This window comes from Allopontixanthobacter sp., from assembly GCF_034376665.1.
Taxonomy (GTDB): domain Bacteria; phylum Pseudomonadota; class Alphaproteobacteria; order Sphingomonadales; family Sphingomonadaceae; genus Allopontixanthobacter.
Map to the genome: position 1 here is coordinate 1 of NZ_JAXMJI010000117.1, position 56,664 is coordinate 56,664.

Below are 56,664 nucleotides of genomic sequence, written 5' to 3' on the forward strand. Positions count from 1 at the left end.
GCACCGTCGCCAGCGTTGACGAATTCATCACGAAGCTGGCACCCTGTCGGTGGCCCGATTTCATCGTATGCACCAGATCGATCAGCCGCGCTTCGGGGGTCGTCCCGAAACCGAAGGCATCGCCCGAACCGATATATTGCAGCGAGCCGAACGCACGGACCCCGTCTTCGGCGGTCGAGACCGGCGCGGTCAGGAACCCTTCAGGCTGGTCGAAACCGGAGCCGTTGACGAAAGCGGCACCTTCGGCGCGGGCAAACTCCATCGCGATCTCGCTGGCGAGCCAGCTTTCCAGATCGAAGCCGGCATCATCCAGCATCGCCTGGCTGGCCGCCGGATTGGCATAAAGCTCGCCCGTCGGGGGGGAGATTTCGGCGAATTGCGGCGCGTCGGTTTCCGGCCGCGCGGCCGTTTCGCTGACCCAACCCGAGGCCGTGCCGCCGGTGGACACCAGCTTGCGGTAGCCCGCGCTGCCCGTCTGGACCACCTGGGCGAGGCTGCGAATCGGGCTGATTTCGATCAATTCCCGGGCGATCATTGCATCGATCGACTGCGGCACGGCATAGCCGCCATCGGAGGGCACCTGGCCGTTGATCGACTTGATTTCCGACACCCGCCCGCGGCGCAGGTAGCCGTCGATGAAGCCTTTCACTTCGGCGGTGTCGGAAGCGCCCGAAATCGCTGGACGGGCAGCGGCGCGGCCGACCTTGTCGAGCCGGGCTTTCACTTCGTCAACGTCGGAGCGCAGCGCGGTGACATCGGCTTCGGTCTTGTCCTGACGGGCGACGATGTCGAAGCTGGCATCGAGCTGGTCAGGGGCGGCAGAGGTATGATTATCCATCGGGCATTCACCTTTTTCGGGTTGGGGAGGTAGTCGGCAGGCACAAAAAAACCGCCTTGGGGGCGGCCGGTTGGAGGGGCGGGATTGGAGGGTATCAGCTGATCAGATGGACCCGCGCACCATGCTGGAGCGGATGGGTAACCAGGCTGACTTCGAACAATTCGACATCGTGCAGATGCCGCCCGGCACCCTCCCGGCGGTAGCTGCGGGCGCGGTAGCCAAAGCTGAGCCCGTCCACGCTGCGCGCCTTCAGCTCGGTTGCGGCGCGGCCATGCGGATTGTCGATCCGCGCCACGATCCGGAGGCCGCGCCGGTCCTCGGCGATGCTATCGACCCATCCGATCCGCTGCTCGGCGCTGTGCTGCCAGTACAGCGGCAACGGGTTCTGCAGTTGGGCCAGACTACGCTTGAAAGCGCCGGGCCAGATCGTGTCGCCTGCGCCGTCCGGTGTTCCGAACAAGGCCGCATAGCCTGCGAAACGTAACGCTTCGGGTGCGGGGGGCAGCGCCGCGTTCATTTCAGCAGCCCGGGTGCGCCGATCCGCACCGCGATGCCGATCAGCAGCAGCGCGAGCACACCGCGCACCACCCATTCGACCGCCGCCTTCCAGGCGCTCGCCTTGGCATCGCGCCAGGCGCGCAGCAATTCGCGCAATTCGTCGATATCGTTCTGCGCGTTCGCATCGCCGAGACCGAGCCGCGCGATCACCCGGCTGGCCCCTAGCTCGGACGATTCCTCGACGATGGCGCGCAGCGTAACCATTTCGGTGCCGTCGCTGCTCGCCTGCGCGATCAGCCGCGCCAGCATGTCTTCGCGGATCATTTCGGGTCTCCTTCTGGTTTCAGCCCGAGCAGGCTGCGTTTTTCCGAATCGCTCAGGAATGTGGCCCCGGAAACCTGCGACCACAGCCGCTCGCGGTCTTCCGACAGGGCGGAAATCTGGTCGAGATCGACCGACAGCGGCGCGCCGCCGAACCATGGGCCGAGACCCTGGCTGATGCCGGACAGGATCTTGCCCGCCAGCGGCAGCAACGTCAGCCGCCACAATGCGCGATTTGCCTCGCGGTAATTGGCATAGGTGTTGTCGCCCGGCAGGCCGAGCAGCATGGGCGGCACCCCGAACGCCAGCGCAATATCGCGCGCCGCAGCCGCCTTGAGATTGGCGAAATCCATGTCCGCCGGGCTCATCGACAGGCTCTGCCAGGTGAGGCCGCCTTCCAGCAGCATCGGCCGCCCGGCGTTGATCTGCCCGCAATAGGCCGCGGACAATTCCGCCTTCAGCCGGTCGAACTGGTCAGTCGTCAGCCCGCCGCCGTCTCCGCCATCATAGACCAGCGCGCCCGATGGCCGCGCGGCATTTTCCAGCAAGGCGCGGTTCCACTGGCTGGCGGCGTTATGGATCGCCACCGCCTGTTCGGCAGCAGCCAGGCATCCGGCCCCGTAATGGTCATCGCCCGGATGAAAGGCCTTCAGATGAACGATGTTGGGCCAGCCGCTGTCATCCTCCAGCGGAATGGTCAGCGTCCGGTTCGCCAGGCGGTAGGCATAGGCCGTCGGCCAGCCATCCTCCCCGGCGATCACTGATATGCGTTCCGGCCGCAGGGCAAACAATTCGGCCGGCTGGCCAGCGCCATCCTTCATGACCTGGACATAGGCGTTGCCATGCAGCAGCAGATGCGCAGCCAGCGTTTCTATCAGCGATTGCCCTGCCGAACACGCGCCGATCAAGCCCGCGAGACGTGTGTCTGCGGAATTGAGCGGTGCGCTGCCGACCCCCTCCGCGACAATCCGCACCGCCCGCTGCGCCACTGGATTTTCGACAAAGGCACGCCGAACCGCAGTGGTATATTCGAACGGCGGCTTGCCCCCGCCGTCGAACGCCGCCGCCCAGGGCGAAGTAAACCCGCGCGCAATCGGCACACGTGTCTGATCCCCGCCCTTGAAGGCGGAGGCGATTGTGTTGAGGAAGGACATGGAATTTCCTTAAATTGCTAGACTTGCAAGACCCGCGGCACGCTTTGCCGGCCGAGCATCAATTCATGGGCTGCCCATACAAGGGCATCGGCGCGGTCGGGGCTTCTACCTGGGCCTTCGTAACTGCCGCCCGCCATCAGCCCGCATAGCTGGTCCTCCAACCGGGCAAACATCCCCGCGTGGCGCATTCGGCCCGCTTCGTAGAGCGCAGCGACCGGTTCTGCGCGGGCGATCTTGCCGCGGCTGGCGTGGACCAGTTTCAGGGGCAGCGCGATATCCGCAGCGCGCAGCACGCTCGCCACCATGTCGCCGCCCTGGTTGGCCTCGGCAATTACCCGGTCGGCATCCCAGGCTCTGGCCGCCTCCGCCACGGCGCGGGCCCAGCGTTCGGGCGTTGGCCGCGCAACCGAGCAATCGGCGAGGACCACTCCGGTGCCATTGGCCGTCAACCCCGCAACGATTATGCCGCATTCATCGCCCCGCGCCGTTGCGGGCGGATCGACCCCGACCACTACGCGGGTCAGCGGATGGGTTTGTGCCGCCACCCGGCAATTTTCGATCATGGCGCGGCTCCATAGCGCGCCCTCGACCTCCGCCAGCAGCACGCCGTCGAGTTCCTGTCGGCCCAGTGCGGTGCTCCCGTAGGTGCGGCGGATGTCGCGAATGAACCGCACCGGCAAATTGGCCGCGTTGTCGTAGGTCGAACCGCGGGTAATCCGGACGCTGCCCGAGGAGACTTCATCCATCAACCGGCGCATCAGCGGGACCGCGCGGGGAGTCGTGGTGGCCAGGCTTCGCGGATAATCCCCCAGCCGCAGACCCATTATCAGATTGTCCCAACTCGCCACCCCGCGTCCGCCCGTTACGTCCCACTTGGCAATTTCGTCACACCAGGCATGGCTGTGCTGAGGGCCGCGCAAACTGTCCGGTTCGCCCGCCGAATATAACATTGCCTGCGCGCCATTGGGCCAGGTCAGACGTTTAAGTGACGGTTCGAAATGGGGCATGCGCTTCGGCGGAGACGTGGCCAGAATGCCGCTTTCTCCCTCCACCATGATTGCCCTCACTTCCGAAATGGAAGCCCCGACCAGTGCAATCCGGGCATCTTTGTTGCGTTTCGCGATATGCCGGACCCATTCGGCCCCGGCGCGTGTCTTGCCAAAACCGCGCCCGGCGCAGATCAGCCAGACCTGCCAGTCGCCCGGTGGGGGAAGCTGTTCGAACCGTGCCCAGACTCTCCAGTGGAACCGCAATTCGTCTTTCTCGCTTTGGGACAAGGCCCCGAGGAAAATGTGTCGTTCTTCGTCTTCCAGCGAGAGGAGCAGGCGGAGACGATCAATCTGCGTCATCGGCACCGCTTTCGATTGTCGAAACCGGGCACTTTACGGTCGAACCAGGGCTGTCCTGCGCGATCAGGACCTGAACGGCCTTCTCTCGTGCCCGCATCGCATCCAGCTTTGTGTTGATCGATGCGAGGATTGCATCCTCGTCTTCATCATCGCGGATTGCCTTGCGCTGGCTAACTGCTTCGCGGTGGGCGGCCAGCAGACGGAAGGCGGTAGCGTTGTCGAATTTGCGGCGCGCTTTGGTCTTGGTTCCTTCGAGCTCACCGATCCGCAGCCGGTAAAGCAGTGACATTTCCAGGTTGTCGTATCCTTCGCACAAGGCATCGAACCATGCGCTGCGAAACTCCGCGTCTTCGCGCCGGAGCTTGTAGATTGTGCTTTTGGTCACTTTGGCCGCGCGGGCGGACCCGGCGATGTTCGAGCTTTCCGCCAGCGCTGCGAGAAATGTCTCCCGCCATGCAGGAGTGTTCCGGCCGCGCAGTGGGTGGCCGGGCGAGGATGTCGCCATAGGAGTTATCCGTGCTGAAAATGAAGGACCGTCCCGGACCGGCTCCTGCGAATCGGTCTATTGCGATGTTCCAAATAACTAACCAATGAGCGTGACAATGTCAACGAAAAAGTGCCAAATAGGTTAAATACACGGTACGCGCGGCGCATTTCGTGCGGATAGGCGCTTGCAGCGCAGGGGACCCCGCACTAATCGCAGCGTCAGTGGCCCGCCTTGTCAGGGGCGTTCAAATCGGGAGGCGGCCCTTGCTGCGCGGATTGTACAATTGGACGATGGAAAAGGCCGCGCACCGCCACGCCGTGGGGTGGCTTGCCTTCTTCAGTTTCGTTGAATCGAGCTTCTTTCCGATTCCGCCGCATCCCCTGCTCGGGCTGATGTGCCTGGCCGAGCCGAAAAAAGCGGTCCGCTACGCCGCGGTCGCCACCGCTGCCTCAGTCGCCGGGGCGCTACTGGGCTATGCGATCGGATATTTCCTTTATGACGCTGTCGGCGCGCAGCTGATCGCCGCGCTCGGGTTGACGGAAAGCTTCCCCACCGCGCGCTGCACCCTCAACGAATACGGGGCGCAAGCGGTCATTCTAGCCGCCGCGACGCCGGTACCGTTCAAGCTGCTGACCATAACCGCCGGCTTTACCGCCATGCCGCTGGCAACCTTCCTGATTGCCAGCATCGTGGGCCGCGCAATGATCTTCATGACGGTGGGCATACTGTTCCGGGTATTCGGGGCGCCGATCAAACTGTTCATCGACAAATATCTAATTTCGGTGACAACCGCCTTTGTCGTGCTGGTAATCGGCGGCTTTATAGCGCTTTCGTCGCTCGCCGGGGAAAGCGACGAGCCATCGGATGATCCCTGTGTCACTGCTGCGCGGGCCGGATCGAGCTAACCTTCGCTGACGAAGCCCTTTCGGTTAAGGACCTCAAATAATCCCGACGGATTTCCCGGCGCGTTCGAACATTCCGAGAATCGTCTGCACTTCCGCTTCGCTGTGTTCGGCGCATAGCGAGCACCGCAGCAGGGTCATGTTGGCGGGTGTCGCAGGGGGGCGTGCCAGATTGACATAGAGCCCTTCACTCAGCAGCGCTTCCCACATCATCGCGCCGCGTTCCAGATCGGGCATGATCACCGCGATGATGGCGCTTTCGGCTTGCTTGGTCCCAAGTTCGAAACCGAGATCGCGCAGGCCCTGGTGCAGTGTGCGGGAATTTTCCCACAAATGCGCCCGCTTGTTCGAACCGTGCATCAGCTTGCGGATCGACGTCGCGGTGCTGGCGACCACGGCGGGGGGCAGGCTGGCGGTGAAGACATAGGGACGGCAGACCAGCCGCATGATCTCGAATTTCGGGTGATTGGAAACGCAGAAGCCGCCGACCGTCCCGACGCTCTTGGAAAATGTTCCGATGATGAAATCGACATCATCGATCACCCCGACTTCTTCGGCAACGCCGCGGCCATGCTGTCCGATGAAGCCCATCGAATGCGCTTCGTCGACCAGTACCATCGCGCCGTTTTCCTTGGCGATCCGGACCATCTCCTTCAGCGGTGCGACATCGCCCAGCATCGAATAGACGCCCTCCAGCACGACCAGCTTGCCCGCGCCCTCCGGCACCCGCTTCAGCCGCTTTTCCATCGCCTCGATGTCGTTGTGCTTGAACGGCACGACTTCGGCATTGCCCATCGCGCAGCCATCCCAGATGCTCGCGTGGCTGTCGATGTCGAGGATGATGTAATCGCCCTTGCCGGCGATCGTGCTGATGATCCCCAGATTGGCCTGATAGCCAGTCGAGAAGACCATCGCGTGGTCCATGCCGTAGAATTCGCGGAGCGCATCCTCGCATTCGCGGTGGCCCTGGAAGGTGCCGTTCAGAACCCGGCTGCCGGTTGTTCCGGCACCGAAGTCTGACATTGCCTGCTTGCCCGCTTCGATCACATCGGGATCGAAGGTCATGCCCATGTAATTGTAAGTGCCGAGCAGGATCGTATCGCGCCCGTTACAGATCGCACGGGTCGGCGACAGCACCTTTTCCATCACCAGGCTGAAGGGATCCTGCATCCCGGCGGCGAGCAATTGCTCGCGCTGCTGGATCAGCGGATCGAATTTGCTGAACAGGTCGGTTGCGATTGCAGGCGTATCGGTGCCCTCGGAGCGGGGCGGGGCGGAATGGTCGTTCATGGTCAATTCTGCAATGTGTTCACGGCATCGACGAGCTGGCCGTAGTTCTCGATGTCCGCCTGCTGGTTCATGGTGATGATGATGTCGAATTCGTCCTCGATCGCAGCGACGAAATCCATCACCGTGAGGCTGTCGAATTCAAGATCGCCGGCAAAGGTCGTACTTTCCTCGATCGGGACATCTTTCTTGTTGAACGGCTCGATCAGCGAGCGGATGGAACTGTCGACGGCAGCACGGTCCATTGCGGGTAATTCCAATCTATCAAGTTTCGCGAACGCGATTTCGCGGCCGATTGCCACGCAATTGCGGCGGAAAAGCGGTTTCGATCCCTGCTTGTCAAGGCCGAGCCGTGCTGGCAAGCCCCCGATGTCCGATCAGGGCAGCTCAGCGAGGGCGGCAGCGATGGAATCCGAACTTGTAAATGGCGATCGTCCCCCTGCAGCTATGAGCGCAGAGAAGCCGGAACGGGTGTTTTCCGAAAACGCCATCCACATGATCCGCACGGCGCAGATCAACACGCTGACCCTGTCGCAGATGGCCGACCAGAAGGCTTCGATCCTGATGGGGGCGACTTTTCTCGTCTTTTCCCTCTCGATCAGCCGGTCGCTGACCGGTGACATGCCCGCTTCGCTGGTGCTGCTGGCACTGTTTTCGTTCCTGAGCTCGGTGTGCGCGGTCATTGCGGTAGTGCCGTCCATTGGAAAAGCGGGTGCGGATCCGCGCTCCAAACCGAATCGGCTGTTCTTCGGCCACTTCACCGCCATCGAGGAACCCGAGTGGGCGGAAAGCCTGCTGGAAGACATGACCCGCGACGAAACGGTGCTGCGGACGATGATGCATGATCTTTACCAGAATGGCTGTGTGTTGCAGCGCCGGAAGTACCGCTATCTGGCGCTGGCTTACCGGATTTTCATCGCGGGCCTGGTCGTCACGCTGCTGGTCTTCGGGATTGAAACTATCCGGTAACGACCAATTGCGCCGGGTTGGAATCGAGCAAACCCTTAACCACCCGCATGAAAGGGCCGATGGACACCGGCTTTGAAAGATATCCTTCGGCACCGACATCGCGGATCCGGTCCTCGTCGCCCTTGCCGGCATAGGCGGTGACGGCGAGCACGGGAATGCGGGCGAGCGTCACATCGCGCTTCAGTTGTCCGATCAGCTCCATTCCGGAAATGTTCGGCAATTGGATATCCATGATAACCAGATCGGGGTCGAATGCGCGGGCTGCCTTGAGGGCCAATTCGCCGTCCGCGCAGGGTTCAACGGCGAATCCGGATGCCGTGAGAACATCGCAGAACAATTTGCGGTTTAGATCGTTATCCTCGACAACCAGAACTCTCTTTGCCACTGACTGCCTTGTTGCTCCGATTGCTTTTGCTTCGTTAACCAGAAGCCGCCCCCTATGTTCTGCTTGCGTCCTCAGTAATCTTTCCACAGGATATTGACAATCACAGATAGTCATGAATCGTTAAAGCGTTCCTCCGCTGAGCCTGAATCGCTGGCTTTGTCCGCGCTGGCATGGGTATTGAGCGAGCCGTCGCGTGCGGAACGGTTGCTGTCGCTGACCGGGCTGACGCCGGAAGTGTTGCGCAATAACCTCACCGATCGGCCAATTCTGGCAGCGGTTCTGGAATTCCTCGCGAATCACGAACCCGACCTGCTGCTGGCGGCCGATGCCCTGAATGTTACCCCCGCGGCGTTGATCGCGGCCCACGAAGATCTATCCCGATGAAAAGCCGGTCCAGATGAGAACTCCACGATGACCCGACCGTTGATAATTTCCGATTGCGACGAAGTCCTGCTGCATATGGTGGCCCATTTCCGCGATTGGCTGGGGGAGAGTCAGGGCGTTACCTTCCGCATGGAGGGCAACGACTTCGCCGCCGCTATGCGCTGGAGTTCGACCGGGGAACCGGTAGGGGAACGGGACATCTGGCGCCTGCTGGGCGGGTTTTTCGATACCGAGATGGACCGGCAACTGCCGATCGAAGGCGCGGTTGCCGGGATCAACGCGGTTGCCGAACACGCCGATGTAGTGATCCTGACCAACCTGACGGACGAGCGGCAGGAACGCCGCACCCGGCAATTGGCCGATCACGGCATCCATGCGCGGGTGTTCACCAACCAGGGTCCCAAGGGGCCTGCGCTGGCGGCGATTCTCGAGGAATACCGGCCAAGCCGCGCGATCTTCATTGACGATCTGCCGCAGCATCATAAATCCGCCGCCGATACCGTGCCCGACATACTGCGGCTGCATCTGTGCGGGGAGCCTATGCTGTCCCCCCATATCGTCTGCGCGCACCAGGCCGGTAACGCCCATGCCCGGATAGACACTTGGGCCGAGGCCACCCCGTGGCTGCTCGACCGTTTGCAGCAGGAGAATGCATTGTGAGTGCTGAAGAAAGACTGGCGGAGCTGGGAATCGTCCTGCCCGCCGCCGCCGCACCGGTGGCCAGCTATGTCCCGGTCGTGGTGCATGGGGGCATCGCCTATGTTTCCGGGCAGCTTCCGTTCGTAGACGGCAAACTGGTCACCGGCCGGCTGGGCGAGGACGTGTCGCTTGAAGATGGAATCACAGCGGCGCGGGCGTGCGCCCTGATGATTCTGGCGCAATTGCGGGCGACGGATATTTCGCTCGACCGGGTGGCGCGCATCGTCAAGCTGGGGGCGTTCGTCAATTCCGCGGCGGACTTCACCGATCAACCCAAAGTCGCCAACGGCGCGTCGGACCTGATGGCCGAAGTTTTCGGGACGAGCGGCCGCCATTCCCGTGCGGCTGTCGGGGTGCCGGTTCTGCCATTGGGCGCCGCTGTGGAAGTGGATGCGATCATTGCTCTTAACGCCCATTGACCGCTGGCTTGCCCCGGCACCGCTGCCAAAGCGGGTCGGGTGGCTGGGGCAATGGACCTACGCGCATCGGGGCCTGCATGGCGACAGTGTACCCGAAAACAGCCCGGCTGCTTTCGATGCGGCTATTGCGGCGGGATACGGGATCGAATGCGATGTGCAGCGCAGCGGCGATGGCCGCGCGGTCGTGTTCCACGATTGGGAGCTTGACCGCCTGACCGGGGAAACCGGGCCGCTCTCCGCCCGCACTGCGCACGAACTGGCAAAGATCGCGCTGTCCGGAAATGGCGAGAGAATCCGGTCTCTCGAACAGGCGCTCGAGCAGATTGGCGGGAAAGTCCCGGTTCTGATTGAAATCAAGAGCCGCAATGACCGCCGCGTCCGGCCTTTATGCCTCGCAGTCCACCGCGCGCTGGAAGGCTATCAGGGTCACCATGCCGTGATGAGCTTCGATCCGCGAGTCTCGCGCTGGTTTGCCCGGCATTCGCTCCACACGGTACGCGGTCTGGTGGTGACCGAAGAAAACGCCAGGACCCTTGTTGGCCGGTGGCGGCGGCACAGCGCCCTGTGGATCGCGAAACCCGATTTCCTCGCCTACGATATACGTGACCTGCCCAGCGCTTTTGCTTCGGCCCAGCGCCGCCGCGGCCTGCCGGTGCTGAGCTGGACCATCCGTTCCGCGGTGCACCGTGATCTCGTGTCTCTCCACGCCGATGCCGCCATTGCCGAAGGCGAAGGTCTTGCGGGCCCGAAGCCGGAAAGAGAGCGGCCGACGTGAAGGACAACTCCCTGACGGCGCGCGTGGTGGGCCGCGTCGGGGCGATCGAACGCAATCTTTGGGACCGGCTGGCAGGGAGCGACAATCCCTTCGTCAGCCATGATTTCCTGACCTCGCTGGAAGATTCCAGCAGCGTCGGTCCCGGTACGGGCTGGGACCCTGCGCCGGTAATCCTGCAGGATTCTGCGGGCGTTATCGTTGGCGCGCTGCCGGCTTACGCGAAGGGTCACAGCCAGGGCGAATATGTGTTCGACCATGCCTGGGCCGATGCCTGGCACCGGGCCGGTGGCCGGTACTATCCGAAGCTGCAGATCGCGGCACCATTCACCCCGGCGACCGGCCCCCGCCTATTGACCCGCGACGCAGCTTACGGCGTCCCCCTGCTGCGCGCCGCCGAACAGCTTTGTACCGGCAACAATCTTTCCTCCGCCCATGCGACCTTCATCGAATCCGATCAGCTGGCAATCTTCGAGGAGGCGGGCTGGCTGCTGCGCAACGACATCCAGTTCCACTGGGCCAATCGCGGTTACGCCACCTTCGATGAATTCCTGGCCGCGCTGGCGTCGCGCAAGCGCAAGGCAATCCGCAAGGAACGCGCCGCGGCGGCTGAGGGAGTGACGTTCCGCCACCTCGTGGGCAGCGACATCACTGAGGCGCATTGGGATGAATTCTGGGTGTTTTATCAGGACACTGGATCGCGGAAATGGGGAACGCCCTATCTGACGCGGGAGGCGTTCAGCCTTTTCGGCGAGAGAATGGGCGACCGGGTGCTATTGATGCTGGCCTACGACGGGGACCGACCGATTGCCGGCGCGCTCAATTTTATCGGCGGCAGCGCGCTGTATGGCCGTTACTGGGGATGCACCGAGGAACGACCGTTCCTGCATTTCGAACTGTGCTATTATCAGGCGATCGATGCGGCGATTGCGCGCGGACTTTCGCGGGTTGAGGCCGGGGCGCAGGGCCCGCACAAGCTGGCCCGCGGCTATGAACCCGTCAAGATCTGGTCGGCCCACTGGATTGCCGACCCCGGCTTTCGCAGCGCAGTGGCGGATTTCCTTGAACGCGAACGGCACGGTGTCGCATCGGACCAGATGTATTTGGGTGAGCGGACGCCCTTCAAGAAGTCGTAGGTTTCCCGATTGGACGGGGGCAATGCCATCATGCAGCCTTGCGAATTCCCTCGCTCAGCCACTGGCGTGCGCGGCGCTGTGCCTCGGCGATTTCACTCGCGGTCATTTCGTCGGACACATCCGCGCGGCACCACGAAGCTTCTTCATGGCCCTTTACGGCGGCGAGGTTGAACCATTTATGCGCTTCGATCAGATCGCAGTTCACGCCGTGGCTTCCGGTCGAGTACGCGACCCCGAGATTGTAATAGGCCGATATGTCGCCGTCGGCGGCAGCCGCCAGGCAATTTGCGACCAGCAAATCAGCGGAGCCGCTGTCGGCCGGTTCGGCATGTGACGTGTCGATGATGGACAGTGTCATGAGTATTCCCCCCGTATTTGGCGACCTTCTTGCCGCCGGTGCCCGATTTCTCGGCCCTTCATGGTCAACAAACAGTTAACGGCGCTGGATAAATTCTCGGGACTGGCCGCGCCTCGGTTTCGGACGGGATTGATTTTCGTTCCATTAAGGGTTGGCGTCGCATTGCGGCTTGTATGCGTAAACGCCGCCGCCTATAGGCCCGCCAAACAGATGAGTTCCTGCCGTGAAAATTAAGCGGCGGTAAGCTCACAAGGGCGCAAGCCGACGATTTTTTTGAGGTTTGAGAGGACCAGATGGCCACTTTTGCAACCGGCGAATTGGAAATTTTCGAAAAAGCGAAGAAGTCGATCGCGCATGATTACATGCCTGGCGATGACGAGCCCTATATGGGCGAGGCGCAGCAGAATTATTTTCGAATGCTGCTGCTCGAATGGAAGCGTTCGATCCACACCGCCTCCAGTGTCACCCTGCAATCCTTGCAGGACGGGCCGATGCGCGAAGCCGACATGAACGACCGCGCGTCCAGCGAGACCGACTGGAGCATCGAATTGCGCACCAGGGACCGGCAGCGCAAACTCATTGCCAAGATCGATGCCGCGCTGCGCCGGCTGGATGAGGGCGAATACGGCTATTGCGAAGTGACCGGCGATCCGATCGGATTGCGCAGACTCATCGCCCGCCCGGTGGCCACCATGACGGTGGAAGCGCAGGAAGCGCATGAGCGCCGCGAGAAAATTTCACGCGACGATTGAGCGCCGGTGTGGCCGGTCGGCACCATCCGGTTTGCGGATATTTTCGCGTTTTGCGGGTACTGCATTTAAGGCTTCTTTAGCCATTCGCTGCTAGTCCCGTCACTGCGCGTTTCCGGCGGAAGCTCCGGGATTACGAAACCAAACCAGGCGAAAGGTATTGTCGCGAAGATGTCCTCTGTCGACACCCGCAATATAGCCCGGGATAGCCTGTTTCTGCTTGCCGAAATTCAGCTGGCCGGGGTTGCCTCGGAATTCCGGGTGAAGGTGCGCAATCTTTCCCCGGGCGGCATGATGGCGGAAGGAAACGTTCCGGTTGTTCCGGGCAGCAGGCTCAAGATTCACCTTCGGAACGTCGGCTTGATCGATGGGGGTGTCGCCTGGGTACAGGATAACCGCTTCGGCATCGCGTTCGACAACGAAATCAATCCGAAGGTGGTCCGTGCGTCGGTGGATAGCAATCAGGCCGAAAACGACACGCACCGCCAACACCTGCGGCCCCGGACTGGCAAAAGAAGCGGGAGCGGCGGCAAGCCGACCGCATTGCGCATCCTTTGACAAACGGGCGCTTCCTGCAAGATCGTGAATTCTTCAACAAGGCATCATAATCGGTCCTGACCGAGCGGCGACAAGCTGCTACGCTCGTGGTGAATGAGCCGTTTCCTCCATCTCGCCTTGTGTATGGCTGCCGCCTTGGCACTGGCATCCTGTGGGTCGGGCAAGGCTGACGATGAAGTCGATGTCGCCTTCATCGGCAGCAGCACGGAGTTGTTCGAACCGGGTTTGCGGCTGGCTCCTGCAGGACAGCATATCCGGTCCGCCACGGCCGAAGGGCTGGTTTCGCTCAATCAATCGGGCGAAGTCGTGCCCGCTCTGGCCGAACGGTGGATCGTAACCGAAGACGGCCTGAGTTATATCTTCCGCCTGCGCAACACGGATTGGGCGGACGGGATCCCGCTGACCAGCAACAGCGTCCGCGATGCGCTGCGCAGAAACATTCAGGAGCTGCGCGGAACATCGCTGGGGCTCGACCTTGCCAAGGTCGAGGAAATCCGGGCCATGACCGGGCGCGTGGTGGAAATTCGCCTCGACGGACCGATGCCGGAATTCCTGCAATTGCTGGCCCAGCCCGAACTCGGTTTGCGTCGAAATCGTCAGGGCACGGGACCGATGACCCTCTCCCGCGAGCGGGATACGGCGTTGCTGGCGCCCTTGCCCCCGGAGACGCGGGGTCTGCCTGTGGATGAAGATTGGGAATCGCGGGTGCGCACGGTGCGGGTACAGGCGCTGCCGGCCGAGCAAGCCGTTGCCGCGTTCGACAACCGGGCGGTCGACGCGGTGTTCGGCGGCACTCTGACCAGCCTGCCGCTGGCGGATACCGGCGCCTTGTCGCGCGGCACCGTCCGGCTCGATGCGGCTCTCGGCCTGCTCGGCCTGCAGGTGGTCGGCGAGCGGGGGCTGCTGGCAACAGAGTCGGGGCGGGAGGCCCTTGCCATGGCGATTGACCGGCAAAGCCTGCTGCAGCCCTTCAACATCGGCGGCTGGATACCGACTACCCGCGTTGTTGCTCCGGACCTGCCGGGTGATCCGAAGATTATCGGTGAACGCTGGAACGGGCTTTCGCTCGAACTGCGCCAAGCCGAGGCTGCGCGGCGCGTCGCGGCGGTCGCAGGGACCGACCGGGCCGCCCGTACCCTGAGCATTGCGATGCCGCCTGGACCGGGTTCCGATCTGCTGTTCCGCGAACTGTCGGAAGATCTGGCGGCGGTCGGCGTGGTACTCGAACGCGCTTCGGAATCCGCCCCGGCTGACCTGGTGCTGGTCGACCGGCTGGCGCGGTATGCCGATGCGCGGTGGTTCCTCAACCAGTTCCATTGTTCGCTGAAACGCGGCCTGTGCTCTCCCGAAGCAGACGAGGCGGTGCGGCGGGCAATGCAGGCGTCCGATCCAGCCGCAACCGCAGCGATGTTGGCTGAGGCGGAGGCGCGGCTGACAGCCGCCAATGTTTACATCCCCATCGGCGCGCCAATCCGCTGGTCGCTGGTGCGCGGCGGCGTGGACGGTTTTTCCGAGAACAATTGGGGGCTGCATCCCTTGTTCCCCTTGGCACTTCGCCCCATTTAGGGCGGAAGGAGATCAGCATGGCCGATCCGATTCGACCGCCGAAGATGGTACCGCCCTACGAAGGGAACCCGCCGGGCGGAACCCGGAAGATGGCGTTCGAGATGCCTATCGGCAATGATCCGGCATCGGTGCGCAAGCGGATCGAGGCGATGGAGCAATTGCTCGAGCGCAGCTTTACCATTCCCGGCGTGAATTATCCCGTTGGCCTCGATTCAATCGTCGGACTGGTGCCGGTGGTCGGCGATTTGGTGACCGCCGCGATGGGCGCCTATTTGGTGTGGGAGGCGCGAAACATCGGCCTGCCGAAATGGAAGCTGTGGCGGATGGCCGGCAATGTCGCGTTCGACACCGCTATCGGCGCAATTCCGGTCGCGGGCGACGCGTTCGACCTCCTGTTCCGGTCGAACACCCGCAACCTCCGGATCGTGAAGCGCCATCTGGACAAGCATCATCCTTCAAGCCGGGTAATCGACAGCTAGAATTGGTCCGGTTATCGTGCGTTTGCATTGGCCGGTTCCAATCGCCGGGGCTTTGGGCCTATAGGCGGAAACCATGGCGCGCGATGTAACCTACACCTCCTATCTCGACCTTGCCCGGATCCTGTCGGCGCAGCACCCCGCCTCCGCCGCGCATGATGAAATGCTGTTCATCATCGTCCATCAGGCGAGCGAATTATGGTTGAAGCTGTGCCTGCACGAGCTGCAGGCGGCCCGCGATCATATCGCGGGTGACGATCTGCGGCCGGCCTTCAAGATGCTGTCCCGCGTGGCCCGCGCGCAGAACCAGCTGATCAGCAGCTGGGATGTGCTCAGCACCATGACCCCGCATGATTATTCGCTGCTGCGCCCGCATCTGGGCACATCGTCCGGCTTCCAGTCGGCGCAGTACCGATTGATGGAATTCCTGCTCGGCGGGCGTAATCCCGACATGGTGACGATGCACGAGGCAACGCCCGAAGTGGCCGCCATGCTGCACGCGGAGATGGACCGGCCGAGCGTCTATGACGAAGCCGTCCGCCTGCTGGCGCGGCGCGGCTTTGCCATCCCCGAGCCGGTATTGCAGCGCGATGTGTCCGGGCGGTGGAGCGCCTCCGCCGAAGTCGAGGCTGCATGGGCGGAGGTTTATCGCCATCCGAACAAATATTGGGATCTTTACGAACTCGCGGAAAAGCTGGTCGATCTGGAATATCATTTCCAGCGCTGGCGGTTCGGCCATTTGAAAACCGTGGAGCGGATCATCGGGTTCAAGCGCGGCACCGGCGGCACAGCGGGTGTGGCCTATCTGGAAGGCGTGCTGAAGCAGGTGTTCTTTCCCGAACTCCTGTCGGTCAGGACGGCGATATGAGCAGCTGGAAATCCGCTCGCAGGATCTGGGATATCTCCCAGACCTTGCGCCCCGGCCTGCCGGTCTGGCCGGGCGATACCGAATTCGGGTTCGAGCGCACCTGGGACATGGCAGCGGGATCGTCGGTGAATGTCGCGCGGATGGTCATGAGCACGCATTCGGGCACCCACGGCGACGCACCGCTGCATTACGGGAACGATGCCGCGGATATCGCGTTGGTGGAACTGGACCCCTATATCGGCGAATGCCTGGTGGTCGATGCGCGCAGTGTTTCGGGCATGATCGGCGTCGGCGATTTGCCGAAGATCGAAAGCGCTGACCGTGTGCTGTTTCGTACTTACGAGACTTTTCCGCATGACGTCTGGCGCGAAGATTTTACCGCCATTTCCGCCGAGGCGATCCGCTGGCTGGCGGCGCAAGGGGTGAAGCTGATCGGCACCGACGCGCCCTCGGTCGATCCGCAGAATTCCAAATCGATCGAGGCGCACAAGGCGGTGCTGGAAGCCGACATGCGGATATTGGAAGGGCTGGTGCTGGATGGGGTAGAGGCGGGCCGGTATGAGCTGATTGCCCTTCCGCTGAAGATCGCGGGCGGCGATGCGGGGCTCACTCGCGCGATCCTGCGGGAACTGGCGGAATGACGCTGGAGGAAGCGCGCCGGCTGGATGCCGCCGATCCCTTACGCGAATATCGCGAACGCTTCTACCTGCCGGACGGGGTCATCTATCTCGACGGCAATTCGCTCGGCGCGCTGCCGAAGGATACGCCCGCGCGGCTGGAACGCGTGGTGCGCGGCGAATGGGGGGAAGGGCTGATCCGCAGCTGGAATGATGCAGACTGGATTACCCTGCCGCAGCGCGTCGGGGCGAAGATTGCTCCGCTGATCGGGGCCGGGGCGGACGAAGTGATCGTTTGTGACAGCGTATCGGTCAATCTGTTCAAACTGATCGGTGCGGCGCTGGCGATGCGTCCGGACCGCAAGGTGATCCTGTCCGAACCGGGCAATTTTCCGACCGATTTGTACATGATTGCGGGGCTGGAGGCGCAGGGTCTGGCGGAGCGGCGACTGGCCGCGCCGGATGATCTCGAGGCCGCGCTGGACGGCGATGTAGCGCTGCTGATGCTGACCCATGTCCATTACAAGACCGGCCGCACGCACGACATGGTCCGGCTGACGCGGGCCGCACAGGCTGCGGGCGCGCTGGTGCTGTGGGATTTGTCGCATAGCGGCGGCGCGGTGCCGGTCGACCTGACCGGCTGCAATGCGGATTTCGCGGTCGGCTGTGGGTATAAATATCTCAATGGCGGGCCGGGCGCGCCCGCCTATGCCTATGTGGCCCGGCGGCACCATGAGGCGTTGTCGCAGCCCCTGACCGGCTGGATGGGCCATGCCGCGCCCTTCGCCTTTACCGATGATTACGCCCCCGCGCCGGGCGTCACCCGCTTGCTGGCGGGCACTCCGGGAATTCTCGGGATTGCCGCGCTGGAGGTCGGAGTCGATCTGATCGCCGAGATCGGGATCGACCGGCTCGCGGCGAAATCGCGCAAGCTGAGCGAATTTTTCCGTAAGTGCGTGGCCGAGCAGGTGCCCGACCTCGAACTCGTCAGCCCGGCGGAACCGCTGGCGCGCGGCAGCCAATTGTCCTTCCGGCACGCGCAAGCCTACGCGATCTGCCAGGCACTGATCGCCCGCGGCATCATCGGCGACTTCCGCGATCCCGATATCCTGAGGTTTGGATTCGCTCCCGCCTATGTGTCGTTCGAGGATGTGTTCTTGGCGGCGGAAGGTCTGGCTGACATCATCGCCACCCGCGCATGGAACAGGCCGGAGTTTCAGCAGCGCGCGGCGGTGACGTGAAGGAAGCGGGACGCACGCCTGCTATGTTGTGGAAAGAAGACGCTCGCGGCGCATTTACTCTCATAAAAGCTTGCGATACGCCCACCGCATGGAAGACGAGAAAGAAGTCTGGGCACCTCCCCGATGGAGGGTGCAACTCGCCTTTGCGACCGTGCCGGGCATCGCCGCAATAGCATTGGCCGCGGCTCAACCCTTATACTCTGGCTTAGACGATTATTTCGAACGGGTTTGGCGAACTGCGTTAGTCCTTGCGATTTTCGCGTATCCGCTAGGCCTAATCTTTGGACTGCCGACCTATCTAGTTCTGCGCGACAAGGTCAAGCCTACGTCACTAAACTGCACGCTTGCAGGCGCACTTGTTGCGGCAGCGCCTTGGATGATCTTTGCATTCCTACCCCCTTCTGCTGATCAGGCAAGCATAGGCGGAAGGGCGACCGTAGTGAATGGAACTACAACAGCATACGGCCATCTGGTCGCATTGCAGTTTGTCGGCATTATCGCACTTTGCGGTGCCGTTGCGGGATTTCTGTTCTGGCTTATTGCAGCCGCACGGCGGAAGGTCCGCTAATGGGTCGTTACCCGATCTAACCCCTCAAGCCTCCAGCTCGATGTCCCAATAGAGCCAGTCGCGCCAGGTCTCGTGCAGGAAGTTGGGCGGGAAGGCTTTGCCGCGTTGTTGCAATTGCCAGTTGGTCGGGCGGATCGGGGTGACATGCGGCATATGCGCCTGTTTGGGCGTGCGCCCGCCTTTCTTCATGTTGCACGGAGCGCAGGCGGCGACGATGTTTTCCCAGCTGGTCCGGCCGCCGAGACGGCGCGGGATCACGTGGTCGAAGGTCAGATGGTGGTTGTCGCCGCAATATTGGCAAGTGAACCGGTCGCGCAGGAACACGTTGAACCGGGTGAAGGCGGGAAACTCGCTCGGTCTGACATATTGCTTGAGCGCAATGACCGAGGGGATCTTCATGTCAAGCGAGGGGGAGTGGACTTCCCGGTCATAGCTGGCGACCACGTCCACACGGTCGAGGAATATCGCCTTGATCGCGGTTTGCCACGGCCACAGGCTCAGCGGGTAATAGGACAGCGGCGTGTAATCGGCATTGAGCACGAGCGCCGGACAGCCCGCGACATTCCGTGTCGGATCTTCTGCGGCACTGCGAAAACGGGCCGCCCGTTCCATCAATTCGGCTTTGAACACGGCTGGTTCTTCTCCCGATTTGTTGCATGGGAGCATTTGCGGCAAAAAGCGTCAACCCTGTGACAGCGGCTGAATCCCCAGAACTTTATACCTCAATAGTGTTTTGCCGGTCCCGGAGCATTCGCCTAGAGCGGGGCATTCGCCATGGTAACCACCCGTTTCGCCCCCAGCCCCAATGGCCCGCTCCACCTTGGCCACGCCTATTCGGCGATTGTTGCGCATGATCTGGCGCGCGCGGCTGGCGGGCGGTTCCTGCTGCGGGTGGAGGATATCGACGGTATCCGCAGCAAGCCGGAGCTGGCGGCAGAATTCCGCGCCGACCTGGCGTGGCTGGGTCTGGAATGGACCGAGGTGCCCGCACAATCCTCCCGCCTCGCCAGCTATGACGACGCTGCGCAGCGGCTCAAGGACATGGGGTTGCTGTATCCGTGCATTTGTACCCGTGCCGAAATCGCCGCTGCCGCAAGCGAGATCGGGCCGGAGGGGCCGGTCTATCCGGGCACCTGCCGCGGGAAAAACATTCCCGGCGAGGGTGCTGCGTGGCGGCTGGATGTCGCACAGGCGCAGGCGCGAACCGGCCCGCTTTACTGGACGGCTAATCTGGCAGGCGAGCAGCGCGCCGTTCCCGAACAGACCGGCGATGTCGTGCTGCTGCGCAAGGATGCACCCGCCAGCTACCACCTTGCCGCCACGCTCGACGATGCACGCGACGGGGTCACGCTGGTGACCCGCGGGCGCGACCTGTTCGGCGCGACGCATATCCACCGGCTGCTGCAGGAATTGCTCGGCCTGCCTGTGCCCCGTTGGCATCACCACCCGCTGTTGGTGGACGGTAGCGGCACCAAGTTGGCAAAGCGGCGCGGATCGCCTTCGCTGGCGGACCGCAGGCTGGCGGGGGATGACGGCGAGAAACTTGCGCGCGATCTTCGGCGGAACCGCTTTCCTGCTGGTATTTCGCTTGGCCGAGCCTAAGTAGGCTGTATGCAAACATTCCTCATCATCGCGCTCGTGATCCTGTGCATTCTGGTCGTGGTTTCGCTGGTTCGCGGGATCGTCGCCTTTCTCAGGACGACCAAGATCGATATCGAGAACGGAACGTCGGACAATCTGATCGAAATGCAGACCATGCAGAACAGGATGATGTTCAACCGGATAAAGTATCAGGGCCTGGCGGTGCTGGTCGTCGCGATCATCCTCGCTTTCGCCCGCTGAGGCGTTAACCGCCCGGTGGTCAAACTCAACAAGATCTACACCCGCACCGGCGATGATGGATCGACCGGCCTGGTCGACGGTTCGCGGCAGGCCAAACACGCCGCGCGGATCGAGGCGATCGGCGCGGTCGACGAAGCCAACAGCGCGATCGGGCTCGCAGCCATTGCGCTCGCGAACACCGATCACGCCCAGTCGCTGTTTCGCATCCAGAACGACATGTTCGATCTGGGGGCCGATCTGGCGACTCCGCTGGGCGAAGTTGGCGGGAAGGATTTCGAGCCGTCGCCAATGGTTCTTAGGGTCGTTCCGGCGCAGGCGGAGTGGATCGAACAGGCCATCGACAGCCTGAACGAGCGGCTTGAACCCCTCACCAGCTTTGTTCTTCCCGGCGGATCGGAAGCCGCCGCCCTGGTCCATGTGGCGCGCGCTTCGGTGCGGTCTGCCGAGCGCCGGGTCACTGCGCTGGCTGCCGCGGAACCGGTCAATCCGGCGGCGCTCGCCTATGTCAACCGCCTGTCCGATTATCTGTTCGTGCTGGCGCGGATCGCCAATGATGATGGCGCGGCGGATGTGAAATGGGTTCCCGGCGCCAATCGCTGAGGTGAACGGAAGCGCTGATGGTGGACTAGGCAGACCTCCCTCCACCCGCTAACAGGCGTTTTTGCTGCAGTTGCGAAGGACGGATGGGATGCAAAGAATTGCTGTTATTGGCGCGGGCCAGATGGGTTCCGGCATCGCCCAGACGATTGCCCAGCACGGCATGGATGTGCTGCTGTCCGACCGGGACATTTCCATCTCCGAAAAGGCCAAGACTGGTATCGAGCAGGCGCTGGGCCGCCTGGTCGGGAAGGGCAAGATCGAAATTGCCGATGCGGAGGCCGCACTCGCGAGAATTACGCCGATCGCCGACTATGCGCCAATGGCCGACGCCCACCTGATTATCGAAGCGGCGACTGAGAACGAGGCAATCAAGCAGGCGATTTTCGGCGAAGCGGGCAAGGTGCTGGCGGGCGACGCAATCATGGCCAGCAACACCAGTTCGATCCCGATTACGCGGATGGCCAATTTCACGCCCGATCCGGCGCGCTTCATCGGGCTGCATTTCTTCAACCCCGTTCCGGTGATGGGCCTGATCGAGATTATCCCCGGCCTTGCCACCAGCGCCGACACCACCGCCCGCACCCGCAGCTTTGCCGAAAGCCTGGGCAAACAAGTGGTGGAAGTGCAGGACGAGCCGGGTTTCGTGGTCAACCGCATCCTGATCCCGATGCTCAACGAAGCGGCCTTTGTGCTGGGGCAGGGAACCGCCAGCATCGAGGATATCGACAAGGGCTGCCGGATCGGCCTGAACCATCCGATGGGGCCGCTGGCGCTGGCGGATTTCGTCGGCCTCGACACCGTGCTCGATATCGTCCGAATTTTGCAGGCGACCACCGGCGATGCGAAATACCGGCCCGCACCGTTACTGGTCAAATATGTCGAGGCGGGCTGGCTGGGCCGCAAGACCGGCCGCGGGTTCTATGACTACACCGGCGAGGAGCCGGTTCCGACCCGCTGACGGTGAGGCAGCAGCAGGTTTCGTGGAACAGGCAGCCTTCGCCGGTGGTTGACCGGGTGAAGGAGACTCTCACCATGCCCCATCACGATCAGAACGACGAGAAGATCAAGTCGCAGGAACAGCGGCAGGGCGATTTCGCGCCCGAAACCCACAATGATGAGCAGGACGATCATCGCTCGCAGGCCCAGGAAGTCGCCCGGCAGGCGCGGGACCGGGCCGATTCGGGCAGCCCGACCGAAAGCCGCAAGGATCCGGGCACGAACGATCCGATGGGCGATTCGACGCAGGACACCATTGATCACATGCGCGACATGGAGAGCAGCGGACGGATTGATATGGATGCGTTTGAAGGCGAACCCAATCACGACGACAATGTCGATGAACTTGGTCCCGAGCGGAAAGTCGATGATTTACGCGGTGACGGGACCTAGTCCGCCCCGGACTATCGCATGATCCAGAGCGCGGCGATCAACACGCCCGCGCCGACCGACACGCCGTAGGCCATCCAGCGCAATTTGGGCAGGTCCGGCCTGGTTACGGCGTGGGAAGAAAGTCGATCGAGCGAGCGACCAATACGGCGTTCCGCGCCGATCGCAATCAAGATAGCCATGGTAATGAACAGGGTCGCGATTCCCCGCGCGAGCCAGGGTGGTTCGAGCTCGCCGAACAGGGCCCGGAATCCCAGACCGATCCCGATGGCGGCGAAGGCGGTCCGCAACCATCCGGCATAGGTCCGCTCCAGCGCCAGGATCGTACGATCCTCGGCCCAATCCGTGCGGTGAGCCGCCAATTCATCGTTCTTGCTTTCGGGTCTTCCCCCGGTGTCGGCTGGAGATTCTGAGGCTTTGCCGGTATCAGTCATCTTCGATGTACATAATTACATCGCCTTGTTCTTCAACATTTTCGGCTGCGGGTGAGGGATCAATGTCGGGAGCGGGGTCGATTCCCCTTGTGTCATCGATCAACTCTTCATCGGACATGAATCCGCTGACAGGCTGTTCGTCCGGTGTGGGTTCCGCGCTCGAATCGGCCTGAGAAAGTTCACCGGCCTGTATCTGCAATTCACTCTTTGTTTCGGTCAGTTCGTCCGCCGCCAAAAGCAGTGCTCCGTGGTCGTCCTCGCCGCCGATCAGGCTGACGGCGCCCAAGACGGACAGGCACACGAAAATGAGGGCGCCCCAGCGGTTCTTGAACATGTATCCACGCATCCCGCGACATTGGCAGATGAGCGTTAAGCTTCGGTTTCGTTCACCAGCCGCTTTAGGGAATAGAGGATATCCAGCGCCTCGCGCGGGCTGAGCGCATCCACGTCGAGCAAATCCAGTTTTTGCCGGACGGGGTCTATCCGATCTTCGTGGAGCGCGTGCGCCGCGGCGGCGAACAGCGGCAGGTCGCCCAGTCCTGCGGCAAGACCGCCGGTTTCCGACCGTGCCTGCTCCAGCCGGTCGAGCACCGACCGCGCGCGCGATACGACTTCGCGGGGAACGCCGGCCAGTTTCGCGACTGCCAGCCCGTAGCTCCGGTCCGCGGGCCCTTCCGCCAATTCGTGCAGCAGCACCAGCTCCCCCCGCCATTCGCGCGCCCGGACGTGGTGGAGCGTCAGGGCATCGCAGCTTTCGGCAAGCCGGGACAGTTCGTGATAATGCGTCGCAAACAGGCAGCGCGACTTGTTGCGGCTGTGGACTGCCTCGACCACGGCCCATGCGAGCGCCAGGCCGTCATAGGTCGAGGTCCCGCGCCCAACCTCGTCCAAGATCACGAAGCTGCGCTCGCCCGCCTGCGCAAGGATGGCGGCCGTCTCGACCATCTCGACCATGAAGGTCGACCGGCCGCGAGCGAGATTGTCGGACGCGCCGACCCGGCTGAACAGCTTGTCAACCAGGCCGATCGTTGCGCTATCTGCCGGAACATAGCCGCCCGCCTGCGCCAGAACGACTATCAGAGCGTTCTGGCGCAGGAACGTCGATTTACCGCCCATGTTGGGGCCGCCGATCAACCATAGCCGGTCGTCATGCGACAAATTGCAGTCGTTGGCGACGAAGCGCTCGCCCGATCCCGATTTCGCGCCCGCGAGCGCCGCCTCGACCACGGGATGGCGGCCCGCTTCGATCGAGAGAGTAGTGTCCTCGGTAATTCTCGGCCGGCACCAGCCGCCTTCGGCTGCTCGTTCCGCCTGCCCGGCCGCGACATCAATCCGGGCCAGCGCCGCGGCGGTATCGGCAATCCGCAGCCGCACCTCGACCACCCTCTCGGTCAAATCCTCGAAATGCGCTTCCTCTGCTGCCAGGGCATGCCCACCTGCCTCGGCAATCCGGCCCGCTTCCTCATGCAGGCCGAGTGAATTGAAGCGGACGGCACCGGCCATGGTCTGGCGGTGGGTAAAGCCGCTGTCCGGTGCCATCAGCAGATCGCCGTGCCTGGCGGGAACCTCAATGAAATAGCCGAGCACGCCATTGTGCCGGATCTTCAGCGCGGAAATTCCGGTTTCCTGCCGGTAACGGCCCTCCAGCGCCGCAATCGCCCGGCGGGCATTGCCGGAAATCCCGCGCAGTTCGTCCAGGGCTGCATCATAGCCTTCTGCGATGAACCCGCCTTGCGAGCGTTCCGTGGGCGGTGACACGACCAGTGCGCGCTGCATCAAATCGACCAACGCACCATGGCCGCCCATAGCGGGCAGTAATTGCTCTAGCAGGACGGGCCGATCAGGCTTGGCGGACAGGAAATCGCCGATCCGGCGCGCTTCCGCCAGCCCGTCACGGATCTGCCCGAGATCGCGCGGACTGCCTCGGCCTGCGACAACCCTCCCTAACGCCCGCCCGATGTCCGGCAAAGCGCGGAGGACCTCGCGCAAATCGGCGCGGAGCAAGGGATCGTCGTGCAGCCACTGGACCAGCGTCAGCCGGCTCTCGATGGCGCTGCGGTCCAGCAAGGGCGCTCCAAGATCATCCGCCAATTGCCGCGCACCTGCGCCGGTCACGCAGCGATCAACCGCCGCGATCAGGCTGCCAGCGCGGCTGCCCTGCTGGGAGGAGAGGATTTCCAGGCTGGTCCGGGTGGCTTCGTCCATTGCCAGCGAGGCCTGGCCGGAGCGCGCCGCGGGCGGTTGGACGAACGGCAAATTGCCGCGTCCGACATGTTCGAGATAAGCCACCAGCCCGCCTGCCGCGGCGAGCATGGCGCGGGTGAAGCTCCCGAACCCGTCCAGCGTGGCAACTCCATGAAGCGCTTTCAGGCGCGCTTCGCCCGCGTCGCTGCCGAAGTCCTCCCGCGGCCGCAGGACCGCGTCTTCGGGTGCCGTCTCCCACCCCTCCGGCGCAACCACTTCGCTCGCGCCCAGTCTGGCGAGCGCGGCTCCGGCGGTTTCCGGGGCGCATTCTTCCAGCTCCATCCGCCCGGTCGAGATATCGCACGCCGCAATGCCGATGGTCCCGCGAACTTCGCATACTGCCGTCAACACATTGGACCGGCGCGGTTCCAGCAGCGCATCTTCGGTCAAGGTGCCCGGGGTGACAAAGCGGACAATATCGCGCGCCACCAGCGCCTTGTACCCGCCGCGCTGCTTCGCTTCTTCGGGTGTTTCGACCTGTTCGGCGATGGCCACCCGGCACCCGGCCTTGATCAGCCGCGCCAGATACCCTTCCGCGGCATGCACAGGTACGCCGCACATCGCCACCGGCTGCCCGTCATGCTCCCCGCGGCTGGTCAACGCGATATCGAGGATGGCGGCGGCCTGCCGTGCATCGTCGAAGAACAATTCGAAGAAATCGCCCATACGGTAGAACAGCAGGCATCCTTCGGCCTCCCGCTTGAGCGCGAAATATTGCTGCATCATCGGTGTGGGGCCCTTGGCCCCGGTCGCCACCTTCGTACTCGCCATGCGCGCGGGCCTACGCGCAGTGCCGCCGATTCGGGAAGTCGGCGGGGGAAGCTTTCCCCTGTCGCTTGGCACTATCCTTGGTTGCGGGCCTCCGCTACGGACGAGGCGAACCCTTGCCCGAGCATAAGGGCCCGAGCATCTGGAGGACTAATTTGGCCGACGAGAAGCAGACCGGTTTCACCGCACGTGAAGCCCTGTTCTACCACGAAACCATCCGCCCGGGTAAAATCGAAATCATCGCCTCGAAGCCGATGGCGACGCAGCGCGACCTCAGCCTTGCCTATTCGCCCGGCGTCGCCGCCCCCGTCCAAGCGATTGCCGACGATCCCGCCAACGCCGCGAAATATACCGGACGGGCCAATCTGGTCGCGGTCATTACCAACGGCACGGCTATCCTCGGAATGGGCAATCTGGGCGCGCTGGCGGCCAAACCGGTGATGGAAGGTAAGGCGGTGCTGTTCAAACGCTTCGCCGATGTCGATGCGATCGATATCGAACTCGATACCGAAGACCCCGAAGCCTTCATCAACGCCGTCGCGCTGATGGAGCCCACCTTTGGCGGGATCAACCTCGAAGATATTGCGGCGCCGGAATGCTTCATTATCGAGCAGGCCTTGCGCGACCGGATGAACATCCCGATCATGCATGACGATCAGCACGGCACCGCGATCATCTCGGCAGCGGGCCTGATCAACGCCTGCCACCTGACCGGGCGCGATCTGAAAGATGTGAAGATCGTGGTGAATGGTGCGGGTGCGGCGGCGCTGGCCTGCACTGCGCTGATCAAGTCCATCGGGGTGCCGCATGAAAGCGTGATCGTGTGCGACCGGTCCGGCCCGATCTATCCCGGCCGCGAGAATGTCGACCAGTGGAAGAGCGCCCATGCGGTGCCGACCGAGGCGCGCACGCTGGAAGAAGCGCTGGACGGCGCGGATATCTTCCTCGGCCTTTCGGCGGCGGGCGCGCTGAAGCCGGAATGGGTGAAGAAAATGGCAGACCGGCCGATCATTTTCGCGATGGCCAACCCCGACCCCGAAATTACGCCCGACGATGCCAAGGCGGTGCGGCCGGACGCGATCATCGCAACGGGGCGTTCGGATTACCCCAACCAGGTCAATAATGTCCTTGGTTTCCCGTTCATCTTCCGCGGCGCGCTGGATGTCCAGGCGACAACCATCAACGAGGAGATGAAGGTTGCCGCAGCGCACGCAATTGCCGCGCTCGCCCGCCAGCGGGTGCCGGATGAAGTGGCTGCAGCCTATGGAATCAACCACAAGTTCGGGACCGATTACATCATTCCCGCTCCGTTCGATCCGCGGCTGATGGAAGTTGTGTCCGCCGCCGTCGCCAAAGCCGCAATGGATTCGGGCGTGGCGAAAGCCCCGATCGAGGATTTCGACGCTTACAAGCTGTCCTTGAAAGCGCGGCTCAACCCGACCACTTCGGTGCTGACCAACAGTTACGACATTGCCCGCGCCAACCCCCGACGGGTGGTGTTTGCAGAAGCGGAAGAGGATGTGGTGCTGCGGGCCGCGATCCAGTTCCGCGATTTCGGTTACGGCACCCCGGTGCTGGTTGGACGGACCAAGGCGGTGGCGGACAAGCTGCACATGCTCGGGGCGGATAATCCGGGGGATTTCGAAATCCAGAACTCGGCCGATTGCGAATTTGTCCCGGAAATGGTCGAGTTTCTGTACAAGCGCCTGCAGCGCAAGGGCTATACCGAGCGGGATGTGCGTCGGCTGGTCAACCAGGAACGCAATGTCTTTTCTGCCCTGCTGGTGGCGCTTGGTCACGGCGATGCGATGATCACCGGGGTAACCCGTACCTTTGCCCAGTCCGCCCGCGAAGTGAACCTCGTGCTCAACGCCAAGGAAGGCGAGCTGCCGTTCGGCATTCACATGATGATCGGCAAGAACCACACGACTTTTCTCGCCGACACCACGATCAACGAGCGGCCCTCAGCGGACGAGCTGGCCCATATCGCCCGGGAAACCGCCGCTGTGGCCCGCCGCATGGGCCATGAACCGCGCGTTGCGTTCCTGTCCTACTCCACTTTTGGCAACCCGAGCGGCAAATGGCTCGACACGATCCGCGGCGCCGTGGCGATCCTCGACAAGGAAGACCCCGGCTTCGAATACGAAGGCGAGATTGCACCGGATGCCGCGCTCAATCCCAAGGTGATGGCGCTCTATCCCTTCAGCCGTTTGTCGGCTCCGGCCAATGTGCTCGTAATGCCGGGCCTGCAATCGGCCAACCTCTCGGCCAAGCTGCTGCGCGAATTGGGCGGGGATGCCACCATCGGACCAATGCTGATCGGGATGGAAAAACCGGTCCAGATCGTGCCGATGACCGCCATTGCGCCCGAAGTGCTGACGCTGGCGGTCCTGGCGGCTGCCGGAGTTGTCGGCTAGCGCCTGCTCAGGTTGCGGCGTCGGCGGCGCGCGCGCGGGCCTGTGTCCGCCGATACCGGAAGTACCACATTTTAGTACAGAAAAACAACAACATATTGAATTAAAACTTTATAATTGGGTTTCTTGGGCCCCGTTTTTGCGGCTAGCAATCACCGGGCAATCACCGTTTGGAGCTCGACTTTTTCTCGGCCTGTGCTCTCTCAAGATTGAAGTGATTGGCGTCCCCTGTCTCAAACGCGGCGATGCACCTTAGCCAGAGCAAACGGCAGTTTCAGAATCTCATGATTGTCGCCGATGCGCGTCAAAGTGAAGCGTGTCAGATCCTGATGTCGATCCCCGGGGTTGGAACCATCACGGCCACCTCATTCGTGGCTGCTATCGAAGATCCAGATAATTTCCGAAAGTCTCGATCGGTAGCGGCTTGGCTTGGTCTAACAACACGTCGCTACCAATCTGGTGAGATTGATTATGATGGCCATATCTCACGGCGTGGGGACAAGCATCTGCGCGGGTTGCTCTACGAGGCCGCAGTGGTCATCCTAACCCGAAGCTTTGCGCAAAGTGGCCTGCGAATATGGGGGCTAAAGCTCAAGGAGCGGATCGGCTTTAAGCGCGCCGCGACAGCCTTGGCTCGCAAGTTGGCCGTCACCATGCATGCCATGTTGAAATCTGGAGAGCTTTTCGACCCGAGCATTGGCGCGGAAGCTTGATTATTCGGTCCTAGCGTTCATGAACTGAACGCATGGCCGTGTCCTTGCCGGGGACGTGAGCCGGGCCATTCCGCGAGGCCGGTTGCACCGCGCATTAGCTGAGTGCGTATCCTACATTGGAAGGCCCCTCCCGCGAAGCTCCATCATGCAGCAGCTTATGCTGACTGCGAAGACGAACCTGCTTCCCGGCATGCACATTAACAATCAACCGACACACTTACGACACGCACCGAAAAAAGGACTTGCATTATGACCCACGATTAGACGACCGGCCGCGGCCGGTCAGTGGTTCAGAATTATTGAACCAGTCATAGGCTGCGTTTTGGAAGGATGGCGGGACGTTGCAGGAAGCCGATCTGCGCCGGCGTACCTCCGATGGGGAGTATTTGTATTACTCAGCAGATATTGATAAATCGATGTCTTTGATACAAAGGCACTTTTAGTTTCAAACGTCGGAACCATGAATATCGCTGCGCGTCTGACGAATAGAGCAGGCCGTATCCGGACCACTTACTTGCCAGCTGGCATTAGACGCTGAAGCCTATGTTGGGGGGCGCATGACCTACTATCTTGGAATCGATGCGGGCGGCAGCCACTGCCGAAGCAGACTCGTTGATGCGCAGGGTGCCGTGCTGGGTATGGGCGAAACGGGGCCCGCCAACGCCCGGATCGGCATGGACAAGCTTTATGAAGTCCTGCTTGAGGTAACCCGGCAGGCGACCGACGCAGCCGGATTAACCGACGCCGATCTGGCCTCGGTCCACGCTGGGTTCGGGATTGCGGGCATATCCCGGCCAGGCATACGCGATACTATACAACAGCTCGATTTTCCGTTTGCCTCGGAGATTTTCGAAACCGACGGTGTGATCGCGAACCTGGGCGCGCATCGGGGCTGCGACGGCGCCACTTTGATCCTGGGGACGGGCAGCGTCGCGCAGATAAGGGTGAACGGCATCGATTTCGCGATTGGTGGCTACGGTTTTCCTATATCCGACGAGGGCAGTGGGGCCGCGCTTGGCCTGTCGGCGGTACGCCACGCGCTGCGCGCGCTCGACGGCCGCAGCGCACGTACGGCCCTAGGTTTGGCGGTCGCCGACCGTTTCGGGCAATCGGTCCCGAAGGCGATCGAGTGGATGGACCGTGCCGTGCCTCGCGACTACGCCGCCATTGCCCCATTGGTGATGGAATTCGCAGAGACCGGTGATTCGGTCGCCCGGTCGATCGTGGAGGATGCTGCGCAGCATGTAGAGCGCTTCATCGAGACCATTTTTGAGCGCGGCGCCCCCCGCTGCGCTCTTGTCGGTGGGATCGGGCCTCGCATGAAGAATTGGCTCCGAGCGCGGACCGTTGAGAAGCTTTGCGATCCTAAGGGGGATCCGCTGGACGGGGCGCTGCAACTCGCAGGCTTTAAGCACCCTACTGCGGCCTGACCTCCTCGTCGGTCATCAGGTCGGCGTTCTGACTAGAATGATGGAAGCGGTAATTCGCGGCAGCGAGGGTCAGCCTTGTCGCAGTCCGGCGATATGCCATCGATCCATGTCCGCACCATACGCCTGTGATCGTTGAAGTATTGTTATGCGGGACACCTCATTGATTGGATTAACTAGCCATTCCTAGGCGCTGGGCCTCGGCGATCCCGATTCCTGTCATGTAAGTCACGTATCCAAGTCAGCAGCTCGCCCCAGCTGCGCGAAACTATTCAAGTGCATTCACCTCGAATGTGCTGCCGGTACGCATGTTGTCCTTCACCGGTTCGCTTTGCTGGTAACCGGCACGAATAAACTTACCCGTCAGGCGCCGGAAATCACACAGCGCGAATCTCCCAGCGGACCGCAAGATATATCCCTCGCTGCCGGATGTGCCGCTCTCGCGCCACGCGCGGTCAATCGCGTCGCGGCACAGCGGCCCCTCATACAACAACGGGACACGCGCTATACCCGCGCGGTCAAGAAACGCACATGTTGCCGGCCATCCCAGGCAGACGTTTTTCTCGTTCCAGACTGAAAATGCCATGAAATAACTTGGCAATGCCCGATAGCCGACGGTATGCCGAACGAAGAGATACTCGCCGCAAACGCGCCAGTCTTCAGGGATTTGCCAGCGCACCCTTTCCCAAAAACCGTCCAACCAGATGCGGCTTTCATGGGGAATGCGGGACACGGTGCGGGTATGGAGAAAGTCGCGATATAAAGACACGTTTTCGCCGTCCATCTTCTCCGTCGCGATCACCGGCCCGTTTTCAAGCGGGGCGAGAGATGCCAGAAGACGGTCACCAACCCCGACGACATCCGACCAGGGCAGTACGAAGGTTCGGGGATATTTTACGAAGGGTGTAAAGCATTGCAGCATATCGCCGATTTCCAGCCAGTGCCTCGCCTGTTCGTCGAAGAAAAGCTCTCCGCGCGCACGGCGGCCGTCGGAAAGCAGGACATTGCCCCATCTGTCATACCGCTCCACTGCGTGGAGTTGGGGCGGCACGGGACGCTCGCCAATACCCGCCGCGGTCAGAATATCTTCCACATCGAGCCGCGTCGTCAATGCATCCTCTTTATGTGCAGAGCACAAGGTAACCAGATTATCCGCGAAATCAGGGTTATCGTCCCACAGGCGTTCACAGAATACATGCAGAACCTCGTCAGCCGGAACAGAACATACCACGCAGCGATGGCCATCGCGCTTCAATATTCCTGCCCGAAGCGCGAAACCTGCGTCGCCATCTTCTGCCATGCGCCCGTCACCCGAATGATGTTGTCAACAATTGGTCTTATACATATATTGTCCATTAGCGTGAAGCTATAGACAAGTGGCTGTGCAGCATGACCGCATTCATTCCACGGAGAGCAAAGTGCCAGCCGACCCTTTCGACTATAGCGAAACAGCGATAGCCTACCGGACGCTTGCAAGGATGGCGCAATCGGAGGAAGGGCGCGCAAGCGTGCTCGACACACTGTGGTTTGAGACACGGGAGCGAGCGCTACTCCTCTACCCCCGCGTCGCAGCATCACTCGATCCGGCGAGGACACAGGGTGCTTTTGAAGCACTGAAAGAAGCTACAGAGCGCAAGCCGGGCTGGATTTCGACAGCGCAGACACCCGACAACGAAATTGCGTCCGCGCTGGTAAAGCTGCTTGCTGCTCTCGGCATCGATCTGGATGAGCGGCGCGGTAGCCAACCTGCCAGCGGGCAGGGTCAGGATGCGGCGTTGCACGAATCCGAATGGGCTGCGCATATCATCTATGCCGATATGCGCCAGTCGCGGTTCGCCGGAACGGGGATTGGCGGGACTGCGCTCGGATCGGTCGGCGATGCGATACGGCGATTGACCATGTGCCTCATTTCGAACGGTTTTCTCAATCACGAAGCAAATGGCGGCGAGCTGCCTAATCCCGGTGCCGATTTCGGCAGGCCGCAATTAATCGCGACGCAAAAGCTTGTGGCTTCAGCATTGGAGGGCAGTGGTTTTGTCAGCCGGTAGCAATAGCGGGCTCTTTTGCCTGGTTCCCGTGCGCAATGGTGCTGCGTTTCTGGATGCCTTTTTCGCCTGCATGGACCGCCTTGATGCAAATGTGATTGCACTTGATGACGGCAGCACCGACGATACGCGCCAGCGCCTCGCCGCGCATCCGCGCGTAAGGCAGCTCCTGACCAATCCGAAACGCCCTGATTTCACAGGCTGGGACGATGCTGAAAACCGGCGTCGCCTGCTTGCGGCCTGCGCCGGTTTTCCAGTGCGCTGGGTGTTGTGGCTCGACATCGACGAATTGCTACCCGAGGGCGACGATGAGCGGTTGCTCACCTTCCTGCGTGGCGCCGCCGAACCGGATACCGCCTATGGTTTGGAAGTCTTGCGCATGATCGGTGAATGCGGCCAGTTCGACCGTTGCCGCCTTTGGGTATACCGACTGTTCGCTTATGGCGAGGGCCTAACGTTACCGACCGAAAAGCTGCATTTCGAACCGGTACCGGATGAAATTCCACGGGAAAATTGGCTCCGCACAAGGCTGCGTATAATGCATTTTTCGAGCGTTGACGAGGATGCCCGAAAGCTGCGCTATCGCAAATATCAGCAAGTCGATCCCGGTTGCGAATGGCAAGACAGCTATGAGGACATACTCGACGAGCCCGGCCATTTGTGGACCTTACGGCCGCTTCCCGCAGACAAGAACCTTCTGCTTGACTGACCGTGCCGGCGGATCATAGCGTACGCCGCCTGTCGTCGGGGCCGCGACACCGGTCGTTTCTGGTAAGGTCAGTGACAATCCCCTGATTGATCGCGCGGCGAGATAAGCCATTGCTTCGGCTTCGACGAAATCGCCCCGCAAACCGCTTTCATCCACCGAAATGCATGGTGTGCTCAGCCGCTCGCCGAGCACGCGCATTAGCACCGGATTGTGCCGCCCGCCCCCACACACATGCCAGCATGATGCCGCGGAGGGCAGTGTCTTTGCGGAATGAGCTATGGCTTGAGCGGTGAATTCGACGAGCGTTGCAGCCGCGTCGGCAGCGCTCAGCCGCGAGAGCGGTTCAAGCGGGAAATCGAACCTGTCCAGCGATTTCGGTCCGTCCCTCTTGAAATAGTCCGACCCCATATATTGTGCTACCATTGCGCTATCGGGCGTGCCGGCCGCGGCAAGCGCGCCGTCTTTATCGTAACGGCCCAGCCCGCGTGCTTGCACCATAAGGTCGATAAGACCATTTCCCGGCCCGGTATCATACGCTTGCAGCGCACCATCTGCACCAATCCACGTGAGGTTGGCGACACCGCCAACATTGAGGAAGGCGGTCGGTAGCTGTGCATCGATCATTCGGGCCAGCGCGCGGTGGTAAAGCGGAACCAGCGGAGCGCCTTCCCCGCCTGCTGCAAGATCCGCCTGGCGCATATCGGCGATCACCGGGATACCTAGCGCCTCCGCCAGTTCTGCAGGATCGCCAATCTGAACGGTCAACTTGCGATCAGGCCGGTGCAGGACCGTCTGTCCGTGATATCCGGCAAGGTCGAAGCTGGGAAAATCCTCTTGTCCGCCGGAGGGCAACAATCGTACCGCGCGGACATGCGCGTCAATCACCATGCGGCCGGCGACATCGAAGGAGCCGGGCTGGGCGCCCTCGCCCTGCCATGCCAGCGCATCCTCAGTCGCTTCCAGAACAGCTTCACGCTCAGCGTCGGTATAGGGTTCCAACACTGCTGGCCCGAACCCCGACACGCTCTCGCCATCCGTATGAAGTGCGGCGGCATCCACGCCGTCGAGCGACGTCCCGCTCATAAATCCCAGAATGTACATATCAGTCCTTCGTCCAGCGAATGTTGAGAAAGGTCGCGTCGTCATGTTTCTTTATCCGCAGGAAGCGAAGCGATGTGTCAGGCGCGCGCTCCGCCTCACGGAGCGTCGTGATCGCGTGATGTAATCCCGCATCGCTGTCCATCGCGATCAGATCGGCGGGCGTATTCAGGGCGAACAGCTCGACCAGTCGCAGAAAGCCGTCGCTTGCAAGCGCGAGGGTGGAGGGCAAATCCCCGCCATCCAGTTCCATGATATCGCAATAATCAGCAGCGTCTGGGTTCAGGCCAAACACCCAATAGCCATCAGGTCGGTTCATCATCGCACGATTGGAAGCCAAGATTGGGCGCAGATGATCAAGCAGCGCCGCACGCTCGATCTTGGGTTGCTGCTGCAAAATGCGTGCTGCTTCGGCCAGCGTGCGGGCTTCGTACTGCTCCGCCTTGCTGGAACCAAACACGGTGGTGCCTTTATCGGGCAGATGCACCGCGATACGGCAATCGCCCAATGTCGCCAGCTCAAGTCGATCACCGCGATCGACGATAATCGCAAGCGCGGCTGAAGGGCTGAATTCAGGGTTGCGGCCCGTGTCATCGCGCAGTTCGGCAAATTCATCGCGGCAGATCGCCATTGCCTGGCGCAAAGCGCCTGCTGCGCCGCAATTCGGGCTTTCCGCGAATATCTCGGACAAGGCCAAACTGGCACGGCGAGCGAGCCAAGCGGCATCGCTCGGCTGAGCGAGTGAGGGCCCGATCCCGGTGGCACCGTCTATGACCCAAGCGGCACGATCACTATACCCGAGGCTGTCTTCGTTGCAGCTCCCGCCGGGATCAGTGATACAACTATTGACCGATATCATCTAAAGTTGCTGCTCCTACTTGTACAAGTGGTTACATACCAGCATATATCCAATTTATGAAGTCTAGGCTATATCGAATCGCGTGCACGGCGCTTGAGCGTGCGATGTTCCACCAAGAGACCGGGTTTAGTCAGGCATCAGCTTCGCCGGTGACCGGGCAGGCGAATGCGGCGGGAATGAGCTCTCATGGATAACCGGCCCGCTTTCGCGCTAACCGGCGCACACATATTGGCTGAGGACCATTGGCTGGATGGTTATGCGATTGCCATTGCCGATGGCCATATCCAGGCGCTGGTGCCGCAGGACCGTATACCGTCCGATCTTGCCGTGCATGATCTTGGCGGAGGTCTGCTGCTGCCGGGTTTCATCGATACGCAGGTGAATGGCGGGGGCGGGGTCTTGTTCAATTCCGATCCCAGCGTGGAAGGCATTCGCGCCATCGCCGAGGCGCATCGGCAGCACGGCACAACCGGTTTGCTTCCCACAGTGATCAGCGACACGCCTGACACCATTCAATCCGCCATCGCTGCCACATCCGCTGCCATCGGTGCAGGGGTGCCGGGCGTTTTGGGCATCCATATCGAGGGGCCCTACCTTAACGCAGGCAAAAGGGGCATTCACAACGAACGCCATTTCGGACCGCTCGATGCCGATGCACTTACCCTTCTGACCTCGCTCGCAAATGGAAGTACGTTGGTGACGATCGCACCGGAACTTGCACCTCCAGGTGCCATCGAACAGCTGGTTGCGGCAGGCGTTGTCGTTTCCGCCGGACACAGCATGGCAAGCTATGCGCAGATGCGCGAGGCAATTGGGAAGGGTCTGAGCGGCGCTACGCATCTATTCAATGCGATGACCAACCTGACGGCGCGCGAACCGGGCGTGGTCGGGGCCGTGCTGGAAGATCGAGACATGTATTACGGCATGATTTTGGATGGTATCCATGTCCATCCTGCGAGCCTGCGGATCGCGCTCGCAGCTGGTGATCTTCGCGGTGCCATGCTGGTTTCCGATGGTATGCCGCCCGCCGGAAGCGACCAGACGACATTTTTTCTCGGTGACAAGAAAATTCATGTCGTAGGCGGTGCTTGCCGTGACACAGAAGGCACGTTGGCTGGTTCTGCGCTGACGATGGACCGCGCCTTTCGCAATGCAATTGAGATGTTGGGGCTGGATATGATTGCGGCATCACGAATCGCGAGCGGCAATCCGGCAGCTTTTCTTGGGCTCGAAGATGTCACCGGGTGCATCCGCCCCGGTCTGCAGGCGGATCTTGTCTTGCTCGATGAAGACTTACGCGTGAAGCAAACTTGGATTCGCGGGGTCTGAGCGCGCGGTACGGCGGCGCTTCCGGAGTTCGCCAGTCACGCGATGCCCATTGTAGCACCTGACACGTTCATGTCGCCAAGCAGCTCTACGATAGCATCGATCAGCCGATCGTAGCTCTCGACGATCGCATCCGCGCCCAGTTCCTCGACCGGACGATCAAGATAGCCAAAGCGCATGGCGATGCAAGGGATGCCGCAACCGCGCGCCGCCTCAACATCGTTCAGGCTATCCCCAATCATCACGGTTGGTCCGGCATGGTGCGCAACACTTTCAATTGTGTGCAGCAAATGTCGAGGATCTGGTTTGCGCGGTTGCCCCAGATCACTTCCGACAATTGCGGCAAAGCGGGCGGCGATGCCCAATTCCGTCAGCAGAAGGCGCGCAAGGTGCGTCGGCTTATTGGTACAGATCGCAAAGCGCGCGCCGCGACGCTCTAGCTCATAGAGTACTGCAGCCGCTCCTGGAAAAAGGCCACTTTCTACAGCGATGTTCTCGCGATAATGGCCAATAAGCCTTTCTACACAATGCGACTGGTCCTGCGCATGCCACGTTCGGCCAGCCGCCAAATGGCCGTGGGCCAGCAGCGCGGCAGCGCCATGCCCCATCATATGTCGTACCTCATCTAGCGCCACCGGAGGCAAACCTTCCTCCGCAAGCACGTGGTTGAGAGCGCCGAGCAGGTCCGGCGCGGTATCCACCAGCGTTCCATCGAGATCGAAAATAACCAGCAAATCAGCAAAATCGGCAGTCAAAGAAAGTTCCCGCGCAAGACCCGGTGCGGGGCCCGACTATGCAATCCCGCACTGAACGGGGGTTGAAGACGGTCTGGCTGCAAGACCAAACGGCAATTCGCTAGAGAATAGTGAGACGGCCCGTAATAGGCAAGGTTCACAAGATCTCCAGATAGCCTATTTGGCCGGATTTCGTCGAGCTGGGCTCTATCGCGCCGAGCTCGCGGCGGCAATGGACACAGCACGCAGGGGCGGATTGGGTTGGTGCGTTTCGCGTGTCCTAAGATTGACCATCCGTTCAATCTCATAGCCTGTTTCGTCAGCGCGGCCCGACAGTAACCAGACGTTTCCGTCGTTGCCCATCGCCACCGAGCGCACGAAGGACCGGTCGGGTTTGTAGAAACATCGCCGACAATCGGCATCGTTACCGCATTCGCGGAATGTGCCTGCGCCATCGCGGCTAAAGCGCCACAATTCACCCTTTGTGCTGACGCCCCACGCGGTGCCGTCGGGAGATGCCGCCAGGCTGATAGCAGCGGCCGGGGGCGGCAAAAGAAACCATCGCCCGCTGGGATGGTCGTATCGGCGGACTTCCACCCCGCCGTAGCGTTTTTCTCCACCCAATAGCCAGACGGTGCCTTCGTATCCCTCGCTGATCGCGGTGGGCGAGAAATCCAGCGGCTCGGCGAGGCCGAGTTTGTCGTTGTCGAACAAAGCGAGATTGGCGCCGGTCGAGACCCACACGCCTTGCGCGGAGCCCGCGATAACCGGCCTTGCAGCGCATCCGGGGATATCCAAAACCCTGCGCCAGCCTTGCGTCTCGTGACGCCACAATGCGTAGTCGCGGAGCCCCGAAGTTGAAGGGGCAGGCAGTTCGCGGGCCAGGACGAAAACCGCCCCATCCGGGTTGGCGACCGCGATCTCTAGAGCCTGGTGGCGGTCGGGGAAATTGAGCGGCGTGCTGTCACCCGTGCCCGACAGTGAAAATACCTCACCTTCGGCATTTATTGCATGCAGGACGGTGGTCGCCGGATCGGGCTGCGCGATAAGTTCTGCAGAAAGCTTGGGGCTGGGGGTCGCCTTCGCGGCTTCATTGCTGCCGAAGTCGATCACGTCCCTGACGCGCGGCTTTGGTTTGGTGTCGAGAGGTTTCATGTTCACTCCGATCCGATTGTTCGACTCGCGCCGTCCATAGCACGAACACTAGACGATTTGGTATTGGATTGGAACTGGAAAAGGTATTGCCAATCGCGTCGGAGCGAGTCTAATTTCCAGAAAAAGCCTTTACTTTTATGCAACCGGTATGCAAAAACTGAACACAAGTTGTAGTTGAGGGGTGTATTCACACCATACCAATTTTGGAGAGTCAATCGTGTCGACAACCAGGATCGCGGGTGAGTGGAAGCTTTACGTCACGACCATTTCGCACGGTGACGGGGAACTCGCGCTGGGCAGCCAGATTGAAGCTTCGCTGACAGTGCTGGTGGCCAACCGCGCGGTGGTAGAGGCTGAGTTTACTCTAGATGGCTCCACAGTACCGGTGAAGGGGCGCGTCCGGCCCGGTACCCCCTCGGTACTTACCCTCGAGGAATGCGACGCCGACGGTAATACCGTGTCCGAAGGGCTGGAAACGATTCTTTATGTTCCGCCGTGGCGGCCCAATATCGATTACGATTTCGACATACTTACTGGCACTATCGTTCTTGGCGCCAATTCCGCGCTTGGCAGTGCGGACCTGAAAGACCGCGTCATGATGCTCTCCGGTCTGCAGGACGCGGGCTGATGGCCACGCAGGCGCTCGATTCGGAGATTCGGCCGCATCCGCAGCGCAATATTCGCGTCGCGCCCGATCATTGGCGAATCGCGCGGTTCGAGGCCACATTCGAACGTGCCTTGCTGCGACTTGTCGGAGTGCCTTATCGGTTTGGCGGTCGTGGTAAGTCGGGCATCGATTGTTCCAGCGTCATGATGCAGGCCATTCGTCAGGCCTTGCGCGTGCGTGTGACGGATCTACCGTGGATGACTGCAGACAGCATCGGGCGCGGGCGCCGCGATCTCACCGTCGCAATGCCCGATCCCGAACCTCAGGACCGCTGCGCACTCGCCTTTTTCGACTGGGACGAAGATGGGATTTACGAACACATGTGCGCTCGTCTCGTTGACGGTTCCTGGGTTTGGGCCTCCTCCACAGTTGGTCAGGTTGTCCATGTCGATACCGAATCCCGCAAACGCTGGCGCCGGCAATGGCGCGAAATCGAAGGTGCACTTTATGGCCCGAACAGTACTTTCCGACTCATCAATTGGGACGGCTGGCACAGCTGAAGCTGGCGCGCTCGCTGGCGAGAAAATCTGGGTCTGGATGGACATATCTGGCACCTGCAATCTCGCTTGCCGTGACTGCTATACCAAGCAGTCGCACGAGGCGCGGCTGGTCAAGGCTGACGGCTTTCGCGACACCTTGACCAAATTCGCCCGTAGCGGTGCCGAATTCCAGAAGCTCCACCTCAACTGGAGGGGCGAGCCGATGACCAACAAGAAGCTCCCCGAGCTGCTTGCGTTGCGCAATGAAATCATGCCGGGCGTACCGATTGAATTCCACACCAACGGGACATTGCTTACCCCTGCCAATGCCGCGCAGATCATCAATCAATGTATCCCGGAAGATCTCATCTACGTCTCGATCGACGGGGGTTGCAAGGAAGCGCACGAAGCCAATCGCGGTGCAGACACATGGGAGCCTACGCTGGCAGGTCTCGAAATGCTGCTCGACGCGCGCGATGACGCCGTGCCAGAAAAGCACCCGCATCTGGGCATTTACGAAATTTTCTACGATCGCCGCACGCGCTACGATGAAGAACTGATGCGGCTGTCGCGGCGCTGTGCCAGTTGGATGCGTGTCGATGTCATCAAGACAGACGGCGAGGAGCGGCCTTTTACCTATGTCAACCTGCCGCAAGGGCCGTGTTTCTGGGCTGGTAACGCGCTGTGCATTACCGCGCGCGGCGATGTTCATGTCTGCCTGTTGTCGTTCCGTCCTGACGGTAAGGTCGGCAATATCATCACCGACGAGCTTGCCGATATCGTCGGCAACGCGCGCGCTTTTCGGGAAAATATAACGCGTTGTGGCCGCGATTCTATCGCCCACTGCAGTGGCTGCCAGAAGACGGAAGGCACGATCGACGAGCCGGAGTGATTGCGCGATGGGGCTCGCTTACACCATAGAACCGAGACTTGATCTTGCGTCAGCCGAGGGATGGCATCTGCACGATCGTTCGGGCAGGCTATTTGTCGATCTGACTTCCGGCTGGAACGTCACCAATGCCGGATGGAACCGGGCAGAGATCGATGTCGCCTGGGCAAAGCAGGGCGCGGCCAGCTGGTTTCGCCCGTCCTGGTGCGACAACAGCCAGCTCGACGCCTTGCATCAACGGATGGAACTCATTGCGCCGGGGCGGTCGATCATCGCTTCTTGCTCGGGTTCTGAAGCCATCGACAATGCGCTGAAACTCGCCCGGCTTGTCACCGGGCGCGCAGGCGTCATCCGCTTCGAAGGCGCATATCATGGCAGCGGAACGGGCGCGTCCCTGGCAACTGGGTACCACGTGCCGCATCTCGACCCGCTACTGCCTCACGCACCCGTGCTCGATCTACCCCTGCCCGAAGAACCGGGCGCGGTGGAAGTAGCGGAAGCGGCGATACGGGCGTTCGAGGAGGCCGGCGCGTTGGTATTCGAAACTGTGCTGACCAACATGGCATGCCGCGAACTGCCAAAAGCTTATCGCGCGATGCTGTCACGGGTATGCAACGAGCTGGGCATCATCCTGATAGCTGACGAGATCGGCACGGGAATGAACCGCCTTGGCGCGTTCTTCTCCACCCTGGATGGAGTCCCGGACCGCGATCAGCCCGACATCGTGGTTTCAGCAAAAGCGCTTACCAATGGGCTTTATCCGCTCTCGCTGTGCCTTGTGCGTGAAAGGCTTGCGATGCAGTGCGATGCTGGCTGGTTCGGATCGACCTATGCCGCCATGCCGTCAGCCTGCGCTGCCGCAGTGGCTACGATCGATATGCATCTGGCGAACGGGCTGGGTCAGCGCGCAGCGAACACGGGTACGGCGTTCGCGCAGGCGTTGCGGGATCAGACCGCTGCCGTGGCGGGCGTCACCGCCGTTGCCGGAGCGGGGTTGGAACTGGCGCTGCATCTCGACTGGAAGATACTGAAGTGCCAGGGGCTGACCCCCTTCACACTGCTCGAACGATTGGCTGACGCAGGTTTGTTTGCCACGCTTTCGCCCAGCGAAAATCACCTGATGCTGATGCCGCCGCTGGTGACGCCGGTGGACGTTCTGTTCGGTGCAGCGGAAACGATTGCCGGGGTTCTGGCAAGAGCCTGATCAGCGTTGCCGCGCAGCCGGGGCGGGTTCAACCGGTCTGCGGTTGTTGCCCATGGCCGCTACCAGGAATGCGATTATCGCGCCGATGCAGATCTTCCAGGGGAAGGCCAGTCCGACCAGACCGGCGGGGATGCCAAGCGGCTGGCCTATCGCAGGCTCCAGCAGCGCTGTAACCGCGAACCCCACGAACATTGCGGCGATAACCGAAGCGGTGCTCCCCCGTTTCGTTAGAATGGCGACGCCAAACGCACCAAGCAAACCGGAATAGGCGAAGATCATGATCTGTAGTGCGAATGCCAGAAGCGGCATGTCAGAGGAACGCTGCCATTCGATGCACAGCACCGCCATTGCGAACAGGGCGGTCGCCACGAGAACCATGGTGATGCGTGCGATACGCAGATAATGTCTTTCGCTGCGCCCCGGCACGAGCGGCCGATAAAAATCGCCGACGATCACCGAGGACATCGAGTTGTAGCTGGAATTGAGAGTGGACACAGCTGCTGCCAGCACGCCTGTGGTGGCAAGGCCGCGGACCCCTGTAGGCAATTCGGTCAGGATAAAGGTCATGAAGACCGTTTCGGACGCAAGATCCCCGACCGGCTGGGGGTTTTGCTGGTAAAACAGCCATAGCAGCTGCCCAATCATCACGAAAACGAAGACGATCGGTATGGTAAGGATCCCGGCCCAAACCAGTGCGCCGGTTGCGTGTCGGCTTGAGCGGGCGGAAAGCAGTCGCTGGGTCGTGTCCTGGTCCATCCCGAAATTGGCGACGTTGAGCAGTACGATGCCGGTCAGGATTGCCGGGAGGGTGAAGGGATCGTCCATTCTAAAGGAGGTGTCGAAAATCACGGTTTTGTCGACACCACCCGGACCGTCGCGAAGGCTGGTGACAATTTCTCCCGGCGTCATGTCGATCGCAAAGTATAGGAACACCAGCAGCGCCAATGCAGTAGAGGTGTAGATCGCGAACTGGAACGCATCGCTGGCAACCACCGAACGCAGGCCGCCCACGATCGTGAAGGCCAGCGCCACCACTGAGATCGCGGCACAGGCCACCACGATTTCCCCCCAGGCTGCGCTCTGAAACATGATCATGGCAACCGCAAGAGCCGCCAGATAGAGCCGCGCGCCGTTAGCAAGGACCCGCCCAACAAGATAAAAACCTCCGGCCGTGCGCGTCGCTGCCACACCGAAATAGGTTTCCAGAAAATCATACGCAGTTTGCGCGCCGATGGCGTAATAACGAGGCAACAGGACGAGACCGACGATCAGACTTGCGATGATCGCGGCCAGTCCGGTGGCGACATAGGTCAGGTCACCGCCATATCCGGAATCCGGACCGCCGAGGAATGTCGCGGCGGACTGGGTTGTGGCCAGGACCGAGAAGCATATCAATGAAGCGGGCATCGTTCCGCCGGCAAGAAAGTAGTCACTGGCCGATGCGGCGCCGCGTCGTGACAGATAGATCCCCAGCCCGGCGACGAGCAGGATGTACCCAGCCACCACCAGCCAGTCGAGCGGCGTAAATCCAGTGGAGGGGCCGGCCGTGATCACGTCGCACCGGCCCCGCGTTTCACACCGGTCATCCTAGAAGTCGATCGATGCTGCGATACCAACTGTGCGACCAATTACATCATAGGTGCCGGGATAGGTCCCGAATGCACCCGCTGCATCAGGCAGTGGCGGTCCCACATCGAAGAGATTGCGCACCCCGGCATTCAGCACCAGCCCGTCGAGGGGGGTGGTCCACCGGAAGTTGAGATCGATATAGTTCATCGCGTTAATCTGTTCGTCAGTTCCGCCAGCGAAGGTAACTTCGCCTATCCGCCGCCATACCACCTGCGCCAGGACACTGTCGCCCCCGGTCGAAAGCGCCAGTCGGTGGCGGTAGTCGGGCTGTACCAAGCTCACTGCGTCGGAGGAGCAGGCGAAGCCGAAAGTACCCTTGCAATCTATAGGCGACAGGACCGGATTGCGCTGGATCGAGTAACCGGTGACGATATTGGCTTGGTAGCCAAGGCTCACTTGATTGAACAGGCCTTCGCTGCCGAACTCGTAGGTGTAGCTGGTATTGATATCGAACCCGCGCTGCTTGATAACTCCGAGATTGCGGTCAGTAACAAAGGCATTGTCGATGAAGCCGGTAACCGGATTACGCGAAATCGCCGCGCAGATCGGATTGTCTGCCACCGGATTTTCGATGTAGCAGCTTTGCAATGCGTCAACCGGTTGAATTTGACCCACGGCATCCCGGATTTTGATGTCGTAATAGTCGACGAACAATTCGAACCCGTCGAAGAAATCGGGGGTGAACACCGCGCCGAGCGTCCATGTTTTGCCTGTCTCCGGGCCGATATCTGCATTGCCGCCGAAGAAATAGTCGCCCGTGAGATTGGCCGGATCAAGGCTGTCATAGCTGCCTTCGGCTGGTGCCCCAAAGCGGTCGCATTGCGCCCTGTCACCGGTTCCCAACTCGCAAGGATCGCCGAGATAGCGCGGCGTAAGACGCGGCACGGTGCGCAACAGTGAGAAGGGGATGGAGAAGGTGGGCGAAGCGAATTCACCCAAGTTAGGCGCGCGGATGACCGATTGATACGTGCCGCGCAGCCGGAGCCCGTAATCGACCTCCCACGAAAGACCAAGCTTGTAGGTCCACTCGGGGTCGAAATTCGAATAATCGGAATAGCGCAGCGCCCCTTCTGCGGTCACATTCTTAAAGAAAGGCTTGTCGGCAAGAATGGGCACCAGGATTTCGCCGTAGAGTTCGTTGACGTCAAAGTCGCCCACAGTCACGCCGCCCCCGGTTGTACGGAAGGTCAAGCCGTTCGCCACTGCCGCTTCGTCGCTGGTTTCCAGCGTTTCCTTGCGATATTCGTAACCGACAGCAAACTTGATTGGCCCGGCAGGAAGCGAGAATAGTGCAGAGCTGTCGCCAGACAAGGTGATTGCGCCCACTGTTTGTGTGCGGTCACGGCGTTCCTGGCTGAAATCCTGACCGAACCCGGTCAGGTCGGCACCGGGGCCAAAGATATCGACGCTGTTGGCAATCGCGGCGAAACGGCTGGCGCCCGACGCATTCACCCGGAGCGCATCACCTGAAATTACCGACTCTTCATCCACCTCGCCGTACTGGGCGTAGGCATCGTAGGACAGCCAGTCCGTCAGGTCGCCGCGAAACCCGCCCAGAAATTGTATCGTCGTCCGGTCCGTAGCGGCGCGGATAATGCCCAGTTCACCCAATGTACGATTGACCCGGACCTGCGCCACTCCGTTTACGAACGTCAACTGGTCGCGCACCACGTTGGTCAGGAAAGGGTTTGTCTCGGAGATCCCGACAATTTCATTGACGGTGACCGGATTATTGCCCGACCGGCCAGACCCCACTGTATCGACCTGCGAGTACATCGCACGTCCATAAAATTCCAGCGGCTCGGCAAGCTCGTAATTGAAAAACGTCGAGACGTTGATGCGTTCGAGTGGTTGCACAAGGTCGTATTGGTCGGACAGATCCGACGTTTGCGCGGTGGTCGTGAATGCACCCGCCTCATCGAAAGCAAAGAAATTGCCCGAAGCGATGTCGGTGAAATTTCCGCCGATCCCGGCCACTGGCGAAGCAGAATTGTCGGCTGCGAATTGCCGATCGCCGATATTAAGGCCGCCGCGATCAGTATAGCCGAAAAATGCTACGATGTTACCCCGATCGCCGATCCCGGCACCGAGCTTGAGGTGCGCGTCGTAGACACGATAGCCATCCGCAAACTCGACGCTACTGCCAACGCCAACGCCTTCGTATTCAGTGTCGACGATGAAGTTGACGACGCCAGCCACCGCATCTGCGCCATAAACCGCCGCAGCGCCCCCCGTCAGCACATCCACTTGCTTAAGCAAGGGTGCCGGAATGGAATTGACATCCACCGCGTTGCGGAAGCTGAACGGTACCGCCCGGGTGCCGTTGATCAGGACCAGAGTGCGATTCTGGCCCAAGTTGCGCAGATCGAGGGTCTGCGCCCCGCGCCCGTCGCTGCCGGTTTGCGTCGAATTTACGCCGCCAGCGAATTGCGGCAACTTGGCCGTAATGTCCTCTACCGTTACGGCCCGGTCGAGCGCGATCTGTTCTTCCCCGAAGGTCAGGACTGGACTGGTGGCATTCAGGTCGCTGCGCTGGATGCGCGAGCCGGTAACGACGATCTGTGCGCTTTCGGCCGCAGCCTCGTTGGTTGGCCCGACCTCCTGCGCCGACGCCTTGCTTGCGCTCATCGTCGCAAGGGCCAGAAAAGAAACTCCGATTCCCGCTTTTGCACCAAACTGCATGACGTTGCCTCCCAGATTTTGTAAATTTGTGATGAGGTTTGTATCATACCTTTCATGAAAGCCAAGGACAAATTCAATAACCCCGTAATTCTTTCTTATTGCATCGTTTACGAAGCCTTTGTAGGGCGGTGGAGACCATCGAAGGGTATAATATGGACTTGCAGGATGCAGGTTTTTGCCGCAGTTTGGTCTCATAATTGGTCATAATTGGTATTACACTCGACAAGGTAGCGATCCGGATGATGGAGACAGAAAGCAGAAGCGCCCGGTACACTAGGGTCGAAACATGGCCGCTCCGGGAAATTGTGGGAGCGTTGCTGGAAGGCCAGGTGAGCGCTGCTGCCAGCGCGCTCGCAATCGCGCCCGGCGTTGAACACGCGGTGACGCAAGGGGTTGCGCGGCTCAGTAAGGGGGGGCGCCTTTTCTATATCGGCGCAGGCACTTCAGGACGGATCGCAGCGCAAGACGGTGTCGAACTGGTCCCGACCTATGGTTGGCCGCGCGATCGCCTGGTGATCCTGCTCGCGGGAGGCGCCGAAGCCATGTTGTTCAGCGCCGAAGAAGCGGAGGACGATGCGGCAGCAGCTGAGGCCGAAATGCAGTCGCACGCTCCAACCGTAGATGATGTTGTGATCGGCGTCGCTGCAAGCGGCCGTACGCCCTATACCTGCGCGGCTATTGAGTGTGCCAAGGATGCGGGGGCCCTGACGATTGGTATTGCCGGTAACCGGCCTAGCCGCCTCCTTGATGTCGTGGACTGCCCGCTGTTTGCAGACACCGGCGCAGAAATCGTGGCTGGCTCGACCCGCATGAAAGCCGGAACCGCACAAAAAGCCATACTGAATAGTTTATCTACCGCTCTTATGATAAGGCTGGGGCGAGTCTATGAAGGGCAGATGACTCACATGTCCATAACGAACGCGAAACTGCGCGAGCGGGCTCTCTTGATGATCGCCGAACTAACGTATGCCGATGGCGCGACGTGCACCGCTGCACTCCGCGCGAGCGGCGACTATCTACCGCTTGCGATCTTGTTGGCCACCGGCCTCGATGAGGGGACGGCGCAGGAGCGGCTCGATTTGGCATGCGGGGACGTCGGACGTGCAATCAAAGGGGCACACGATGGTTGATATGACGCTATGGAATAAGGGTGGTAACCGGCCGCTCTACCAGATGATTGCCGAACGCATCCGCGCGCAGATCATCGACGGAAAGGTCAGCGAAGGCGATGCGTTGCCATCCGAACGCGAATTGTGCGAGCTTACTCAGACCTCGCGGGTCACGGTGCGCAAGGCGCTGCAGCAGCTGATCGACGAAGACCTGCTTTTCCGCCGACAAGGTTCGGGAACGTATGTGAAACGCGTGATCGAAGCCAAGAACGACATGCTGAGCGGCTTCAGTGAGAGCGCGAAGCTACGCGGCGAGGATGCCAGTTCGCTTTGGTTGCTTCGCGCGCTGGCATCTCCCACGCGCTACGAGATCGAAATGCTAGGGCTGCGCCAGAGCGAAACCGTCGCCCGGCTGGCACGGGTGCGAATGCTGGACGGTGATCCGCTAGCGGTGGAACATGCCAGTGTCCCTGCACAATTCCTGCCTCCTCTCGAGGAGATGGGCGAATCGCTTTACGATGCGCTGGCACGGCGAGGCAACCGTCCTGTCCGTGGGCGGCAGGTCACTAGCGCTTCGCTTGCCACGCCGACCGAGGCGGCGCTCCTAGGTATCGACGAAAACGCAGCAGTACTCCGCATCGAGCGGGTAACCTATATGGCGGACGACACAGCGGTAGAACTTACCCGCTCGGCCTATCGCGGGGATATCTATCAGTTCATCTCGGATCTGCGCTGAGATGGGCGCGGCCAGCGAGGTGCGCAATCTGCCGCCGGTCGCGCGCGATCTACCGGAGATCGATTGGCTCACGCACGAAGACGCTGCGCAGCGCGGTGTTAGCTATTGGGACAGCGCGGCGCTGGATGCCGCAGCGTTGGCGAGGCCTGCTTCCACACAGGAGGTCGCGGCCATTCTTCGCGCGTGTTACTCGGCAGGACAGTCAGTCGTCACGCATGGCGGCAGAACGACTTGCGTCGACGGGGTCAGAACTCTTCCCGATCAGATCGCTCTGTCGCTCGAAAAGATGAATGCGATCATCGATATCGATCCAGTCGAAGGGACCGCGACCGTCGAGGCGGGGGTGGTTCTGCAAACCTTGCAGGAAGCTGCGGAGGAGGCGGGGATGTATTTCCCGCTCGATTTGGGCGCGCGCGGATCGTGCACCATCGGTGGCAATGCGGCAACCAATGCCGGCGGGGTCAATGTGCTGCGCTATGGCATGATGCGAAATCTTGTTCTCGGCCTCGAGGCAGTGCTGGCCGACGGATCTGTCATCAGTTCGATGAACCGCATGCTCAAGAACAACGCGGGCTACGATCTCAAGCAATTGTTCATCGGCACCGAAGGGACTTTGGGCGTTATCACCCAGCTGGTGCTGCGGCTCGAACCGCTGCCCGGCCAATTGCATACGGCAATGGTTGCAGTCGCTGATTTCGCCGGCATCATGCATTTGCTGAAGGAAGCGCGCGTGCGCCTGGGAGCCGGCTTACACGCCTTCGAATTGATGTGGGGGTCCTATTACGACGCTGTGACACGTCCCGGCGGCCACGCACCGCCGCTGGAACGCGGCGCACCGTTCTATCTTCTGATCGAGGCGAGCGGAGACCAGGGCGGCGCGGCTCTGGAATCTTATCTCGAATTCGCCTTTGCCGAAGGCCTCGTCATCGACGGCACGCTGGCGCAATCCCTGACCCAGCGCCAGCAGCTGTGGACTGTGCGGGACGATTTCGAAGCGATCCTCAAGGATGGCAGAACCTACCTCTACGATGTCAGCCTGCCGCTGCGCGCAATGCAAGGATATGTTGCCGAAGTGACCGAGCGCTTCTTGAAAGCATTCCCGCAGGGCGTCGTGTATGTATTCGGCCATATCTGCGATGGCAACTTGCATATTTTCCTTGCACCGCACGCTGCTCAAATTGGGTCAAGTTCCGGGCAGAACTGGAAGGAACATCGCCGCAGCGCCGATGCATCAGTTTATGAACCGCTGCGGGCGGTCGGTGGATCGGTTTCGGCTGAACATGGCATCGGGCGCGAGAAGCGGGACTGGCTGCAAATATCCCGCACCGAAGAAGAGATTGCGCTGATGCGGACGCTGAAAAGCAGCCTCGACCCGCGCAATATACTCAATCCCGGCCTCGTCATCGATGTCGATCGGGACAGCGCGTCGTGACCGCACTCTCACAATCGCTCATGGCGGCCGAGGCGCAGGAGGCCGGCAGCCGGGTGGCTGAGCAGGGAGACATCCTTCGATCGCCGCTGCGCGATCTTGCCGCACGCATTGCAAGTTTTGATCCCAGGACGATTGTCACTTGCGCGCGCGGCAGTTCGGATCATGCCGCCCTGTTTGGGAAGTATGTGTTCGAGATGGCAACCGGCCTGCCGGTGGCATCGCTCGGTCCGTCAGTCGTCTCGGTCTATGACACACCGCTGCGTTTCGAGCGCACGCTGTTCCTTACGATATCGCAATCGGGACAAAGCCCCGATCTGATCCGCTGCGCGAGTGCGGCGCGCAAGGGAGGCGCGCTCGTCGTTGCGCTAGTGAACGACACGGCATCGCCGCTGGCGGCGGAGGCGGATGTGTGCATTGATATCTGCGCGGGCCCTGAACTGGCGGTCGCGGCGACAAAATCATTCCTGTGCACGGCGTCTGCGCTGCTGCGCATGCTTGCCGAAATTCAAGGCGATGACGTGCTGCGCGGCGTCCTGTCCGACCTTCCGGAACAGCTCGACGCGGCCAATCGCTGCGACTGGAGCGAGGCGCTGCCTGCCTTTACCCGGGCGGCTGACTGCCTCATAATTGCGCGCGGTCCCGGGCTCGGCATTGCCAGCGAAATGGCGCTCAAATTAAAGGAAACTGCCGGCGTTCATGCCTCTGCCTTCAGCGCAGCAGAAGTCCATCACGGTCCGAAGGCTGCCATTGGCCCGGGCATGCCGGTTTTGGCGTTGGGTACGCGCGATGTCGCTCACGAGAGTGTCGAACACGCGGCCCGGGAGTTGGCCCGCGGCGGCGCGCATCTGTTCACCAGCCTGCTGACGGGCGATGCGAGAACGCAGTTGCCCACGGTCGAAACCGGACATCCGCTGACGCAGCCGCTCGTTCAGCTCGCGAGCTTCTATCGCTTCGCAGACCGTCTCGCCCGTGCCCGCGGAAGAGACGGCGATGCCCCGGCGACCCTTAACAAAGTAACGCGAACGCTCTGAGGGCGCCGGTTCTGTCAGTCATCGCTGCGTCGAAGGGTCGTCGCCACGACGGCTTCGTCCGGCACCCGGTCGCTTATCTCCCGGATTACACCGCCGTCGAGGGATACGACCTGTTCGGCGTGGCGAAGCGTTTTCAGGCGGTGCGCTGCGACCAGGCTGGTGGTGTCCGGCAGGATCGCTCGAAGATTTTCGACGATCGCCAATTCGTTCTCCTCGTCGAGCGCGCTTGTCGCCTCGTCCAGCAATAACAGCCGCGGGCGTTTGTAGAAGGCGCGTGCCAACAGGACGCGCTGTTGCTGTCCGGCCGACAGATGCTTGCCCCCGGTACCCAGCATAGTCTCCAGCCCTTTCGGCGAAGCTTCAAGAATGTCGAGCACGCGGGCCGCGGCCAGTACTTCCTCCAGCCAGCCACTATCTTCGTCTCGTCCGGCCAGCACATTGTCGCGGATCGACGCGGAGAACATGGACCCGTCTTGCATTACCGCCCCGGTCGCATCCAGCCAGTACCGCTGATTGATCGTGCCGAGCGGACAGCCTGCCGCCGTAATGACGCCGCTATCGGGCTGGTAAATGCCGAGCAGGAGGCGCAGGATTGTCGTCTTGCCGGAACCGCTCGGTCCGATTAGCGCGGTCATTCGTCCTTCCGGAATGCACAGCGAAATATCCCGCAGCGTGGGCGAACCGGCCAACGGATAGCTGAAATTCACCGCCTTGAACTCGATAGGTGCGATAGCACGCGGCATGACGGATTGTTGCGCGGTAAGTTGAGCCTGATCGAACGCCGCCCTGATCTCCAGCGTTCGGTGCATGGCGGCACGCACTTCCTCGAGCTTGTTGGTGAAAGCCAGAATCTGGTTGAGATGGAAATATAGCTGGACGATAATGACGGAGGTGATGGTGAAATCGCCGAGCGTTATCGTCCCTTCAATGGTGCGCATCGCCGCTATGAAAGTCACGATCACCATACCCGCGCGGGTCAGGAAATGGCCGCCCGATGCCTGCAATTGTTCGATCGCTGTAGCTTTGAGCCTTGTTTGCAGGTTTTCAATCTGAATGGCAGACCAGCGGTCCAATGAAGGCGTCTCGTATCCGGCTACCTTGATGTCACGCATGCCTTCGACCATCGCTATTTCCAATGCGCGCGCGCTGGAAGACTGCACGAAATTGGCAGCGTCGGTCTGCCGGCGCCGCAAGCCAACCAAGTAGATCCATCCGAGATAAGCAGCAGCGGAGGCGGCAAAGACCATAAATATCGAAAGATCCACGAAGATCAAAAGCAGTCCGAGCGACAGGATCGACATGCTGGCTGTAAGGGCATCCATCGCTTCAACAGCAGCAAAGCGCTGCACCCGCTCGAGATCTCGGATCCGCTCCACGATCTCGCCAGATCGCGACGCGCTGAAATAGCCTATCGGCAGGCTCAATAATTCCGCGATATGGCCGCTTGTCATGCGGCTGACCATCCTGTTGGAAACGTGCCCCGATATTTTGGCGCGGACCGCGTTGAGCCCAATCAGGGACAGGAACAGCCCCACCTGGAGCGCGATCATCAACTGCACAAACATGGCGTCACCCGGCAGGATACCCTGATTGACGAGTGCCCGATTGGTCAGCGGCAGGGAAAAATTGATCGAGATCGTAGCCGCCATGATGGCCAGGATCTGGATCATATAACGGCGATAGGGACCGAGCTGGCGCTGCATCCAGCGATCGGAGAACAGCGAAACGAGAGATATGTAGTGCGGGGTTGCCTCGCTACGGTTCCGCGCGTCGCTATGCGATAGCGACTCGCTGACACTCATGCTTCCCTCCGCAATCGTTCGAGCAATCCACCGAACAGGATGGAGCCGATCCTGCCTTGACTCACTGTAATCCGCCCCATCGCGGCACTGCGGTTGCGCAGGGGGATCATGACTCCGGTACTGCTTCGTGCACCGTCCGGCACCGTCATGATCACCTGGTAGCCGCCTTTCATCGCGACGGACGCAGTGGAACTCACTTGGCCTACCAGATAGCCATTGGTGGCAGCCGGGAAGCCTGCAATTTCCATGCGAACTTCTGCGCCCGGACGCACATCGCCGCGCGCTGCAGGCGGAACCAGCCCTACTGCAGACAAACCCTTGTGGCGGGGAACGATGACCGCAAATTCCTGCCCTTCGGAAACCCTTTGACCGGACACGCGGTCTTCTGGAAATTGCACTATTCCCGCCATGGGCGCGAGCACCAGATGGGTGCTGCGCCACCGCGAGACTGCGCCTGCGGCATCAGCAGCAGCCTGGATTGCTGTTTCGCGCAATTGCGTGGCAGTGCGCCCCCGCTCCAGCTGAGAGCGCTCTAGCTGCAGCCTCAATTCCTGCAGCCTCGTGCGGTCTTCGTCTACGCGACCCCGCGCCTGTCGGGCCGCTATTTGTTGTTCGATCACGATTGCCCGGGCTTCCGCCAGAGCCTGGCGTGAGACCCATCCTCGCTCGGCAAGTTCCGTCTTGATTCGCAGCTGTTCCTCCGCCACCGTCACCAGCTCGTCGGCTGAGAGTATGTCGTCCTGCAGACGCCCGGCGCGCGCTTCGATCCCGGCAATGGTCGACTGCAGGATCGCCGCGTCCCGCTGCTCCACGGGAAAGCCTTGCGTCACCGCCAGCGCGTCGAGCGCTCCCGCCAGGCGGGACGCACTGGTCTGCACGTCGCCGCCAATGGTCACCTCGGGAAGGGGCATGGGGGTTTTGCCGGATTGCAGGGCGGCGCGCAATTGCGGCAATATCGCGGACAGCTGGCGTATCTGCGCCACTTCGCCCGGTGGTCCAAGCTCTGCCATCACATCCCCCGCGCGCACTGCATCTCCGGATTGCACCGCGATCGCATGCAGTACGCCGGCTTGCGGAGTAGTCACGCTGCGCGGAGGAGAACCAAGCTGGATCGTCATCGGTACGCGCAGCGTTTCGTGCCACGGCAACATCAGGGCCGCAGCAAGCAAAAAGATCAGCAGGGCAACCACGCGCAGCGGCGAGCCATGCGCGATCCAGCCGGGTAACTCGACGGTAGCGCGGTCGAGCGCAGCCAGATTGTTCTTTTCCTGTGGCTGGGGGCGGTTCAACGCTGCTCGTCCAGCGCCGACAGATGAATTGCCATTCCGCGAAGATTCTCGGTCCCGTCAGCTAGGCCAAGGGTAATCATATCTTCGATCGCGCGGCGCGAATGGAGCGGGCGAAGCTGTCCTTCCAGCTGGTCTATCAAAAGCTCGCGGTAGGACGCCCCGATCGCAAGGGCAAAGCCGCCCGTCAACACGACGCGGTCCGGCGCAGCGAACAAGATGACAATATGTAGGGCGCGCGCGAGATACGCGACCGATTGCTGCAGGATCTGCGTCGTGAAGGGGTCGTCAGAAGCGATCGCGGCAATTGCCGCCGCGTTCACATCGAACCGGTCGGCCGACTGGACGTCGAACCCTGCTTCGTCCAGCAATGCCGCCAATCGGGAATCGGAAAACGCATCAGGCTGCCGCGCCGCTTCGGCTCTCGCCATTCGCGCGAAACCGCTGCCCGAAGCATACAGACCCAGCGTGCCGACCATCGTGCCGTCGAGAGTTCGAGCAGCGTCTTCTCCGGTCTCGACGACTGAAAAGCCGATTTCGCCATCAAGACCCCGGCGGCCGGAGACAACCCCGCCGCTGCGCCGGTCGTACAGTTTGGATCCGATGCCGCTTCCCACGCTGAGGATAAGCGTCGTGTCATGATCATCCTCCGCAGCTTCGGTGCCATAATAAGTGCTCGCAGCGAAAATGTCGTTTCGCGCTATGGTCGGATGGCCCAGCGCAGCAGAGAGGTCCGCTGCCAGCAAAGGCCGGGAAGCTTGACCCCATAGCGAATTGGCTGCGGCAATTGCGCCGTCAGCCTCTACCGGCCCCGGCAGTGACAGGCCGATGCGTTCTATCGTGCCGGACGCGGGAAATTGGTCTGCAATAGCCTGGGCCAGCCAAGACAACCAAAGCGCGCGCTTGCGATCGGGAGGCAGTGAGGGGGAGGAATGCAAATCGATGGTACGGAGCTGGGAAATGGGGCCCATCCCTTGCGGCGTTACGACGGCGAATCGCGTAAGGGTGAAACCGGCATCGATACAGAGATAATTTGCCAAGAACCGACCCTCCGTACGCCGTGGCCTGGCTGCTAGCCAGAATGCCTATCGCCTACTCGTATGCCACATGTATTATCGGTGCAAGACCTCTGGCCGCCGGAGATCGATAATCCGCTTGCTGAATTTGCCCGCTTCCATCAGAAACTTGACGTCAAGTTCTGCCAATCAAGCCAGCGGAAACCGTGTCGAATATCGACTATCGCGGATCAGCCAGCGGTTGGGAACAGTTTCAGGTTTGTCGGACCCTGAAGCCACATTTTGTGCAACAAAACACTCCATATGCCTGATTTACAGAAGTATTAGTAGAAATATTGCACCATAACTTTCGATGCAGCGATCACCGGGTAATCATGAAATCGTATTGAATTATCAAGCCTTATTCTCCCGGCATCTAAGTTTGAAAGACTTCCTACTAGCTCCAGCCGGGCTAGCTCGCGAGCCGATGCACCTTAGCCAGAGCAAAAGGCAGCTTTAGAATATCATGATTGTCAGCGATCCATCGCTTCTGATCGTTGCTAAGCCTGTCCGAGGACGACTTGACCTCGACGAACCGGAACTCTCCTTCGCGGTGCAGCAGCAAGTCCGGCCATCCCAGATATCGGCCCCAGTAGTCTTGCACGAGATAGCGCAGTATGGTTTTGACTGTTTGAGGCGGCAAAATCTCGAGCAACTTGCGCGCTCGCTCGACATCCTCCGGTCGATGTGCCCAGAGATACTGGCGCAGGTTTTCGCTGTGGAACCGCCAATAGTCGAATAACCACTCAAGATCGTCGTCAGGCAGAAATTCGTCGAAATGTTTCTCGATGACTGTCGCGCGCCGGGTTCCATAGCCTGCTGACCCAAAGTCGCTCGGCAAATATGTCCAGATTGGTTCCTTTGTTCGCCGCTCTTCATACGCGGTACGGTTACCGAAGCTTACAATGCGGTTCTTAGGGTCGATTGGATCCTGGATGACTATCCACATCATTACGCCGAACAGCGCGTGAAAGGGAACGCTTTCGAGGTGCAGGACTTGCCAGCCCTGCCCGGAATAGTGCCGCGATGCGAATTCTTCGGCGCTGATTATCTCATCGCCAAATAGGATCTGTGCGCCCTTCCCTCCGTCTTTGGCATATGCCGCTTGCAGAGGTTCGATCTCAACCGAGTATTCGTCGATCACTTCCGCCTGCGACTTCTCGGTGAAGACATATTTAGGAGCGATTGCATGCAGTTTTTTGATCTCCTTCAGAGCAGCCTTTTCTATAGCGGAATGCGCCAAGCGCCGCTCTTCGTCAGTCACCTCCGGATGTTCTGAGTCCCAATCGTATCGTGCCGTTTCTTTGGCAAAGAAGAGCTCGCGCCAGTAGTAGCGCTTGATCTTGCTGGTGCGCCCGTGGATCGCCGCTGCTGGTGTCGGATCGGCGGGCCGCCCGCGGCATTCACTGCAAATCCCTTCTTGGAAACCTTGCGTTACTGGCACCCGCTCCTGCGTATCGAGTTCGCAGCCCTCGCTTAGTTGATGCGCCAGAAAGCGACGCCCGTGTACCTCGTCGCATGCACACATCATCACCGCGCCGCAATCCGCACAGCGGTATTTGCGGATCAGTTCATGCTGATTGAGGCAGACGCGGTCTGGGTGATGGCAAGTTGAGGAAGTTCGCTCAGCCATCTTGGATTGCTAACCGGAAGCAGGTGGCAAAGCGGCCTCTGTCCGCGGGACTTAACCCCGCTTCTTCGAACAATGGCTGCCAGCGTACTGCAACCATCATGCGCAACTCTTCGACTATGGCCGAAGCCTCATCGGGGCCGAGATCGAATACTGCTGCTCCGGCAAGCGCATTTCCGATAGTCGCATTGCGTCCTTCCGGACCTACGCCCAGCACGAGGCGTCGCTCCAGCCCCACCTGCGGCTTGGGGACAACATCGTAGAGTGGAGACAGGCGCCAGCCCGTTCCGTCGAACAGAAAGCCGTGATTGCGCAGGTGGTCATCGTCATTTGTCACGAGGATATTGAACACCATTCGGCGGAACAGCTCATGAAGGTCCGCGCGGACCTGCGTACCGTGCTGACGTATCGTACCAGCGAGATCAGCGTAGCTGTAACTGCTTACCTCGCTTTCATGGGCGCCCAGCATGGTCAGCCCCGACGCGAACGGCCGCCGTTCAATCCAGTTGCCATGCGGCATGCGGTCGAACCGTTCGATCAGATAGATGTCGCGGTCCAGCACGCACTGAAAATCGAGCGCGGGTACGTTGAGGCCGCATTCGGCGGCGAGCCGCATAGTCGCCAGCTCCACGCGGCATTCAGGAAAGCTGTCGCCGCGCATCTGGAACTTGGCGATCC

General features: G+C 61.1%; 59 protein-coding genes and 1 pseudogene (1 of these 60 only partly in view). 34 read left to right on the forward strand and 26 right to left on the reverse strand.

What is annotated here, in order from left to right; translation table 11 throughout:
* From U0988_RS13185 to U0988_RS13210, 6 genes are all read right to left on the reverse strand, one after another.
* The coding region (locus U0988_RS13185; protein ID WP_322293085.1) for a phage major capsid protein at positions 1-838 on the reverse strand (838 nt) is incomplete at its 3' end.
* A 94-nt stretch (positions 839-932) separates the two neighbouring features.
* Entirely contained in the window at positions 933-1,355 is a 423-nt protein-coding gene (locus tag U0988_RS13190) for an HK97 family phage prohead protease (RefSeq protein WP_322293086.1), read from the reverse strand.
* Positions 1,352-1,660, reverse strand: a complete 309-nt coding sequence (locus U0988_RS13195; RefSeq protein ID WP_322293087.1) for a DUF6127 family protein — start codon at positions 1,658-1,660, stop codon at positions 1,352-1,354. The genes U0988_RS13190 and U0988_RS13195 overlap by 4 nt, the downstream gene beginning before the upstream one ends.
* Complete coding sequence (locus U0988_RS13200) at positions 1,657-2,811, reverse strand: phage portal protein (protein WP_322293088.1); 1,155 nt, start codon at positions 2,809-2,811, stop codon at positions 1,657-1,659. Before U0988_RS13200 ends, U0988_RS13195 begins: the two co-directional genes overlap by 4 nt.
* Before the next feature lie 17 nt (positions 2,812-2,828).
* A complete protein-coding gene (locus U0988_RS13205; RefSeq protein WP_322293089.1) occupies positions 2,829-4,160 on the reverse strand; it encodes a DNA-packaging protein in 1,332 nt (443 codons plus the stop codon).
* Positions 4,147-4,665, reverse strand: a complete 519-nt coding sequence (locus tag U0988_RS13210) for a hypothetical protein (RefSeq protein ID WP_322293090.1) — start codon at positions 4,663-4,665, stop codon at positions 4,147-4,149. Before U0988_RS13210 ends, U0988_RS13205 begins: the two co-directional genes overlap by 14 nt.
* 245 nt (positions 4,666-4,910) lie before the next feature.
* On the opposite strand from U0988_RS13210, the gene U0988_RS13215 reads away from it, so the two are divergent.
* Positions 4,911-5,552: a YqaA family protein gene (locus U0988_RS13215; protein WP_322293091.1), complete on the forward strand. Its 642-nt coding sequence runs from the start codon at positions 4,911-4,913 to the stop codon at positions 5,550-5,552.
* A gap of 33 nt (positions 5,553-5,585) precedes the next feature.
* Here U0988_RS13215 and spt read toward each other — a convergent pair whose 3' ends face one another.
* Positions 5,586-6,839, reverse strand: a complete 1,254-nt coding sequence (gene spt, locus U0988_RS13220; protein ID WP_322293092.1) for a serine palmitoyltransferase — start codon at positions 6,837-6,839, stop codon at positions 5,586-5,588.
* A 2-nt stretch (positions 6,840-6,841) separates the two neighbouring features.
* Entirely contained in the window at positions 6,842-7,081 is a 240-nt protein-coding gene (locus U0988_RS13225; RefSeq protein WP_322293093.1) for an acyl carrier protein, read from the reverse strand.
* 160 nt (positions 7,082-7,241) lie between these two features.
* Between U0988_RS13225 and U0988_RS13230 the strand changes: the two genes are divergently transcribed.
* A complete protein-coding gene (locus tag U0988_RS13230) occupies positions 7,242-7,805 on the forward strand; it encodes a Pycsar system effector family protein (protein WP_322293094.1) in 564 nt (187 codons plus the stop codon).
* Here U0988_RS13230 and U0988_RS13235 read toward each other — a convergent pair.
* Positions 7,795-8,190, reverse strand: coding sequence for a response regulator (locus U0988_RS13235; RefSeq protein ID WP_322293095.1), 396 nt, complete (start codon positions 8,188-8,190; stop codon positions 7,795-7,797). The genes U0988_RS13230 and U0988_RS13235 overlap by 11 nt on opposite strands.
* 93 nt (positions 8,191-8,283) lie before the next feature.
* Here U0988_RS13235 and U0988_RS13240 point away from each other — a divergent pair, with 93 nt between their 5' ends.
* Genes U0988_RS13240 through U0988_RS13260 form a run of 5 tightly spaced genes read left to right on the forward strand, consistent with a single transcriptional unit; the run spans position 8,284 to position 11,600 of the window.
* Positions 8,284-8,574: a DUF3572 domain-containing protein gene (locus U0988_RS13240; RefSeq protein ID WP_322293096.1), complete on the forward strand. Its 291-nt coding sequence runs from the start codon at positions 8,284-8,286 to the stop codon at positions 8,572-8,574.
* Positions 8,575-8,601: 27 nt separating this feature from the next.
* Complete coding sequence (locus tag U0988_RS13245) at positions 8,602-9,234, forward strand: HAD family hydrolase (protein ID WP_322293097.1); 633 nt, start codon at positions 8,602-8,604, stop codon at positions 9,232-9,234.
* On the forward strand, positions 9,231-9,692 hold the full coding sequence (locus U0988_RS13250) for a RidA family protein (RefSeq protein ID WP_322293098.1): 462 nt from the start codon (positions 9,231-9,233) through the stop codon (positions 9,690-9,692). Before U0988_RS13245 ends, U0988_RS13250 begins: the two co-directional genes overlap by 4 nt.
* On the forward strand, positions 9,664-10,467 hold the full coding sequence (locus U0988_RS13255) for a glycerophosphodiester phosphodiesterase family protein (RefSeq protein ID WP_322293099.1): 804 nt from the start codon (positions 9,664-9,666) through the stop codon (positions 10,465-10,467). The genes U0988_RS13250 and U0988_RS13255 overlap by 29 nt, the downstream gene beginning before the upstream one ends.
* Complete coding sequence (locus U0988_RS13260; RefSeq protein ID WP_322293100.1) at positions 10,464-11,600, forward strand: GNAT family N-acetyltransferase; 1,137 nt, start codon at positions 10,464-10,466, stop codon at positions 11,598-11,600. The genes U0988_RS13255 and U0988_RS13260 overlap by 4 nt, the downstream gene beginning before the upstream one ends.
* Positions 11,601-11,628: 28 nt before the next feature.
* Here the strand turns inward: U0988_RS13260 and U0988_RS13265 are convergent, their stop codons facing one another.
* Positions 11,629-11,958: a hypothetical protein gene (locus U0988_RS13265; protein WP_322293101.1), complete on the reverse strand. Its 330-nt coding sequence runs from the start codon at positions 11,956-11,958 to the stop codon at positions 11,629-11,631.
* 293 nt (positions 11,959-12,251) lie between these two features.
* Between U0988_RS13265 and dksA the strand changes: the two genes are divergently transcribed.
* The 8 genes from dksA (at position 12,252) to U0988_RS13305 (ending at position 18,601) form a co-directional block, all read left to right on the forward strand.
* Positions 12,252-12,710, forward strand: a complete 459-nt coding sequence (gene dksA, locus U0988_RS13270; RefSeq protein ID WP_322293102.1) for an RNA polymerase-binding protein DksA — start codon at positions 12,252-12,254, stop codon at positions 12,708-12,710.
* Positions 12,711-12,878: 168 nt separating this feature from the next.
* Positions 12,879-13,265 (forward strand): PilZ domain-containing protein, encoded by a 387-nt coding sequence (locus U0988_RS13275; RefSeq protein WP_322293103.1) that lies wholly within the window; start codon positions 12,879-12,881, stop codon positions 13,263-13,265.
* A 93-nt stretch (positions 13,266-13,358) separates the two neighbouring features.
* A complete protein-coding gene (locus tag U0988_RS13280; protein ID WP_322293104.1) occupies positions 13,359-14,831 on the forward strand; it encodes an ABC transporter substrate-binding protein in 1,473 nt (490 codons plus the stop codon).
* Positions 14,832-14,920: 89 nt separating this feature from the next.
* Positions 14,921-15,310 carry a DUF4112 domain-containing protein gene (locus U0988_RS13285; protein ID WP_322293142.1) on the forward strand — a complete coding sequence of 130 codons (390 nt, stop codon included), beginning with the start codon at positions 14,921-14,923 and terminating at the stop codon, positions 15,308-15,310.
* 73 nt (positions 15,311-15,383) lie between these two features.
* Positions 15,384-16,175 (forward strand): tryptophan 2,3-dioxygenase, encoded by a 792-nt coding sequence (locus tag U0988_RS13290; RefSeq protein WP_322293105.1) that lies wholly within the window; start codon positions 15,384-15,386, stop codon positions 16,173-16,175.
* Positions 16,172-16,816 (forward strand): arylformamidase, encoded by a 645-nt coding sequence (gene kynB, locus U0988_RS13295; protein ID WP_322293106.1) that lies wholly within the window; start codon positions 16,172-16,174, stop codon positions 16,814-16,816. The genes U0988_RS13290 and kynB overlap by 4 nt, the downstream gene beginning before the upstream one ends.
* Positions 16,813-18,033, forward strand: coding sequence for a kynureninase (gene kynU / locus U0988_RS13300; protein WP_322293107.1), 1,221 nt, complete (start codon positions 16,813-16,815; stop codon positions 18,031-18,033). The genes kynB and kynU overlap by 4 nt, the downstream gene beginning before the upstream one ends.
* 88 nt (positions 18,034-18,121) lie before the next feature.
* Positions 18,122-18,601, forward strand: coding sequence for a hypothetical protein (locus U0988_RS13305; RefSeq protein WP_322293108.1), 480 nt, complete (start codon positions 18,122-18,124; stop codon positions 18,599-18,601).
* A 24-nt stretch (positions 18,602-18,625) separates the two neighbouring features.
* Here the strand turns inward: U0988_RS13305 and U0988_RS13310 are convergent, their stop codons facing one another.
* On the reverse strand, positions 18,626-19,231 hold the full coding sequence (locus tag U0988_RS13310) for an HNH endonuclease (protein WP_322293109.1): 606 nt from the start codon (positions 19,229-19,231) through the stop codon (positions 18,626-18,628).
* A 144-nt stretch (positions 19,232-19,375) separates the two neighbouring features.
* On the opposite strand from U0988_RS13310, the gene gluQRS reads away from it, so the two are divergent.
* The 5 genes from gluQRS (at position 19,376) to U0988_RS13335 (ending at position 22,432) form a co-directional block, all read left to right on the forward strand.
* On the forward strand, positions 19,376-20,203 hold the full coding sequence (gluQRS, locus tag U0988_RS13315; RefSeq protein WP_322293110.1) for a tRNA glutamyl-Q(34) synthetase GluQRS: 828 nt from the start codon (positions 19,376-19,378) through the stop codon (positions 20,201-20,203).
* Positions 20,204-20,212: 9 nt separating this feature from the next.
* On the forward strand, positions 20,213-20,443 hold the full coding sequence (locus U0988_RS13320; protein ID WP_322293111.1) for an HIG1 domain-containing protein: 231 nt from the start codon (positions 20,213-20,215) through the stop codon (positions 20,441-20,443).
* A gap of 15 nt (positions 20,444-20,458) precedes the next feature.
* Entirely contained in the window at positions 20,459-21,043 is a 585-nt protein-coding gene (locus U0988_RS13325; protein ID WP_322293112.1) for a cob(I)yrinic acid a,c-diamide adenosyltransferase, read from the forward strand.
* 88 nt (positions 21,044-21,131) lie between these two features.
* Positions 21,132-22,001 (forward strand): 3-hydroxyacyl-CoA dehydrogenase family protein, encoded by an 870-nt coding sequence (locus tag U0988_RS13330; RefSeq protein ID WP_322293113.1) that lies wholly within the window; start codon positions 21,132-21,134, stop codon positions 21,999-22,001.
* A 74-nt stretch (positions 22,002-22,075) separates the two neighbouring features.
* Positions 22,076-22,432, forward strand: coding sequence for a hypothetical protein (locus U0988_RS13335; protein ID WP_322293114.1), 357 nt, complete (start codon positions 22,076-22,078; stop codon positions 22,430-22,432).
* Between the two features lie 11 nt (positions 22,433-22,443).
* Here U0988_RS13335 and U0988_RS13340 read toward each other — a convergent pair whose 3' ends face one another.
* From U0988_RS13340 to mutS, 3 genes are read right to left on the reverse strand one after another with little or no spacing between them, the layout of a single operon-like run.
* Complete coding sequence (locus tag U0988_RS13340) at positions 22,444-22,863, reverse strand: DUF202 domain-containing protein (RefSeq protein WP_322293115.1); 420 nt, start codon at positions 22,861-22,863, stop codon at positions 22,444-22,446.
* Complete coding sequence (locus U0988_RS13345; RefSeq protein WP_322293116.1) at positions 22,856-23,197, reverse strand: hypothetical protein; 342 nt, start codon at positions 23,195-23,197, stop codon at positions 22,856-22,858. Before U0988_RS13345 ends, U0988_RS13340 begins: the two co-directional genes overlap by 8 nt.
* Before the next feature lie 35 nt (positions 23,198-23,232).
* Complete coding sequence (gene mutS / locus U0988_RS13350; RefSeq protein WP_322293143.1) at positions 23,233-25,833, reverse strand: DNA mismatch repair protein MutS; 2,601 nt, start codon at positions 25,831-25,833, stop codon at positions 23,233-23,235.
* Positions 25,834-26,030: 197 nt separating this feature from the next.
* Here mutS and U0988_RS13355 point away from each other — a divergent pair, with 197 nt between their 5' ends.
* The 3 genes and pseudogenes from U0988_RS13355 to U0988_RS13365 all read left to right on the forward strand — a co-directional run bounded on the left by U0988_RS13355 (position 26,031) and on the right by U0988_RS13365 (position 30,432).
* Positions 26,031-28,292, forward strand: a complete 2,262-nt coding sequence (locus tag U0988_RS13355; RefSeq protein WP_322293117.1) for an NADP-dependent malic enzyme — start codon at positions 26,031-26,033, stop codon at positions 28,290-28,292.
* A gap of 284 nt (positions 28,293-28,576) precedes the next feature.
* Positions 28,577-29,002 (forward strand): annotated as a pseudogene (locus U0988_RS13360) (transposase); the annotation flags it as partial.
* 557 nt (positions 29,003-29,559) lie between these two features.
* Positions 29,560-30,432 (forward strand): BadF/BadG/BcrA/BcrD ATPase family protein, encoded by an 873-nt coding sequence (locus U0988_RS13365; protein WP_322293118.1) that lies wholly within the window; start codon positions 29,560-29,562, stop codon positions 30,430-30,432.
* 265 nt (positions 30,433-30,697) lie between these two features.
* Here the strand turns inward: U0988_RS13365 and U0988_RS13370 are convergent, their stop codons facing one another.
* Complete coding sequence (locus U0988_RS13370; RefSeq protein ID WP_322293119.1) at positions 30,698-31,729, reverse strand: RNA ligase family protein; 1,032 nt, start codon at positions 31,727-31,729, stop codon at positions 30,698-30,700.
* Between the two features lie 118 nt (positions 31,730-31,847).
* Between U0988_RS13370 and U0988_RS13375 the strand changes: the two genes are divergently transcribed.
* Both U0988_RS13375 and U0988_RS13380 read left to right on the forward strand, forming a co-directional pair.
* Complete coding sequence (locus tag U0988_RS13375) at positions 31,848-32,477, forward strand: hypothetical protein (protein ID WP_322293120.1); 630 nt, start codon at positions 31,848-31,850, stop codon at positions 32,475-32,477.
* 28 nt (positions 32,478-32,505) lie between these two features.
* Positions 32,506-33,183 carry a glycosyltransferase family 2 protein gene (locus tag U0988_RS13380; RefSeq protein ID WP_322293121.1) on the forward strand — a complete coding sequence of 226 codons (678 nt, stop codon included), beginning with the start codon at positions 32,506-32,508 and terminating at the stop codon, positions 33,181-33,183.
* Here the strand turns inward: U0988_RS13380 and U0988_RS13385 are convergent.
* Together U0988_RS13385 and U0988_RS13390 are read right to left on the reverse strand one after the other, a co-directional pair.
* Complete coding sequence (locus U0988_RS13385; protein WP_322293122.1) at positions 33,142-34,329, reverse strand: anhydro-N-acetylmuramic acid kinase; 1,188 nt, start codon at positions 34,327-34,329, stop codon at positions 33,142-33,144. The genes U0988_RS13380 and U0988_RS13385 overlap by 42 nt on opposite strands.
* Positions 34,286-35,140 (reverse strand): protein phosphatase 2C domain-containing protein, encoded by an 855-nt coding sequence (locus U0988_RS13390; RefSeq protein ID WP_322293123.1) that lies wholly within the window; start codon positions 35,138-35,140, stop codon positions 34,286-34,288. Before U0988_RS13390 ends, U0988_RS13385 begins: the two co-directional genes overlap by 44 nt.
* Positions 35,141-35,326: 186 nt before the next feature.
* Here U0988_RS13390 and nagA point away from each other — a divergent pair, with 186 nt between their 5' ends.
* Positions 35,327-36,469, forward strand: a complete 1,143-nt coding sequence (gene nagA / locus U0988_RS13395; RefSeq protein WP_322293124.1) for an N-acetylglucosamine-6-phosphate deacetylase — start codon at positions 35,327-35,329, stop codon at positions 36,467-36,469.
* Positions 36,470-36,504: 35 nt separating this feature from the next.
* Here the strand turns inward: nagA and gph are convergent, their stop codons facing one another.
* A complete protein-coding gene (gene gph / locus U0988_RS13400; protein WP_322293125.1) occupies positions 36,505-37,221 on the reverse strand; it encodes a phosphoglycolate phosphatase in 717 nt (238 codons plus the stop codon).
* 186 nt (positions 37,222-37,407) lie between these two features.
* Positions 37,408-38,355, reverse strand: a complete 948-nt coding sequence (locus U0988_RS13405; protein WP_322293126.1) for a hypothetical protein — start codon at positions 38,353-38,355, stop codon at positions 37,408-37,410.
* Between the two features lie 217 nt (positions 38,356-38,572).
* On the opposite strand from U0988_RS13405, the gene U0988_RS13410 reads away from it, so the two are divergent.
* From U0988_RS13410 to U0988_RS13425, 4 genes are read left to right on the forward strand one after another with little or no spacing between them, the layout of a single operon-like run.
* Positions 38,573-38,983 (forward strand): hypothetical protein, encoded by a 411-nt coding sequence (locus U0988_RS13410; RefSeq protein WP_322293127.1) that lies wholly within the window; start codon positions 38,573-38,575, stop codon positions 38,981-38,983.
* Positions 38,983-39,522, forward strand: coding sequence for an NlpC/P60 family protein (locus U0988_RS13415; protein WP_322293128.1), 540 nt, complete (start codon positions 38,983-38,985; stop codon positions 39,520-39,522). The genes U0988_RS13410 and U0988_RS13415 overlap by 1 nt, the downstream gene beginning before the upstream one ends.
* A 37-nt stretch (positions 39,523-39,559) precedes the next feature.
* On the forward strand, positions 39,560-40,393 hold the full coding sequence (locus U0988_RS13420) for a radical SAM/SPASM domain-containing protein (protein WP_322293129.1): 834 nt from the start codon (positions 39,560-39,562) through the stop codon (positions 40,391-40,393).
* Positions 40,394-40,400: 7 nt separating this feature from the next.
* The gene (locus U0988_RS13425) at positions 40,401-41,594 is read left to right on the forward strand and encodes an aminotransferase class III-fold pyridoxal phosphate-dependent enzyme (protein WP_322293130.1); all 1,194 of its coding nucleotides are present in this window, start codon (positions 40,401-40,403) and stop codon (positions 41,592-41,594) included.
* Here U0988_RS13425 and U0988_RS13430 read toward each other — a convergent pair whose 3' ends face one another.
* On the reverse strand, positions 41,595-43,148 hold the full coding sequence (locus tag U0988_RS13430; RefSeq protein WP_322293131.1) for a sodium:solute symporter: 1,554 nt from the start codon (positions 43,146-43,148) through the stop codon (positions 41,595-41,597).
* Positions 43,149-43,181: 33 nt separating this feature from the next.
* Positions 43,182-45,851 carry a TonB-dependent receptor plug domain-containing protein gene (locus U0988_RS13435; protein WP_322293132.1) on the reverse strand — a complete coding sequence of 890 codons (2,670 nt, stop codon included), beginning with the start codon at positions 45,849-45,851 and terminating at the stop codon, positions 43,182-43,184.
* Between the two features lie 293 nt (positions 45,852-46,144).
* Here U0988_RS13435 and U0988_RS13440 point away from each other — a divergent pair, with 293 nt between their 5' ends.
* From U0988_RS13440 to U0988_RS13455, 4 genes are read left to right on the forward strand one after another with little or no spacing between them, the layout of a single operon-like run.
* Entirely contained in the window at positions 46,145-47,035 is an 891-nt protein-coding gene (locus U0988_RS13440) for an N-acetylmuramic acid 6-phosphate etherase (protein WP_322293133.1), read from the forward strand.
* Positions 47,028-47,750 (forward strand): GntR family transcriptional regulator, encoded by a 723-nt coding sequence (locus U0988_RS13445; protein WP_322293134.1) that lies wholly within the window; start codon positions 47,028-47,030, stop codon positions 47,748-47,750. The genes U0988_RS13440 and U0988_RS13445 overlap by 8 nt, the downstream gene beginning before the upstream one ends.
* 1 nt (position 47,751) lies before the next feature.
* The gene (locus U0988_RS13450; protein WP_322293135.1) at positions 47,752-49,182 is read left to right on the forward strand and encodes an FAD-binding oxidoreductase; all 1,431 of its coding nucleotides are present in this window, start codon (positions 47,752-47,754) and stop codon (positions 49,180-49,182) included.
* Positions 49,179-50,213 carry an SIS domain-containing protein gene (locus U0988_RS13455; RefSeq protein ID WP_322293136.1) on the forward strand — a complete coding sequence of 345 codons (1,035 nt, stop codon included), beginning with the start codon at positions 49,179-49,181 and terminating at the stop codon, positions 50,211-50,213. The genes U0988_RS13450 and U0988_RS13455 overlap by 4 nt, the downstream gene beginning before the upstream one ends.
* 14 nt (positions 50,214-50,227) lie before the next feature.
* Here the strand turns inward: U0988_RS13455 and U0988_RS13460 are convergent, their stop codons facing one another.
* The 5 genes from U0988_RS13460 to U0988_RS13480 all read right to left on the reverse strand — a co-directional run.
* The gene (locus U0988_RS13460; protein ID WP_322293137.1) at positions 50,228-52,015 is read right to left on the reverse strand and encodes a peptidase domain-containing ABC transporter; all 1,788 of its coding nucleotides are present in this window, start codon (positions 52,013-52,015) and stop codon (positions 50,228-50,230) included.
* Positions 52,012-53,304 (reverse strand): HlyD family efflux transporter periplasmic adaptor subunit, encoded by a 1,293-nt coding sequence (locus U0988_RS13465; protein ID WP_322293138.1) that lies wholly within the window; start codon positions 53,302-53,304, stop codon positions 52,012-52,014. The genes U0988_RS13460 and U0988_RS13465 overlap by 4 nt, the downstream gene beginning before the upstream one ends.
* Positions 53,301-54,341 (reverse strand): ROK family protein, encoded by a 1,041-nt coding sequence (locus tag U0988_RS13470; protein WP_322293139.1) that lies wholly within the window; start codon positions 54,339-54,341, stop codon positions 53,301-53,303. The genes U0988_RS13465 and U0988_RS13470 overlap by 4 nt, the downstream gene beginning before the upstream one ends.
* 427 nt (positions 54,342-54,768) lie before the next feature.
* Positions 54,769-55,989, reverse strand: a complete 1,221-nt coding sequence (locus tag U0988_RS13475; RefSeq protein WP_322293140.1) for a VRR-NUC domain-containing protein — start codon at positions 55,987-55,989, stop codon at positions 54,769-54,771.
* Positions 55,982-56,664: the 3' portion of a HipA domain-containing protein gene (locus U0988_RS13480; RefSeq protein WP_322293141.1), read on the reverse strand. The gene runs 286 nt beyond the window's last position; the window shows 683 of its 969 coding nt (coding positions 287-969); its start codon lies beyond the right edge, outside the window; the stop codon is at positions 55,982-55,984. The genes U0988_RS13475 and U0988_RS13480 overlap by 8 nt, the downstream gene beginning before the upstream one ends.

Bases quoted from the DNA above. Each gene is read 5' to 3' on its own strand.
- U0988_RS13345 (WP_322293116.1), bottom strand. From the start codon at position 23,197: ATGTTCAAGAACCGCTGGGGCGCCCTCATTTTCGTGTGCCTGTCCGTC.
- U0988_RS13195 (WP_322293087.1), bottom strand. From the start codon at position 1,660: ATGATCCGCGAAGACATGCTGGCGCGGCTGATCGCGCAGGCGAGCAGC.
- spt (WP_322293092.1), bottom strand. From the start codon at position 6,839: ATGAACGACCATTCCGCCCCGCCCCGCTCCGAGGGCACCGATACGCCT.
- gluQRS (WP_322293110.1), top strand. From the start codon at position 19,376: ATGGTAACCACCCGTTTCGCCCCCAGCCCCAATGGCCCGCTCCACCTT.
- U0988_RS13460 (WP_322293137.1), bottom strand. From the start codon at position 52,015: ATGAGTGTCAGCGAGTCGCTATCGCATAGCGACGCGCGGAACCGTAGC.
- U0988_RS13330 (WP_322293113.1), top strand. From the start codon at position 21,132: ATGCAAAGAATTGCTGTTATTGGCGCGGGCCAGATGGGTTCCGGCATC.
- U0988_RS13275 (WP_322293103.1), top strand. From the start codon at position 12,879: ATGTCCTCTGTCGACACCCGCAATATAGCCCGGGATAGCCTGTTTCTG.
- U0988_RS13435 (WP_322293132.1), bottom strand. From the start codon at position 45,851: ATGAGCGCAAGCAAGGCGTCGGCGCAGGAGGTCGGGCCAACCAACGAG.
- U0988_RS13385 (WP_322293122.1), bottom strand. From the start codon at position 34,329: ATGACGACGCGACCTTTCTCAACATTCGCTGGACGAAGGACTGATATG.
- kynB (WP_322293106.1), top strand. From the start codon at position 16,172: ATGAGCAGCTGGAAATCCGCTCGCAGGATCTGGGATATCTCCCAGACC.
- U0988_RS13190 (WP_322293086.1), bottom strand. From the start codon at position 1,355: ATGAACGCGGCGCTGCCCCCCGCACCCGAAGCGTTACGTTTCGCAGGC.
- U0988_RS13425 (WP_322293130.1), top strand. From the start codon at position 40,401: ATGGGGCTCGCTTACACCATAGAACCGAGACTTGATCTTGCGTCAGCC.
- U0988_RS13420 (WP_322293129.1), top strand. From the start codon at position 39,560: ATGGACATATCTGGCACCTGCAATCTCGCTTGCCGTGACTGCTATACC.
- U0988_RS13365 (WP_322293118.1), top strand. From the start codon at position 29,560: ATGACCTACTATCTTGGAATCGATGCGGGCGGCAGCCACTGCCGAAGC.
- U0988_RS13200 (WP_322293088.1), bottom strand. From the start codon at position 2,811: ATGTCCTTCCTCAACACAATCGCCTCCGCCTTCAAGGGCGGGGATCAG.
- U0988_RS13445 (WP_322293134.1), top strand. From the start codon at position 47,028: ATGGTTGATATGACGCTATGGAATAAGGGTGGTAACCGGCCGCTCTAC.
- U0988_RS13230 (WP_322293094.1), top strand. From the start codon at position 7,242: ATGGAATCCGAACTTGTAAATGGCGATCGTCCCCCTGCAGCTATGAGC.
- U0988_RS13335 (WP_322293114.1), top strand. From the start codon at position 22,076: ATGCCCCATCACGATCAGAACGACGAGAAGATCAAGTCGCAGGAACAG.
- mutS (WP_322293143.1), bottom strand. From the start codon at position 25,833: ATGATGCAGCAATATTTCGCGCTCAAGCGGGAGGCCGAAGGATGCCTG.
- kynU (WP_322293107.1), top strand. From the start codon at position 16,813: ATGACGCTGGAGGAAGCGCGCCGGCTGGATGCCGCCGATCCCTTACGC.
- U0988_RS13370 (WP_322293119.1), bottom strand. From the start codon at position 31,729: ATGGCAGAAGATGGCGACGCAGGTTTCGCGCTTCGGGCAGGAATATTG.
- U0988_RS13390 (WP_322293123.1), bottom strand. From the start codon at position 35,140: ATGATATCGGTCAATAGTTGTATCACTGATCCCGGCGGGAGCTGCAAC.
- U0988_RS13205 (WP_322293089.1), bottom strand. From the start codon at position 4,160: ATGACGCAGATTGATCGTCTCCGCCTGCTCCTCTCGCTGGAAGACGAA.
- U0988_RS13290 (WP_322293105.1), top strand. From the start codon at position 15,384: ATGGCGCGCGATGTAACCTACACCTCCTATCTCGACCTTGCCCGGATC.
- U0988_RS13320 (WP_322293111.1), top strand. From the start codon at position 20,213: ATGCAAACATTCCTCATCATCGCGCTCGTGATCCTGTGCATTCTGGTC.
- U0988_RS13210 (WP_322293090.1), bottom strand. From the start codon at position 4,665: ATGGCGACATCCTCGCCCGGCCACCCACTGCGCGGCCGGAACACTCCT.
- U0988_RS13280 (WP_322293104.1), top strand. From the start codon at position 13,359: ATGAGCCGTTTCCTCCATCTCGCCTTGTGTATGGCTGCCGCCTTGGCA.
- U0988_RS13415 (WP_322293128.1), top strand. From the start codon at position 38,983: ATGGCCACGCAGGCGCTCGATTCGGAGATTCGGCCGCATCCGCAGCGC.
- U0988_RS13225 (WP_322293093.1), bottom strand. From the start codon at position 7,081: ATGGACCGTGCTGCCGTCGACAGTTCCATCCGCTCGCTGATCGAGCCG.
- U0988_RS13265 (WP_322293101.1), bottom strand. From the start codon at position 11,958: ATGACACTGTCCATCATCGACACGTCACATGCCGAACCGGCCGACAGC.
- U0988_RS13450 (WP_322293135.1), top strand. From the start codon at position 47,752: ATGGGCGCGGCCAGCGAGGTGCGCAATCTGCCGCCGGTCGCGCGCGAT.
- U0988_RS13475 (WP_322293140.1), bottom strand. From the start codon at position 55,989: ATGGCTGAGCGAACTTCCTCAACTTGCCATCACCCAGACCGCGTCTGC.
- U0988_RS13255 (WP_322293099.1), top strand. From the start codon at position 9,664: ATGCGATCATTGCTCTTAACGCCCATTGACCGCTGGCTTGCCCCGGCA.
- U0988_RS13440 (WP_322293133.1), top strand. From the start codon at position 46,145: ATGATGGAGACAGAAAGCAGAAGCGCCCGGTACACTAGGGTCGAAACA.
- U0988_RS13305 (WP_322293108.1), top strand. From the start codon at position 18,122: ATGGAAGACGAGAAAGAAGTCTGGGCACCTCCCCGATGGAGGGTGCAA.
- U0988_RS13405 (WP_322293126.1), bottom strand. From the start codon at position 38,355: ATGAAACCTCTCGACACCAAACCAAAGCCGCGCGTCAGGGACGTGATC.
- dksA (WP_322293102.1), top strand. From the start codon at position 12,252: ATGGCCACTTTTGCAACCGGCGAATTGGAAATTTTCGAAAAAGCGAAG.
- U0988_RS13285 (WP_322293142.1), top strand. From the start codon at position 14,921: ATGGCGTTCGAGATGCCTATCGGCAATGATCCGGCATCGGTGCGCAAG.
- nagA (WP_322293124.1), top strand. From the start codon at position 35,327: ATGGATAACCGGCCCGCTTTCGCGCTAACCGGCGCACACATATTGGCT.
- U0988_RS13340 (WP_322293115.1), bottom strand. From the start codon at position 22,863: ATGACTGATACCGGCAAAGCCTCAGAATCTCCAGCCGACACCGGGGGA.
- U0988_RS13245 (WP_322293097.1), top strand. From the start codon at position 8,602: ATGACCCGACCGTTGATAATTTCCGATTGCGACGAAGTCCTGCTGCAT.